A 42,420-nucleotide genomic window follows, 5' to 3' on the forward strand; every position below is an offset into this window, starting at 1 on the left:
ATCGCGTTAATCGAGTCCGTTGACCTCGTAATAATCCTGCAAACGCATATTCCGATAAGGTGTCGGGTACGGGTGTTACTGCCGCCAGGATCGTTGCGGGATCCGCGCCTAAAGTCACTGCAACGGGAAATCGCTCTCCGGGATACGCTTGCTGCCAAGCTTGATAGTCTAATGCGCCCCCTCGGTGCGATAACCAACGCATAATTAATTGATTTTTATTTAACAATTGTTGGCGATAAATTCCCATGTTTTCACGTGTTTGATAAGGCCCTTTAGTAGTCACAAGCCCCCAGGTTATTAATGGCGCTACATCTTTTGGCCAACAGGTTTGAATAGGCAAAGAAGTAAGATCAACCTCCTCTTTTTCCCAAACGTGAGTTTGACATTCCGCACCATTTATATATTTTGGTGCCATATTAAGTGCTTGCTTTAACAAGGGCAGTTTATTAAAAGCATCCTTAAATCCTTTAGGAGGTTCAGGTTCCTTTAAAGCAGCCAATAACTTACCTACTTCTCTTAATGCCTCAATATTGTCTTCACCCATACCCATTGCTACTCGCTCAACGGTACCAAACAAATTAGTTAATACAGGCATCTGATAGTTTGGCGTATTAGTAAAAAGCAATGCGGGGCCAGCGGAACGTAGCACCCTATCGCTAACAACAGTCATTTCAAGATAAGATGATACTGGATGGGTGATCCGCTTTAACAATCCTCGAGATTCAAGTTGGGCAATAAAATCTCTTAGATCAGAGTACTTCATGAATAAATCCCCTAGAGTAGTATCACTGCCAATAAAATTCTAAATAAAATCAACTTGATATAAAAAATGACGTTTATTTTTTATATCAAACTCACATTAAATGAGATCCTGGATTTTCTACCTGAATCTTCTTACACATCCCTAAAAAACCCAGTCTAACTCTACTCTTTGAAATTCCGCGGCTTGTGCGCAGAATCCAAGAGCACTGTGCTAAAGAACTGGACTCCGCGGACATTCCATAGGGGTGTAGTCAACGATGTGATTAAGAAACTCTTAGGTATCCTCGAGGTCCAGTGAATGTGTTACTCTTGGCGTTTCATTGCATCGAAGAATTCTGCGTTGGTTTTATGGTTTTTCATACGCTCAAGTAAGAATTCAATTGCATCACACTCATCCATAGATTGAAGAATTTTACGCAATATCCATGTACGTTGCAGATCTTCTGGACTCAATAATAGATCTTCACGACGAGTTCCTGAGCGATTAATGTTAATTGCTGGGAAAACGCGACGTTCAGCGATATTACGGCTCAAGTGGATTTCCATATTACCGGTTCCTTTGAACTCTTCATAAATCACTTCATCCATTTTCGAACCCGTGTCAACCAATGCCGTAGCAATAATAGTTAAGCTACCGCCTTCTTCTATATTACGTGCAGCACCATATAAACGCTTAGGTCTTTGCAGCGCATTAGCATCAACACCTCCAGTAAGAACTTTACCTGAAGAAGGAATCACCGTATTGTAAGCACGTGCTAGACGAGTAATCGAATCCAGTAAAATGACCACATCACGTTTGTGCTCAACCAGACGCTTCGCTTTTTCAATAACCATTTCCGCAACTTGCACATGGCGGTTAGCAGGTTCATCGAAAGTACTGGCAACCACTTCACCTTTCACGGAACGTTGCATTTCAGTCACTTCTTCTGGACGCTCATCAATCAGTAAAACGATGAGATAACATTCAGGATAATTTTTCTCTATAGAACGAGCAATGTTTTGTAACATCAAAGTCTTACCCGCTTTTGGTGGAGAAACAATTAAGCCACGCTGGCCTCGACCAAAAGGAGCACATAGATCAACAACTCGTGCGGTCAAATCTTCAGTGCTACCATTTCCTTGCTCCATCACCAATCGCTCTGTAGCAAATAATGGCGTAAGGTTTTCAAATAAAATTTTTCGTTTGGCACTATCAGGTGAATCATAGTTGATTTCATCAACCTTTAATAAGGCAAAATAACGTTCATTATCTTTGGGAGGACGAATTTTACCTGAAATAGTATCGCCAGAACGTAGACCAAAACGTCTGATTTGACTGGGTGATACATAAATGTCATCAGGGCCCGCCAAATAAGAACCATCGGCAGAACGCAAAAAACCAAAACCATCAGTCAATACTTCTAAAACACCATCACCATGTATGTCTTCACCCTTTAAAGCGTGGGCCTTAAGAATGGCAAATATAATTTCTTGTTTGCGCATACGGGAAGGATTTTCGACACCAATCTCTTGTGCGATGTTAAAGAGATCGGCAATAGGCAATTGCTTAAGTTCACTAAGATTCATACTTCTCACTTGATTGGTTGTTTAAACGAATTGAATATCCGGGAAAATGTTTAATAAGAATAGCAGCTAAGGATTCAATGCTGCCTATGTGATATAGTGTTAGTATATCACATATTGCAAACAGGCTATCACAGCTTTACTAAAAGATACAACATTTTTATATAGAAAAATAAAAAATTAAACGTGGCTCTCAACAAAAGCACTTAATTGGGATTTTGAAAGCAAGCCCATCTTAACTGCTTCAACTTGACCATTTTTAAATAAAATCAATGTAGGAATACTCATCACACCATATTTTGCAGGAGTTTGTGGATGTTCATCTATATTAATTTTGGCAAACGTTACTTGCTCACTATGAGTAGCAGCTACTTCTTCCAATATAGGAGTTAATGCACGACACGGACCACACCATTCAGCCCAAAAATCAACTAATACAGGTTTATTGGACTGCAGAACATCTTGTTCAAAGCTTGCATCCGTTATCGTTTTAATAAGATCGCTCATGTGTAAACCTCTGTTGGTTAAAATTCGTTAACTTACCTATTATAGATCACCACCCACTGCTTGCAACACACTTAATGCAGTAATTGCCGCAGTTTCCGTACGTAAAATTCTTGGACCCAAAGAGAGTGGCTGAAACCCATACTTACCTGCATAGTGAACCTCCTGCTCACTTAATCCACCTTCCGGTCCAATAAGCAAAGCAATAACTGATGTCCCAATGGCGTAATCACGCCAAGTTTTAGTTCCTCCTGGATGCAAAATTAATCTTAATCCAGCTTGAACTTCTTCCATATAGCGGCTTAGAGCAATAGGTAAATGGACTGTAGGGACTTGATTACGCCCCGATTGTTCACAAGCAGCAATTACAATAGCCTGCCATTGATGAAGTTTTTTGGTCATTCGCTCTTTATCTAATTTGACCACGCAGCGTTCTGTAATAATGGGAGTGATGCTGGCCACACCTAATTCGACTGCTTTTTGCATCACCCATTCCATACGCTCCCCTTTGGAAATGGCTTGCGCCAAATGAATCGCTAAAGGTGATTCACGAGTTGTGTCTTTTATCGAGCCTAAAACGACAATAACCTGTTTTTTTTTCACAGCCTCTATGGTTGCATCAAATTCGCGATTATCACCACAAAATAAAGTAAGGTGCTCACCAACTTGCATACGCAAAACTACTCCAACATGTTGACTGGCTTCTGGAGACAATTCTAATAACTGGCCAGTGTCGTAGTTGCCTGGCTGATAAATACGTACTGCTCTCATGGTTTTTTTGTTCTCTTTCGTTGCCAAAGTGAAGCAGGATCAAAGTTAACAGAAGCCCCTGTACTCAGGCACGTATAATTAGAATTCGTACTAAAACAGCACTATAACAAAAATTAGGATCTGTTTACAATTCGGGTCAAGAAAGTAGAATTGTGAACAGACCCTACTTATTTTTGCCCCATATGATAGAATTTTTTATTTCATCAAACGGGCTAAGGAAATTAACAATCATGAGTAAAACACGTATTGAATCCGACAGTATGGGCGAAATTACTGTTCCTGCTGATAAATATTGGGGGGCACAAACTGAGCGCTCGTTACATCACTTTAACATAGGCAAAGACATTATGCCTCGTGAAATTACTCACGCTTTTGGGATTCTAAAAAAAGCGGCTGCACTCACTAATCTTGATTTAGGTAAATTACCACAAGAAAAAGCGGATCTCATTGTTCAAGCTGCGGAGGAAGTCAGTAAAGGAATGTTGGATGCACATTTTCCTTTACATGTATGGCAAACAGGCAGTGGTACTCAATCAAATATGAATGCAAATGAAGTCATTTCAAATCGCGCCATAGAATTAGCAGGTGGAATCATGGGCAGTAAATCGCCCATTCATCCGAATGATCATGTAAACATGTCTCAATCTTCAAATGATACGTTCCCAACAGCCATGCATATTGCTGCCGCCATTGCGTTTCATGAACGATTAATCCCTGCAGTAAAAAATTTACGTGATGCCTTGGCAGTTAAAATGAACGCATTTAAAGATATAGTTAAAATTGGTCGTACTCATTTACAAGATGCAGTACCTCTAACTTTAGGCCAAGAATTTTCAGGTTATGTTGCTCAACTTGACGCTTGTATAAAAAGGCTTGAGGATGTGTTACCTGAATTATATGAATTGGCAGCAGGAGGAACTGCAGTAGGGACTGGCTTAAATACTCATCCTCAATTTGCCACCAAAGTAGCAGAACATATTGCTCAAATCACCAAACTTCCGTTCACCAGTGCTCCTAATAAATTTGCCGCTCTTGCATCCCATGAGGCTTTAGTTTTTGCTCACAGTGCAATGAAAACTCTTGCTTGCGCCCTAATGAAAATTGCCAATGATATTCGCTGGTTAGCCTCAGGACCTCGATGTGGTATAGGCGAGCTTACAATACCCGAAAATGAACCTGGATCGTCCATCATGCCTGGGAAAGTAAATCCCACTCAATGTGAAGCCATGACTATGGTTTGCACTCAAGTTTTAGGTAATGATGCCACTGTAGGTATCGCCGATAGCCAAGGTAATTTTGAATTGAATGTATTTAAACCTGTGATTATCTTGAATGTACTTCATTCTCTTAACTTATTGACTGATACTTGTCGTTCTTTTCAAGAGTTTTGCGCTGAAGGAATTGAAGCTAATCACCAAATAATTGATTACTATTTACATCATTCGTTAATGTTAGTCACTGCGTTGAATCAGCATATTGGTTACGATAAAGCAGCTAAAATTGCTAAAACGGCACACCAGGATAATTCTTCTTTGCAAGAAGCAGCAATCAAGCTCGGCTTTCTAACTGCAGAACAATTTGCTGAATTTGTAAAACCAGAAGAAATGACATCACCTCATTAATTCTACCGAAAATCCTAGGAAGTAAAGACTCCTCACGAATATTTGCCTTTCTGCCTATAAGCAGAAAGGCTATGAAGTACTGAATATTATTGAATTACAGGAAGTTGGGGTGCTGCTTTACGAGTAGGCCCAGGGGTCGCTTGTTGCGTGGGATCTTTTGAAGCATAAGTTTTTTGCTGCGCTTTTGCTTTCTGGACCGCTTGCTTCTCCGTTTTATTCATAGGTTCATAAGATTGAGGATATGTTTGCTCTGAGCGTTGCATATCCATACATGCACATAGCCCCAAAGATAAAGCGATTCCAAAACACCATTTTAATGATTTAAAATTTGGCATAGTGAGCTCCCTGCTTTTTTATTGTTTTAGTGAGTAGAAGATAAATATAGATTAAAAAAATTAAAATCACCACTTATACTGTAAGAAATTTTTTTTTTCGATTAAAAGCCCTATAATTAAAATCCCTATTCTTCAATCAAGGACTCAATATGATTTATTCGAACATACTTGCGACCATTGGGCATACTCCCGTTGTAAAAATTAATCGCCTCGGTCGTGATCTAGAGTGTGAGCTCTATGCCAAATGTGAATTTTTTAACCCAGGAGGCTCCGTAAAAGATCGTATTGGGTATGAGATGGTTGTTCATGCTGAACGAGATGGACTCATTAAACCAGGCGATACACTTATAGAGCCCACTTCTGGGAATACAGGAATAGGTATTGCATTGGCAGGAGCCGTACTTGGCTATAAAGTCATTATCACCATGCCAGAAAAAATGAGCCAAGAAAAGCAATCGGTGCTCGAACGCTTAGGAGCAACAATTTATCGTACCCCGACTGAAGCTGCTTATAATGATCCCGAAAGCCACATTTCCTTAGCGAAAAGACTACAGGCAGAAATCCCTAATTCATATATCCTTGATCAATATGCTAACCCTAATAACCCTAACGCTCATTATCGAGGTACAGCCCAAGAAATTATTGATGATTTCGGTAAAGACTTACACATGATTGTTGCAGGCGTAGGTACTGGCGGCACTATTACTGGTATCGCAAAACGTCTTAAAGAATATAACCCTTCTATTAAAATCATTGGTGTTGATCCGGAAGGCTCCATTCTTGGTGGTGGAACTGAAGTCAAGTCTTATCAGGTAGAAGGCATAGGTTATGATTTCTTCCCTGAAGTTTTGAATAATCATTTAATCGATAAGTATATTAAAATTAATGACGTCCATTCATTTCAAACAGCAAGAGATTTAATTCGAGAAGAAGGCCTATTAGTAGGAGGCTCTTCTGGTGCTGCGATGTGGGCTGCACTACAAGCCGCAAAATCCTTAAGTAAGGGACAAAAATGCCTGGTCATTTTACCGGACTCAATTCGTAATTATATGTCTAAATTTGCCAATGATGAGTGGATGAAAACACAAGGATTTCTCTGATCCTAATTTAACGCTCTAAAGAAACAGTTCGATATAAAAAATAATGTAACTTTGTATCTCTAAAATTGGTTTGCCGCGGGGTTCAGAACTCCGCGGTACTTGAATTCAAGTGGATTACCTTAATGCGGCTACAGATTGATTTTCTATTTGAGCAAACAGGATATCAGGTTCGATCTGCTTTGTACTAATCCAACCAGCTATCGCGTTAGCTAATAATTCTTTTGTATGTTGCTCTTGTTCAACTGGTATATTGGCAATTACTGGTGCTCTCAACCGATCTAATGTGGATGATAATGAAGTACTGGATGATTGAACCGGTAAAAAAGTAATATAGAGACTGATTAATTGCTCACAAGTTAACTCATCAGCAAAAACCATGGATAAAATAGTTTTTCGCCATTGCTCGTAGGATTGCAATAACTCTTTATTATCTTGTGCAATCAGTTTAAACACATCCTCCAGCGTTCCTTCTTGTTCGCTTATGTCTTCAACAGGCTTAGGTACATTAACTGCTAATTGGCCAACATAAGCAAAATCTTCTTTATGTTTTACAGCAGGAAAATACTTATCGTCTTGAACTTGAATCAGCAAATCAAGCTTAGCAGACCCAGACTCTTCTTCGCCAACGTATATCTCTCTTTTTCTCAGTTCCTTTCCGGGCTCTTTAAAAGATAAGGTAATCGTAATTCCAAGAGCCTGAGCTAGAGCATTGAAAGCACTCGCAGGGAGTTTAGTCTTAGGATCACGTAAATAATTTTTTACAGTCTCTGCACTAAATCCATCAAATACTTCACGATATTTTAAAGGATGAGCACATAGTTCATCGATAGTGATCTGGCGTAACACATAAGCCATACACTCAACAATCTCTGACTTGCGAGCATTATTAAGTAATATTCCCATCCGCTCTGGCAGCGTTAAAAATGGTTGGCTCGTTATATATCTAGGAAAATAATGATAAAAACGCTCTAATATCTTTTTCAAAATTGCGTCATTACCACGCTGGGGGCTATATAAAGCATCAATCAAAGCCACTGCTCCAGCATGGAACTGTTCGTTGCCTACATTAATAAAACCATTTTCTCCGCGCGGCTTATGTCCCTGTGCTTTATTACTAAAAAAACCACCCGAACGTCTCATAATGCTCTCTCCAACCCCCATATATCTCCATTCTAATGAATCAAAATTAAGGAAATATTAACTAATATACATCATGAAATATAATTTTACACTCAACTTTATTTCTAAAATAAAATTATAATAATAAAATAGCACTTAATACTATAATTTTATACTGCGTACAATAATTTTACTTATTCACAAAGAAATCCTGATATAGGCTCATCTACTAAGTTTTAGATAAGGTGCAAGTAAATGAGGCGGAAGAGTGTAGTGGTGATATAGCAAGTCAGTTACCGCTTTATTGAAAAAATGGGATTAAACGAGAAGCTTAAATTTATAAGGACATACCTTGAGCCAGTTGACACTTTATTTCTGCCTACTTTTTGTGTTCCTAGTACCTCTATTTTATTTTCATCATAAAAAGCGACACTTTCAAATCAAACATTGGCAAGAGTCGTTAAATCTACAAGAGCATGCACAAATTTTCCATCAACTTTATCAAACATCCAATGGTTTTATCTTATCGCAAAATGCGCGACGAAGACACGACGCAATGGAGTATTCTTATGGTGAAATTGAATTTTTCTCATTTATCGCACTGTTATCGCTAGTAGATCTAAATGAAAACACCGTCTTTTATGATTTAGGATCTGGAACAGGAAAAGCAGTACTTGCTTGCAGTATGGTATTCTCGGTACATAAAAGTATTGGTATCGAATTATTTCCCGAATTGTATTTACACTCCTGCAAGCAAGTAGAACAATTAGCGGCATTGACACAATATGAAGAACAAGCAAAGAGAATTAAGTTTATTTTAGGTGATTTTCTCAAAGCAAACTTAAATGATGCAACGATTATTTTCATTAACTCTACTGCCTTTTTTGGTCCAACCTGGGAAAAACTATGTTCTAAAATCGATCGTTTGCCACACCTCAACACAATAATTACAATCAGTAAACCCCTATCTTGTACTCATTTTAGACTGCTGAGACACACGAAAGTAGAAATGAGCTGGGGAGTCGTTTCTGCTTATATTCATACTCGAAAAACATATTTAACTAACTGTCTTGAAAATATTGAATAAATTTTTTACCCGTCTATACTTATAAGTATGGAACAATTGTCAGCGCCGAATCGTTACTGGTGGCAGACTTTGAAACATGCGACAACAAGGGGTGGGTATGATTAAATCGGAACTCATTGAACACATCGCTGCTCGAATGACGCATCTTACTGAAAAACAAGTAGCTGATGGCATAAATAGAATACTTGAATTAATGAGTGAAGCACTCATTAAAAATCAGAGAATAGAAATTCGAGGCTTTGGTAGTTTTTCTCTTCATTATCGTCCACCACGCAATGCTCACAATCCCAAAACCGGGGAAAAAGTAGTGACTACAGCCAAATATAGTCCTCACTTCAAACCAGGAAAAGAATTACGTGAGCGCGTTGATGCTTCACGCGATAAGTATGAGCTGCCCGAAGAGTAACAGGCCAACTTGATGATCTACTGGCCCTCCTGTGCGTCACCGCTCAAGGGGGCTCTTTATTCATACACAAACAAATCATTTAACTTTAATCAAGCTCTAGGTAAAGTCACTCCCGTTTGCCCCTGATATTTCCCATTGCGATCACGGTATGAAACAGCGCAAACCTCTGTAGCCTCTAAAAACAACATCTGTGCCACACCTTCATTTGCATAAATTTTTGCAGGTAGCGTTGTAGTATTTGAAAACTCTAAAGTTACATGCCCTTCCCATTCGGGCTCCAAAGGAGTCACATTAACAATAATTCCACAACGTGCATAAGTAGACTTACCAAGACAAATAGTGAGAACATTACGTGGGATACGAAAATACTCTACTGTTCTTGCCAAAGCAAATGAATTGGGTGGGATAATACATACATCGGAATGTACATCAACAAAGCTGTTTTCATCAAACGCTTTGGGATCGACAATAGCGGAATTGATATTAGTAAAAATCTTAAATTCATTTGCACAACGAACGTCATAGCCATAGCTCGATACACCATAAGAAATAATTCGTCCATTTTCATTTTCACGCATTTGTCTTGGCTGAAATGGAGCTATCATTCCATGTTCCAGCGCCATTTTTTCTATCCATTTATCTGATTTAATTGACACAATAGTACCTCATCACTCATCAAAAGAATGAGTTCTATCATAAATGTTACACAAACGAAAGAATGTTTGCTTATACTTATTAATATGAATTTCATAATTCCTTCAGTAATAAAAGGAAAACAACGTCAGAAATATCATTTTTATTCTCTTATTCAAAAGGTTAAGAAGTGAAAATAAAAAAAATTCAAGAAATTGACTATCAATATGGGCAAGAAGAAAGTCTCAAAAAACTTCTTTATCGCTCAAAAGAGCCCATCGTATTAAAAATTGAATCTTTTAGTGAAAAATACAATTTAGATTATTTTGAAAAACTGCTGTGTGGAGAAATTGGGTATGATACTTACGAAAATAATCTTTGGAAGTCTTATCAATCCAACAATTATGAAACCGTAATAAAGCAAATGAAAAACAATATGGCCTATAGAATTTTTGGACTCATTCTCCCTAGACAACTTTCTGCTGAGATTGAAAATCATGTACCGCTTTGGCAAAAAATTCCACTGCGCCCAAGATACTTTAATAAGAAATTAAAAGTGGCTTATTTTCTCGGAGGTAAAGGTGCTCATACAGAGATACATTTTGACAGAGAACATTGTTGTATTCTGCACTTATGTTTAAGTGGAAAAAAGCAATTCTTATTATTTACCGAAGATCAAAACAAATATATTTATAAACTACCCTATATTGGTGATAGCTTAATTGAATTTGGCTACCCATGGGATGCGCTATGTCATCAATTTCCGCGATTAAATCAAGCGGAGGGATATAATATCATTCTTGAACCTGGAGACATGCTATTCTTGCCGAAGAATTGTTGGCACTATACAACCTATCTTGAAGCTTCAGCAGCAGCTAGTTATGTGTTCTATCCTAATAAACTTCTTCAATTTTATGGATATTTTACAGGTTATTTCTTTATGGGGTATAAAGAAGCAAACGGTTTTAAAATTGCTGATTGGCCATTTTTTAAAAAATTTAGCGAGCGTTATGCAGTGGCAGAAGGAAAAAAAAAGTTTTTATTTAAACTAATTGAGGTAATTTCTTACGCATTTTTGTTACCTATAATAAGCATTATTACTAAAATTTCATTTCTCCTAAAACCACGCCGAACTTTTTATTAATTTTCAGCAAAACACTACTTGCATTTCTAACAACTCCTAATGGATATCGTTTATTTTTTTGCTGCCATATTCGCTAAAATATCTCCTAATTCCATGGGCATTGGGAAAATTATAGTTGAGTTATTATTGTTAGTCGCTATCTGAGACAAAGTTTGTAAATAACGTAATTGCATGGCCTGAGGTTGTTGTGCTAAAACTTGCGCTGCTTGTAATAATTTTGCTGAAGCTTGTAATTCACCTTCCGCATGAATCACTTTGGCCCTTCTTTCACGTTCTGCCTCAGCTTGTCGAGCAATCGCTCTTATCATACTTTCATCCAAATCTACTCGTTTAATTTCAACATTTGAAACTTTGATTCCCCAATTGTCTGCTTGAGCATCTATTATTTTTTGAACATTACTATTTAATCGTTCCCGTTCAGAGAGCATTTCGTCCAATTCATGCTGTCCCAGAACTGAACGCAAGGTAGTTTGTGCTAACTGACTGGTTGCCTCATAATAATTCGCCACCTGGATAATCGCATTTTCTGGTGTTACTACTCGAAAATATAAAACAGCATTTACCCTTACTGAAACATTATCTTTGGATATTACATCTTGGCTTGGCACATCCATCACTATGGTCCGTAAATCAACACGTACTACTTGTTGGATTATAGGAATAACAATAATCAATCCTGGACCTTTGACTCGCCAAAAACGTCCTAGCATAAATACAACACCACGCTCATATTCTCTAAAAACCTTAATTGCAGAGGCTAAGAACATAATAGCTAATACTAAAATAATTATGAAAAAGGGACCCATTTTACTCTCCTTGACTCTTCAAATCCTCTTCAACCTCCAGCACAAGACCCGATGCTTTGATTACTTTTATTGGCTTATTCGCTGCGATAAATTCTTGGGAACGAACACTCCAGATTTCTCCGCGAATAATCGCCTGCCCTTCTTGATCAATATCACCAAGTGCTCTGCCTTTGGCTCCCACCAAAACATCTAATCCATGTTTAACACTTTGGCGTCTTGCTTTTAAAGCGACACCTAATAGGACTATAAAAAGCAATATATTCACTAAAGCCATTGCCCATATCACAGACCAAGCTATTTGATACATTTCATTATGAGTATCAAATAGCATAATAGAACCGAGAACAAAAGCTATAGTACCACCACTGCCTAATGCCCCATACGCAGGCATAAATGCCTCTGCAATAATAAAGAATAGACCTAATATAATAAGGAAAAAGCCTGCATAATTAATTGGCAATAATTGCAGCGCATAGAGGGCAATGCATAAAGATATAGCGCCAATTACCCCTGGCAATACATGTCCTGGATTTACTAATTCAAAGAAAATACCATATATTCCAAGCAAAAGAAGAAGATATGCTAACGTTGGCACAGTAATCAATGATAAAAAGCGTGTACGCCAATCCGGATTAATAACTTCAATTTGGGGATTACTTGTATTTAATATTATTTTTTGACCATTCTGCATCACAGCTATGCCATTCAACTGCGATAACAAATCTTTTTCATCAGCTGCAATATAATTTATTACTCCTTCTTTTAAAGCTTCTGTTGAAGTTAATGTCGCTGCATTTAAAACTGCTTTTTGTGCAAAAACAGGATCTCGTCCTCTTAACTGTGCTAAAGTACGGATTGTTGCCAGTGCATCATTGGTCATTTTTTCTTTTCTTGTTGATTGTTTTTTTGCATCACTCTCATCTACAAATCCTAGTTCATTTAAACTCACAGGACTTGCTGCACCCAATTGTGTTCCAGGAGCCATAGCAGCTAATGTGCTGGCATAAAGTATATAAGTGCCTGCGCTTGCAGCTCGCGCACCTTTTGGACTTACATAAGTAACGATAGGCACTTTGGATGATAAAAATTTTTGTATTATAGTTCGCGTTGCTTCATCAAGCCCACCAGGGGTATCAAGAGTAATTAAAATCAGATCCGCATGCTGTGCATTATCAATAGTACGAACAATATAGTCTGCTGTAGCTGGTCCAATTGCTCCCTTAATATTTAATGCAACAATTCTTGCCGCATAAACAGCTGAACTATTAATAAATAAAATCAAGATGAGGATACTAAATCCTGATATCCTTATAACGGTTGGCATAGATATAGATCTTGGCATTGTGATTTTGCACACACGCTTATCCCTTTCAAAGACTCTATAAGTTAAAAGATAGCACAGATTGCTTGATTGTTAATCTTCTTATTTGAAATGGATTTTGGCTTAGCCAATTCTAGCGTGCAACGATCACCACTATAATTTGACCTAAAAAAGCAGTTGGGTCGGTAAAGAGCGAGTTCAGATGCTGAGCCTGAGTACTTTCTAGCACTCAGGCTGCTTATAAGATGTATGATATTTTATTAGAAGTAAACTCCAATTTGTGCTGATACGGTATCAGCAGTGCCACCTGTGCCTAAAGTAGGTGCATTTACAAGACCAGGAGGAGCTGCTCCATTTGCAAAGTCATTTGCGCTATAATCTATTTCGTGTCGGTATTCAATACTTTCTACAGTATCTTTCCAAATTGAAATGTTAAATACACCGATAAAACGATGTTGAGGCAAATTGAGCGCCAATGCATCTTTAGTCCATTGATAACCCACGCCAATAGATGAAGGTCTATTGAATGCTCTAAAGGTCATATCAATCTCTGTTTGCAATGCCTGTGGTTTTGCACCACGTCCGTTAAAACTTAAATCCTGTACCCTAAATGCCTGCGTTGTACCCACCCATTCTGCAGCGACATTGAAGCGGTCATATCCCATATTTCCATAAACATCTACGGCTTGAGTTTTTCGCACTGCTTCATTCCCGTTAAGTAAGGAACCAAAACCGCCAAAAGTACCTGGATTCGCTGCCGTGCTCTGCATTCCTGCTGCATCATCTATGGAGCTAATATAACTTGCTCCTACTTCACCTCTAATATCATTATGTGCAAAACTGTAACCTGCATTTGCACCGCCTACCCCAGCCCGTCCTAGTGTCGTATCGCTTCTATAAATATAGGTTGCCACAAATGGTCCTGAATCTCCTTGAGACTTGTACCCTAAAATGAAAGGTCTGGTTTTAGTTCGTGCTAGGTTTAACGTTAACGGAGCACTAATCATCGAACTGGAGTAACGTCCAAAAGGAACATACAATTGTCCCGCTGTAAAATAAAAAGGTGTTTTATCTAAGTTGCCAATGTTCACAAAACCCATATTCAGATTAAATGCTGAATTGTTGATCCTAGGACCAACATCTGGTGGATTTGAATCATAAGCAATTGCTATGTAAGCCTCAACGTTTTGGTTAAGCGCTGCCGCAACATCCACCTCGCTTGAACCAAGAGTCAAATCAACATTTGTTCCGCCCACATAATCACTGTTCATCATTCCCACAGGTTCTGCTTTACCACTGATTGCTATTATTGGTCGGTTCGGAATAGGGTATCCCATACTATGATAAGCTCTATATAATTTTCGACGTTGTTGCATTAAACGAATGTCGCGGTTGATACTTGAAATATTGACAATATAATCAGAACCATCAAATGCGGGACGATCCCCTAAGTATGGCGAGGCTACCACAGGAGTTCCAGCAATATAGGTAACTACCCGATTATCAGCTACTAAGGCTGTGGGATAAAAACCTATAGATTCTGGGTGTTCTTCAGGCGTATGAACCGAAATATTGGATGAATGATATTTGATCATCTCTTCTTTCTTACTACGGACATCTCTCTGTTTTTTGACAGGTTTTGACACTGCTTTGGTGGCTACTGGTTTTGCTACTTTGTTGCTTTGCTTCACTTTATGAGCAACTAGCTCCTTTTGTAAAGCATCTAATTGTGTTTGCAACAGTTGTGCTTGTTTTTGCAGCTGTGTTATCTGGCGTTGTAGTTGTTGATCATTTTCTGCATAGAGTGGTGATGATAAACAGATCAAAGCCAATAAAACTATTTTGAACTTCATTCGGTACTCCTGTTTATTATTTTTACTTCCACATCGGGAGGGGGAGAAATTATATCTTGGGAAATGGAAACTTCCTAGTCATTTTATTATAAATTTGCATAATTTTTGTTACTATAAATCAAAAAAAACCCATAATTTATGGGTTTTTATTTTGAATTCTGCCGCTACACAGAGTAGCGTAGTTGGGTTATGCATCACCAATGAGTTTTAGTCCGAAATAGGGACCAAAAACTCCATAGTCTACTGAACGAACAGGACCTATTAGGTTTGCGAATGGTTGCTCCTCGAGTACATGGAAATAATTAACTACTTGGTACCCTGCTTGGATATTTGCAATACCTATAGGAGTAGCATGAGCATAGTTCACTCCAAGTTTAGCTTCTAAACTAGGAACAATCCCTTTTTTACGGAAGAAAACTTGCTCAACAATAGCATCGAACGGCGCCATTACAAAACCAGCTTGATAACGATTTGTTCCGTATAGTATTGATCCTGCTCCGTTAGCAGTGATACTTAGTGAGTCCGTAATGTTGTATGCGTAGTCTAATCCAACAACAGGCCCAAATCCTTTATAATTAGTATTATTGAATTTGCTTAAAGGATTGCTGGCAAAAATAGGGGGTAAGGGGGGGATTTGTTGCGTTATATAATAGCTTGTAGCTGTTGATTGTATATTAGCATATTGCAAGCCTCCGTAGAAACGTAGCTTGTCTCTCATACTAAGATCCGTACGTTGTCCCATGACTATATTAACTTGATCGATTCTATTAAAACTTGTTAATTCAAATGGAGTAGGAATCGGTGGTAAGCCTATTGCTGGGACTGTAAGAATCCCTAAAAAACTGGTGGGGTCTATAGAACTACTGAAATGCATCCAATTAACAGTAATATCATTTCCAGTATTAAAATGATAAGAACCTTCTAAACGATACCCCCAATTCCATTCATTTTTTACTTCTTTATTTATGGGAAAGGTACCCGGCTCAAATGCTTTTTCACTACCATAAACCGATCTCAAATAGAGGGCTTGCGCACTAAAGTCCCAAAGTTTTGTTTCGCAAGGAACGGTAACATTGCCTGGGGTACAAACTGGGCCCATACTTCCGGCAGTAGCTACATTTGCTGCCAATCCAAACACAGCGATAGTTACTTTTTTAAACATGAATACTCCATTAGAAAAAAAAAGCCCATCATTAAGACGGGCTTTATAAGATCTTAATCAATTAAGAAATTAAACATTTCCAACATACTTCAGACCGAAGTAAGGACCTGCAGCAGCAAAATCAGTAGCTGTTACTGGTAATACAGTTGTATTTAATGCATGGATGTAGTCAAACCACATGTATCCAGCATCTAGACTTAAATCACCTTGTGCCATTGCATAAGTATAGCTAGCACCTAATTTAGCTTCTAGTTCAGGAACAACGGTTGTTCTGCTTCCGCTAATATTAAAGTCAAATACTTCGCCAGCACCGCTAGTGAAAACGTCAAAGTTGTAGCCGTGCTTCGCAGTACCTACTAATACTGCAGCAGCTGCTTTAGCATAAATTCCGAAACCGTTACCGAATACGTAATTCATATCGATACCAGTACGTGGACCAAAGCCGTTGTATTGAGTATTTCCATTAAAGCGAGCAAGGAAATCATCTGGATCAGCATCTACATCAGTAGCAAACGCATGAACACTTCTCTTAATGCTTGCAAATTGGAAGCCGCCATGGAAACGGATTTTCTTGTTGGCACTCACATCAACAAACTGGCCAAATTCACCGTTAACTGCATCCCATCTGTTTTTGTTACCAAAACCAATTAGTATGTCGTCTAAGCCCGGTATACCTGGAGTAAATGTGCTGTTATTCCAGTTTGTATCTAAATGATACCAAGTTAGAGTAATATCATTTCCAGTATTGAAATGATAAGAACCTTCGATTTGGAAACCCCAGTTCCATTGAGCATCTACATCAGTATGAAGAAAACCGCCAACGACAGGAGGAGTAGTATCTATACCCAAGTCCAAAGTAACGTCATTATCAGTCATTGTTTGTAATACTAAAGCTTGTCCACCAACGTTCCATCCATCATTTGGACAAGGAACAGTCACATTACCTGGAGTACAAACTGGTCCCATGGTACCTGCAAACAGTGTACTGCTGCCTAAAGCCAAAATTGCCAAAGTTGTTTTCTTTAAACTTAACATGCTTATGTCTCCGCATAAATTATTATTGTCTTTCTATATTCATTGATAACTCTCTACTAGGAGTTGTCATTAGCATGCCTTCGTCGCTTCAGGTCGATGCATGCAACAGTGTTGAGTATTAGCAGTGGAATGGAATAAGTCAAGAAAAATTATTAAAAAAAAATAATATTTTTCAAGTAGATATGCATTTTTTGCCCATCGCATATTTTTTTTGAGCACAATGAAAAATTTTAATATTTTAGCGCGCGATTAATTATTAATCAGCGCAAATGAGGATGATACTATCATTCTGTCAACATAATTAAAAAGAAGTTTTTACATTATGCTAAAAATTTTATAAGTTGACTTTTATAAATACTCTTTATGCGAGCCATTTTGAGAATATATTTCACTCAAGATGTGCTAAATATGGCTTTTTGATGCGTAGTATAGAAGATTCAGATATTAATTCGTGTTATCCTTACTTATCGGCAAAATGATGAGATCTTTATGATACAAACGTTACGCATTAATCGCCCTGACGATTGGCACGTCCATCTTAGGGATAATGAACTATTACAACATACAGTAATAGGCAGTGCTCAGCATTTTGCTCGTGCATTAATTATGCCAAATCTTAAACCAGCACTTACCTCTCTATCCTTAATTAACGATTACAGAACCAGGATTCTTGCGGCCTTACCTAAAGAAAGCGCTTTTGAGCCTTATATGACTTTTTATTTGAATGATTCTGTAAGTGCCGAAGACTTAAATCAAGCGGCAAATATACCCTATATTTTAGGAGCAAAGCTATACCCAGCTGGCGCTACAACGAATTCTGAAGCTGGAGCAAAATCTCTTCCCGCTCTTTATCCTCTTTTTGAAGTATTACAAAGCAATAATCTAGTACTGCAAATTCATGGCGAAGTGACTCATAGTGATATATTTGAGCGAGAATCTTTATTTATCGATGAATATTTAAAGCCTATAGTCAGTAACTTCCCTAAGCTGAGAATTGTATTTGAACATATCTCTACACGCATCGCTGTAGAATATGTGATGCAAGCCCCGAAAACGGTTTCGGCAACCATTACCCCACATCATTTATTGTACAATCGTAATAAATTACTTGTGGGAGGACTTAGGCCACATTACTATTGCTTGCCTATTTTAAAACATGAAAAGGATCAAAAGGCATTACAAAATGCTGTATGCAGTGGCAACCCTAAATTTTTTGCTGGAACAGATAGTGCGCCACACACTGTAAGCACGAAAGAGAACGCTTGTGGATGTGCCGGAATTTATTCTGCTCCATTTGCTTTGGCTTTATATGCGCAAGTGTTTGATGAATTAAACCAATTAAGACAATTAAACCATTTTTTAAGTCACTTTGGCGCCGAATTTTATCAATTGCCTATTAATCAGCAACAAATCGAACTAATTAAGTCACCCCAAATAATCCCCGATTATTTACCCTTAGGTTTGAGTCAAGTTGTTCCCATAGCAGCTGGAGAAACGATTCAATGGACTATCTATGAATCATAGTCCTTTATTTGGCACACACATAAAGCAACGATTTCGTGGTTTTTTGCCTGTAGTTGTTGATGTTGAAACTGCCGGTGTTGAGCCCCAGAAAAATGCACTGCTAGAGATGTGCATCGTGCTTATTCTTATGGATAAAGAAGGTACTTTTTATCGAGGAGAAAGCTATTTTGAGCATATTTTGCCTTTCCCTGGTTCCGAACTAGACCCCAAGTCACTTGAATTTAATCAAATTGATCCCTTTCAACCATTACGCTTTGCAATAGATGAAAAAAAGGCCTTAGAAAATTTATTTCAACCGATTTTTACTGCACTCAAAACGTTTCAATGCCAACGGGCTGTTTTAGTCGGCCACAATGCATGGTTTGATTTATTATTTATAAAAGAAGCCATAAAAAGAACGGGGGTTAAATCTCCATTTCATGCATTCACTTGCTTTGATACAGCAACATTAGGCGGTTTTATTTTCGGACAAACCGTATTAGCCAAAGCAGCGCAGGCAGCCGGAATTCCTTTTGATGCTCAAGAGGCTCATTCAGCAATTTATGATGCAGAAAAGACTGCAGATCTATTTTGCCACATGGCAAACATGTGGCGGTTGAGATAGGAGAATATGTATCCAGATTGGATAAAGCATAATCCGAGCTATGCGCCTTATAATGAGTCAGAATGCTCTGATAAGTATGCGGCAACTCCTTCTGTAGAAGCGGTCATGCCTGCCTTCCCTTTTTGCCAACCCGCAGGACAAACTTCACCGTTTTCCTCAAAGTGCTGTACGGCATCAATGATTCTTAGAATTTCATCTATGTTACGGCCAATGGGTAAATCATTGACGATTTGCGAGCGAACGATACCATTAGTATCAATAATAAATGCGCCACGGAAAGCAACACCTGCTGCAGGATGCTCTACACCATAAGACTGACAAATACTATGAGTTATGTCTGCAGCCATGGTATATCGAACAGAACCAATACCACCTTTGTTCACTGGGGTATTTCTGTATGCATTATGAGTAAAGTGTGAATCAATAGAAACAGAAACCACTTCAACATTACGGCTTTTAAAATCATCGATGCGATGATCTAAAGCAATCAACTCAGAAGGACATACAAAGGTAAAATCCAAAGGATAAAAAAACACGAGACCATACTTACCTTTTAAATGCTCGTGTAAATTAAATTTATCCATAATTTCACCATTTGGCAAAATAGCAGCGACAGTAAAATCAGGAGCTTTTCTTCCCACTAATACACTCATTCTATGATCTCCATTAATTGTAATTATGTATGTTTCTTCATGGATTGTAGACAATTCTATTCTCTTGACAAGTGGAACGATTGGTTACGCTCCAACACTTATTTATACATGTAAGCCGTTACACTCTAAAATCACATCATGGCCAATCTAACGAATTGTCAACAGACTCTTTTTATGCAGCGATTGCATCACGCAGCATGGTTTCTAATTCACCTTGTTGAAACAACTCAGCAATAATGTCTGAGCCACCAATTAACTCTCCTTTGATGTAAAGCTGTGGAAAGGTAGGCCAATCAGAAAACTGAGGTAACGTTTGGCGAATATCTGGATTAGTAAGCACATCTACATAAGCGAAATCAACACCACATGCCTCAATACATTGAACTGCGCGCGCAGAAAACCCGCATTGTGGTATCTTCGGTGTACCTTTCATATAAAGCAAAATAGCGTTTTCTGTTATTTGCTTTTTAATTTTTTCTAAAGTATCCACTCACACACCCTATAAGTAATAAGTTTAATAACAGTCATTATTGCGAAAACCTGTCAAGCTCGCAATCAATAATTTTTTGGCACAATAGCTTAACAGATCTTTGGTTAAAAGCCAACCAATGCTCCATTTGATCTAATAATAACCAAAAATAAAAGTATAGCCTACTTACAGTAAACCTTGGAGTGATACAAAAGCTTTTTTCTTAATTAGGGGCAATCTTCATTGAATATCACCGTCTACCTGCTAAACTTAGCGCAAAACAATAATTAGGAGATTAGGATGACCATTACACTGCCTGAATTACCCTACGCAAAAAATGCGTTAGAGCCTCATATTTCTAGTGAAACTCTGGAATACCATTATGGCAAACATCACCAAGCCTATGTGACTAACTTAAATAAACTAATTCCTGGTACTGAATTTGAATCCATGAAATTAGAAGAAATTATCAAAAAATCAAAAGGAGGAATATTTAATAACGCAGCACAAATTTGGAATCATACATTTTATTGGCATTGCCTAAGTCCAAACGGTGGTGGTAAACCCCAAGGCAAGCTCGCTGAAACTATTAATAAATATTTTGGATCTTTTGATTCATTTAAAGAACAATTTACACAAACAGCAATCACAACTTTTGGCTCAGGTTGGGCATGGCTTGTTCAAGACAGTACAGGTGAGTTAAAAATAATCAGCACCAGCAATGCAGGCACACCGATGACCGAGGGATTAACCGCTCTATTGACTTGCGATGTATGGGAACACGCTTATTATATTGATTACCGTAATGCTCGACCCGACTACGTTACTGCATTTTGGAATTTAGTGAACTGGGATTTTGTTACTGATAATATGAAGTAGGTATCCCTTTTTCACACTATAAAGCTTGTCCCTAGTAAAAAGAGGGATAAGCTGCACTTATATGGGATCCCGTTTTAAAATTGGAATCCCTCTTTTCATACAAACATACTCGCCCATAGAATTTTTCGTCTTCATATAGCGCAGAAAAGAAAGTTGTGGCTATAATGTGAGCCATCACTAGCTCTTCCATAAAAATAAGAGATAATCCTAGAAAAAGCAGTTGGGTCGGTAGCGAGTGAGCTAAAGGTGCTGAAGATGCTGTGTTTTTTAAATTTTTTTGGGAAATCAGCAGCCACCACTACAATGAATAAAAATTCAGCAGATTCAGTACTTTTAGCTCGCATAGATAGGACACAACCTCTTTTTCTCGGATATATTTGAAATGGAAATCCTTAAGTTTTTAAAGGAAAACATTATGGCTTTAATTACAAGTTACAATCCTATGCCAATAACGTTCACACATGGAGAAGGAGTTTGGTTGTATGATGAACAAGGAAAGGCCTATCTTGATGGTTTAAGCGGGATAGCAGTTTGTGGGTTAGGACATGCTCATCCTGATGTAACCAAAACGATACAACAACAAGCGGCTAAACTCATTCATACATCGAATACCTTTCATATTAAGCAACAAGAGTTACTCGCAGAAAAACTTACCACCATGACGGGCATGGAGCAGGTTTTTTTCGCCAATTCAGGTGCTGAAGTGAATGAAGCAGCCATCAAATTAACCCGTCTTTTTGGCCACAAAAAAGGGATTGAAACTCCATCCATCATTGTTATGGAAAAAGCTTTTCATGGTCGAACCATGGCGACATTGACTGCATCGGGAAGTCGTAAAGTACAAGCAGGATTTGAACCTTTAGTACCTGGATTCATCCGTGCCCCCTTTAATGACTTGGATGCTATTCATACGATTGCAGCAAACAGAGAAGATGTCGTCGCTGTAATGCTTGAACCGATTCAAGGTGAAGGTGGCATCCATGCAGCAGAAGAAAGTTATCTTCGCTCCTTGGCAAAACTTTGTGAGCAACATGACTGGATGCTTATATTTGATGAAATCCAAACTGGAAATGGCCGCACTGGAAAATTATTTACCTGTATGCATTATGATATTCAGCCCGACGTTATTACAACAGCCAAAGGTTTAGCTAATGGGGTTCCCATTGGCGCTTGTCTGATGAGTAAAAGAGCAAAGGATTTATTTAAGCCTGGAAATCATGGTTCAACATTTGGTGGCAACCCTTTAGCTTGTGCAACTGCTTTAACGGTATTAGAAGTCATTGAGCGCGATAAAATTTGTGAAAAAGTTACAAAAAATAGCGCGATATTAATGGAAACATTAATTAAAAATCTTGGCGAACATCCAAATGTTAAAGCAATTCGTGGTAAAGGCTATATAATAGGTATTGAAATGGATCGACCAGCCAGTGACATGCGTTTGCAAGGACTTGCTAATGGAATACTCTTTAACGTCACTGCGGATACTGTCGTTCGGCTCTTGCCACCATTGATTATTAATGAAGATGAGATTAATGAATTAGTTAATCGATTAACTTTGACAATTAATCAATTTACCCAATTATAAAAGAGCACAAAAAAATCACCATGCGCAAAATGAACACTATGGATACATTAATAAACGAAGTAGATAATGCTTTGCGCACCTTATTTCCACCCGCGCAACGTATAGGGATTCGTCATTCACCAGCAAAAAATCTCCCTGAAGCGGTACTGTCTCTTCAAGAGAAAAAACACATTGCAGGATTAATGCGAGTAAATCACGCCGGAGAAGTTTGTGCGCAAGCCCTTTATCAAGGTCAGGCCTTAACAGCGCAATTAACTCATATAAAAAAACAAATGAGCGACGCAGCTGCTGAGGAAATTGATCATTTAGCCTGGTGCGAAGAGCGATTAACTGAATTGGGATCGAAACCGAGTGTACTCAATCCGTTATGGTATAGTGGCTCCCTTGTATTAGGCGCTCTTGCTGGATTAGCTGGAGATAAAGTTAGTTTGGGGTTTGTGATGGAGACAGAACGGCAAGTCTCTGCCCATTTGCATCGACATTTACAAAAACTGCCAGCGCAAGATAAAAAATCACATTCCTTATTAACCAAAATGAAAGAAGATGAAGAGCAACATGCGACTTTGGCTATGGAGGCCGGAGCAATAGAACTACCCTACATTGTCAAATTGTTAATGCATATTGTATCTAAGTTAATGACTAAAAGTAGTTATTACATATAAAAAGGTCTGTTTGCAATTCGCTATCTTGAGTCAATGTACTTTGATTTTCGAGCACGAAGCCCAGCATACACGAAGTATGTAAGTAACGCAGAAAACCTTGGCTTTTTGGCCAAGAGAGTAAAATTGTCAACAGCCCCTAGTATTTTAAGGAATTGCTTTAGTATGGACTCAACCATTTTATTTACACTCTTTGTGATCATGGTTGCCTATATTTTCGATTTCATTAATGGCTTCCATGATGCAGCAAATTCTATTGCTACAATTGTCACTACTCGAGTTTTGACTCCCAAGCAAGCCGTAATATGGGCCGCATTTTTCAATTTCATTGCTTTTTTAGTGTTTAATCTCACTGTAGCAAAAACTATTGGTAACGACTTAATCGATTCTGGCATTGTTGATGCACATTTTATTTTAGCCACATTAATCGGCGCTATATTCTGGAACCTCATCACCTGGTATTATGGAATTCCATCAAGTTCTTCTCATGCGCTTATTGGTGGGTTAGCGGGTGCTGCAATAGCGAAGGGAGGTTTTTCATCGCTTAAAATGACTGGTTTTGCGAAAGTCATAGGTGGGATTTTTGTTTCACCCGCTCTTGGTTTATTTATTGCATTACTTATTACCTATTTTTTTTATAAGTGCTCGAAAAACTCAAAACAAACTCATTTCAAGCTCTTTAAAGGGTTTCAATTGTGCTCTTCTGCTTTACTTAGCCTAACACATGGAAGTAATGATGGACAAAAAACTATGGGAATCATCTCTATACTACTCTTTTCAGCAGATTGGATAGACGGGCCTTTTTATGTTCCATATTGGGTGGTTATTTCATGTCAAGCAGCAATAAGTCTCGGAACCCTTGCAGGAGGATGGCGCATTGTACATACAATGGGAACCAAAATAACAAAACTCGATACCGTAAAGGGTTGTGCCGCCGAAACTGGAGCTGCAATTTCACTTTTTATTGCAACACAATCCGGTATCCCTGTTTCTACTACTTATACTGTAACGGGGGCGATTGCTGGAGTTGGATTAACTAATGGGATTGCAGGATCACATTGGCATGTCATCAGAAGAATTTTCTTTTCATGGCTCATTACAATTCCTGCCGCAGCAATCATTTCTGCAGCATTGGTATTAAGCAATATTTAAGCAAGCTTCAAAAAATAAATTCTTTTTTGCAAATAAGGCTTCTCTTTGTTTAACTAGAAGGGTTAGCTATTACGGCAAATTGGTGTGGGTTTTGCTAATCACGTGATTTTCTTCGTTCATTTTTATATCATTTAATGATGCTTTAATACCTCGACATCGGTCTTTATTTTCTTTTGATGCTCGTGCTTCACTAAAAAAACAAGATCCCGTTGCTACTTTCTTGACAAGAGGGCCGATTAACGATAGACATAACAAAACATTCTTTACAAGATGTGCGTTACTGCTATTTTCCTCAAGTTTTTTCAAGCTACCCGAAATACTTTGTATCATACTACTAATGATTTTTCCTCCATCACCGCCTTTAAGATAATCCTGAATCCCGTTTTTAAGTGTTATTTCGATTTCTCTCATTTCTTTTGCACCTGCTTTTTTTCCATTGTCAGCAGCATCGTGTAATGAAGAAAGTTGCTTGATAAGCGGTTCAATGGCATCTACACGTGCCGAGAAAGAATATTTATCTGGAAAGACCTCTGAGATACGCTTTAATTTTTTTATGTCGATAGGAGGCTTCTCAAATACATATTTTATCTCATAATTACGTATCTTAAGAAGCACTTCTGCTTCTGTGTTACCCTTGATTATATTCTCCATCTGGGATAGTTGCTCATCATTTAAACAAAAATTCCCTTTACAATCAGACAATAATGACTCATAAAGTGTCGCGAATATTTTCGGTTTACAGTTCACAATAGCCAAATTTAATAATTCTTTTTTGAATTCGATGTCGAGATAAGGGTGTGATTCTGAGTGTTCTATTATGCGCTCATCCACGAGATACTCACCGTTATCTAGCTGTTCTCGGCTAATTGATTTTTCTTGTCTTGTTTCTATATAAGATTCTTTTATCAAATTGGATAAATTATCATCATCATCTTTATCTTCATCTTCAAGCATCACACGGGCTCGACGCTTCAACGTCATTTCCGTTCTAAGGTCATACATGGTAATTACCTCACCAAAACTAAAAAATATATTAATCAACTAATTTCATAATACCAAATAGCGATTTAGAGAATATTAAGGGTATACGACATAAATTCATGGCTTATTCCTTTGGGAATGGGTGTAGAAAAAATTAAAGAATAGCCGTTAAATTACAGCCTGGTGCATTGGTGATAAGATCCCGTAGGTCAGCATGCCCCAATCGTTTCCGACAACCACCTTGGTGAAGCATTGGACCTTCCCTCAACGCTAAGAATATAGCGTAAGTCTGTTGGCTGTTCCATTACTCCCCTAGGCCAAAATCTAGACTCTGGTTTTCTTTTTTGCTAATGCACTGTTTTTATACGCAAACGAAAAATAAACGACTAAACCAATAGCCATCCAAATGACAAAACGCATTATTGTGAGCAAAGGCAAATTTATCATAAGATAAAAACAACTGATCATTCCTAAAATGGGTACATAGGGCATACCTGGAGTTTTAAAGGGTCTGTGCAGCTCTGGTTTTTTATAATGCAAATACAAAACACCGGCACATACCATTAAAAAAGCAAATAAAGTACCTACATTCACCAGTTCAGTGAGATCATGCATCGAAATAAATGCAGCAAATAAACTCATAAAAATACCACTTAATATAATAATGCGAACAGGAGTATGCGTATATGAATTGGTTTGTGAGAAAATCTTAGGTAATAATCCATCCCGGGACATGGCTAACATAATACGAGTTAATCCATAAAACAAAACCAGCATTACGGTAGTCAACCCGGCTATCGCTCCCACACTAATAAGACTTGCAATTGATTTATACCCCAAAACTAATAAGGCATGACTAATTGGTGATGCAACATTAAGCGTGCTGTAATGTGCGATCCCCGTCAACAAAGTGGCAACAATCATATATATAATGGTACAAATAAATAACGATCCTATTATTCCAATCGGCAAATCACGTTGAGGGTTGATCGCTTCTTCGGCAGCTGTAGATACTGCATCAAATCCAATATAAGCAAAAAATATTAAGGATGCCCCCTTCACGACTCCTTCCCAACCAAAAGGGAAAAAAGGCGACCAATTTGAAGGCTCGACCTCTCCAATAGCAATCACAATAAAAATCAAAATAACTAAAAGCTTAGTCATTACCATAATGTTATTAACTCGGGCACTGGATTTAACCCCCCAAGTTAATAATACCATCAAGACAATAATTATAATGCATGCTAGCAGATTGAAAAAACCTCCATCTTCGGGTCCATGTAAAAGTACTTTGGGGATATGTAGTTTTAAAATCAAGAAAAAATCATTAGCATAACTACTCCATCCCACGGACACGGCTGAAACGGAAATAGTATATTCAAACAATAAGTCCCAGCCAACAATCCAGGCAACAATCTCTCCAAAGCCAGCATAAGCATACCCATACGCACTACCACATCCACCAAGCGAAGCAGCCAATTCAGCATAAGATAATGCGGAGAAAACACAAGCAAATCCAGCTAATATATATGAAAAAATTACTGCAGGACCAGCATCTACTGCAGCAACTATTCCGGTTAAAACAAAAATACCGGCACCAATTATAGCGCCAATGCCTAAAAAAATGAGATCAAATGCAGTAAGACACTTAATAAGAGAGGATCCTTCTTCAAATGATTCACCAATCTCTTTTTTACGAAACAAGTCCATGTTAGTATGCTCTTATTTTTAATAGTTAAACTTAATAAGCAAGAACGCTGCAAATCAATATGAGGTAAATTCGCTCAAATTAAATTTGACATTATTTCCTCTAGGTTATAAATAAATGAATCCATTGGCTGTACGTAATTTCATTATAGGATTATTAATTGTATTTTCTTTAAATACATTTTGTAACCCTTCTACGATTTCTAATTCTTCGTCTCATAGTATAGGCAAGAACTCAAACATTAATACAATCAAAATAACTACGAATAGTAAAGCCCCAAAAAAAACTGAGTTGGCCGCTGAAGAACCAAAGGGATGTAAATATTGGCTTCCTTTATTCAAACCTCTTTGTCATCGACTACATCAGGTATGGACAGAAGGGCATACCGACCTTTATTTTTCAGGCTATGCTTGGCATAACCGCTTTACTTACTCTGCAGAGCGACTGCAAGAAAAAAAATACAACGAGCTCGCCTGGGGCGGCGGATTAGGCAAGGGCTTTTTCGATGAAAAAGGAAATTGGCATGGTCTTTATGCCATCGCATTCCTTGACTCTCATCGTAATGTTGAACCTACTGCGGGATATGCATATTTGAAAGTAGCAAATGTCACTAAAGAGTTTAAGGCAGGTTTAGGCTTTTCTGTACTGGTTACTGCTCGTCCTGACATCTTTCATAATATCCCTTTTCCAGGGATAGTGCCCTGGGCTGGAATGTTTTATAAAAAACTTTCACTCAAAGCCGCTTATATTCCTGGCTCTTCAACAAATGGAAATGTACTGTATCTGGTAGGAACATATTCTTTTGATAAATAGTTGTAGCGAACTTCAAAAACGAACCTTTATCACTGCCCTGTCTAAAGGATTTGTCATTTTCGCAAAAACGGAAATCCATTCCTATTTGAGCGTCTTTAATATCTCCCTGATTTTTTTAAAAAAATGTGCTATGTTTTAAATACATCAATCAGTTCTATCATTAAAATGAAATCATTTATCGAACAAGCTCAATTTTATGCTGCCTATCACCAAAATATCAAAACACGTTACACTCATTTGGCAGGTGTCCCAATTCTCATTTTGGCTGCAATGATTTTCTTAGGTTTTATAAAAATAATTATGCCCGGTATTTTTGCGACGAATCTTGCATTTTTCGCCACTGTGGGAGCCTTAGTTTATTATTTTCGTTTGCATTGGCAATTGGCTTTAGCGCTTACACCAATTCTGTTTATTCTGTTATTGATTGCAAATTGGTTTAGCCAAGATGGACCAACACCTTTTGGCGTTTGGTTTTTTATTATCTTTTTTATCATAGGGTTAGGATTGCAATTTTATGGCCATTATTTGGGAGGTAAAAGACCTGCCTTTATGGATAATTGTAACCAAGCACTGATCGCACCTTTATGTCTGGTTGCGGAACTCTTTTTTATGGCAGGATATATGCAGTCTTTAAAAGATCAAATATATGGCCCTGAAGAAAAAGAAGTTTAGCTTCATATTTAGTTAAGCGATCACAGAAGCTTGGCTGAACTCTAACATGGCCATTTCCCTGATAGGAGCTTTTACATAGAGCACAACCCCGTAGGTTTTCGACAAGGCGCAAATGGAGTTTACATAAAGTAAATGACCGCCGAGTGAGTTTGCAACGCAGTATAAAACTCTTAGTGGGTGGTGCTATATATTACATCTTGATGAACTTTATGGATGGATCAACAACTAATAGTGTTGAAAATAGACGTTCAAAGATAAACGGAAAATAAGGAGCGTTTATCCTTTCGTCAGCACGTTTTTTTAATATTATATTTCTTAAATAAAGAGGGCTTTCATATAAAATGTAATAGTAAATTGGCAAAGTGAATGCCATATATTTCGCCCAAAATGATTCATTTCCTACCCAATAATTACAGTAAGCCGTGTTATTTACATCATTTTGAATGGAGAACAGATCAATATTGTATTTGAGTTGAATTAAGATATTTTGCGTTAATTCAGTGATTTTAGCATGATGAAGATCTCCTTGCTTCCACACACTATGATGAATAGCTTCTTGTGGAAAAGGATTAACAAAATAAACATCATACCCAGGATTACTTTTGATAAAATCAAAAAACCGCTCGCCGCTTAATCCCGTTTTTCTTTTAAACTTCCAGGATACAGCCCCTACAAGGCCATATTGTTTATGAAGAGATGCATCGAAAATCTTTTTAAATACGCCATATTCACAAAGTATCGGTGCAAGTGAATCTGAATTATCATAAGGAATAAATTGTTCTTCCAAGAAATATTGTTGTTTCTTTTTATAAAAAATTTGATGTATAGCAATAGAAGATTCACCGTTAAAACGATCATCATGCAATCGAGAATTTTTGAACCTATGAAAATTAGGCACAAGAGAAAGATCATAGCCATATTTCATTACTTGAAGTTGCCACCCTCGATTATCTACTGTTAATGGAAATCGATCATGGATAACCGAAACCTTTAAAAAGGGGAACCCATCATCTAATAATGTTCGCCAATGGAATAAAGTTGGATCATACATGGTTCTTGAAGGAAACAATACTTCACAACGCAAGCCCTCTTTTTCTAAGCAACAGGTAAGCTGAGTTTCATAATTTGCAATTGCTTTGTCCTTGTTTTTGTAAGGTACTATGTTACGAACAAATTTTTGAAAAATTTGCGAGGATAGTGCTTGTGTTTTCAGCACTAAAAAGTAGCTTTGAAAATGTCGTGGGGAACGATACTCGTTAAAATTGTCAGTCAATCCAATAAAATCAGCTGATGACTGACGAATTTGCTCGATCAGTTTTTTAAACAAGTCATTATTTGTTGGACCAATGATGCTGTCATTCAACAAATAAAGTGTTTTTGCATTATAAAGTTGTGGGTATTCATAAAAAATATGAGCCCAAGCTGCAAAATCAAAACCAGAGTTTTGTCGAACAAATACCCCATTAGTTTCTTGGATAATATCAGCGTTAATGTCGATATTCGATTGATTCGCAGCAACAATTAAAATGATGGCTATTTTTTGTTTTTTTAAAGAACGGAGATAATGTTGAACATGGGGTTTGATTACACCCTGAGGAGCAAAGGTAACAAAAAGCGCTATTTCATCACTATAAGTAAACGACTTCAGGCAAATAAGGCGCGCCTTTTTTACCTTAGATTTTAACAAGAAGTTCATGATCCATTTTACAGCGCATTTATGGCCTGTCCTAGAATGATAAATGATTTCATTGTATTTTAGTAGTTTTGAACTCTCTGTTCACGCAAATTGAGGCTTCATAATTTTAAAACAGTGATGAATTTTTTGATTTCGTTTAAAATCTTGATCAATAGTTTGGGCACTAATATCCTGTATTGAGTATTTTTCCTTAAGCGTGGGATCTAATTTAAATTGACGTAAATTGGTTGAAAAATACAAAACACCATCAGGATTTAACAACCGCATTGCTGCATTCACCAATGAAACATGATCTCTTTGAATATCTAAAGTATCTATCATTCGCTTTGAATTTGAAAAACTGGGTGGATCTAAAAAGATTACATCAAAACGCTCTCGAGTAACCCTCATCCACTCACGACAATCAAATTGCACAAACTGATGCTTCGATAAGTCCAGATGATTTAACTTAAAATTTTCCTCAGCCCAACGTAAATAAGTATGAGACAGATCCACATTAGTTGTTAAAGCTCCTGCCAAAGCCGCATGGACACTAGCACTTGCTGTATAACAAAAGCAATTCAGAAAACGGGTTCCGGGTTTCAATTTAGCGAAATTTAAGCGGAGTAACCTATGGTCTAAAAATAAACCCGTATCTAAGTAATCATATAAATTAACCAATAACTTAGCTTGTCCCTCAGTAACAACCATGGTTTTTCGACTATGATTTAGTTTTTGATATTGTGCACTCCCCTTTTGCTGTTTACGCTGTTTGACTACCAATTTTTCAGGAGTCAATCCTAACGCTTTGGGAACAACCTGCATGACGTCCAAGCTGCGTTTTTCTGCTTTAGATAGAGACACACTGGCAGGAGCTGCATATTCTTGTAATACCACATAATCATTATAAACATCGATGGCATAGGCATACTCTGGCAGATCAGCATCATAGACTCGATAACAAGAAATATTATTTTTTTTAGCCCACTTTTGTAAATGGCGATAATTCTTTTCAAGACGATTTAAAAGCATTTGTGCATGTTCAGAAACAACATTGCTCATAGCTCCTTTAAGCTCATTAGCAACATTTATATTCAGATAATAAAGTTTACATTCTAAGGCACCATTATAGAGAGTATATTGCTTATGAGCACGTAATCCTAAAGCCTTTGCCAACATAGGAGTAGACGTCAATACTGCAGCCTGCCATCCTTGATAGCGTTCATGTAATATTTTACCAAACTGCTGGTATAAAGGGACAAGATGGGACACATCGCCTAATCGCTCCCCGTAAGGTGGATTGCATACGACGATACCCATTTTCGCCGTAGGACCAATCTCCTTCAACGTTTGTGCTTTAAAATGTACCAATGGAGCGACTCCAGCACGTTCCGCATTCGTACGTGCCGCAGCAATCATTTTATGATCGACATCCGTACCCATTAACGTTGTGGGCAAAATTTTAACTTGTTGCAGCGCATCTACACGTAATTTTTCCCATAATGAAGATTGATGTTGTACCCAATATTGTAAGGATTGATCCTGACGCAATAAACCCGGAGCAATATGTGCTGCCATCATTGCCGCCTCAATCACTAAAGTTCCAGAACCACAAAAAGGATCATGCAATGTGTACCCTTTAGCCGCTAACTCTGGCCATTTGACTCGCATAAGTAGCGCCGCGGCAATATTCTCTTTCAAAGGAGCAGTACCAGCCTTACTACGATACCCCCTTTGATGCAAACTATATCCAGTTAAATCAAAACTTACAGTAATTACATCATTTTTTAAGTGAGCATGAATAAGAATTTGTGGTTTTTCTTTATCTACAGATGGGCGTGAGCGATTAAGTCGTCGAAAATGATCCACTATCCCATCTTTGACTACTTGCGCCCCAAACATTGTATTACGTATATGTTCTGATGTACCATGAAATTCAATGGCTATGGTCTTATCTTGCGAAAATACCGTCTGCCAATGAAATTGAGTACACAGCTGGTGCAAAGACTGCTCATTTCCTGCATATCCACTAAAAAGAATCAGTTGCACTCTGTTTGCTATTCTGGACCAAAGACATAATTTATATACAGTCAGTAAAGTGGCTTCACCATAAACTCCTTGTGGACTTACACGAGTAACCGATAAGCCTAAAGTTTTTAATTCTTCCTCTAATAAATATTCAAGTCCTTTTGGACAGCTTATGAATAAAGAGTATTTCATGCTATAGATGTCCTCAAATAGCGAAAAAGCGCCTTCCCAGCACCTAAATTCTTTTCTTTTTGTTGTTCATCCACTGCTTTTTTAATAAGCTGTCTTAAGTGCTGAACATCCTCAGGATGATAAGCTTCAATAAATTCAGTTAATGCCTCTTTGCCTTCATTGATTAAACGATCACGCCAATGCTCAACCTCATGAAATGATGCCGTTACAGCACTATCCTCTTCAAGCATACGCTCATAAGTAGACAGGATTTCTTCATAATCAGCGGCACGCATCAATTTACCAATTAACTGCGCTTGCCTTCTTTTAGCTCCATGGCTTTTTATGGACTTTGCATCAATAATTGCTTTATAGAGATTTTCAGGAAGAGGAAGTAAATCCAGTTTAGGGACACTCAAATCAATAAACTTTACACCCATTTTTTGTAAAAAATCGGCTTCTCGTTTTCTCTGTGATTTACTAACAGGTTCATCCATAGTATTTGTTTTTTATCTAAAATTTACATAATCATACTATATACTTCGCATGACACCAAATGACGCTCAAAATATAGGCACTATTCAGCCGCTACGAACGAAATAGGGGCTGGCATTTGTGCGAGCTCTTTGCGTGAACGAGAGCGTAAATACGTATGCCCCACTGCTAAAAAGTTATAGATCAAGATGAATAATAAAAGGTCTTGCAACCAAGCAATAGTTAATTGCATAAAAATAGAAATAGTAATAAAGACGCCAATACAGCCTGAAAAGCTTAAAATCATGGTTTTTTTTAAGGGAATCTTATCATGTTTCAAAAATACTAAAGTAGTTAACGGTTGTTGCATAGCTCCAGCAGTAGTCATAATTGGAAAAGCTACTACTGGTGAAATATTCATTAAAAATAAAACACATTGCACCAAAACAAATAATCCTATTCCCACCGATGTAAGAGCCCCACAGACAACCATTGCCCCAAAGCCGACAATTAATTTCCATGAATGGAGTTCCGTTAACTCACCGCACACAGGTAATAAACGAAACTTATGGGAGATTAAGAGCATGATAATTACTGCAAAACAACAAACCATTGTCAAACGGATTGCCTGTTTACTTAGATGACTCACTACAATACCGCCCACTAAACCACCAACACAAGTTCCAGCGATTAATGTTAAAAGAGTTGTTAAATCTACATCGATTAGGCTCATAAAAAATAAGGACTCGATAGCTCCTGGAATGACTTGAGCTCCATTATTTACTGCGGGCATTTCATCATCACGGAAAGTGCCCATGATTTTCGCCAATGCAACATTGACAGCAAAACTACCAATACCTAAGGTATCTGCCACAAACGCAACAATACCACTTACACCTAATTTTAAATATTGATATATTGATAAAGGCTCGGAAGGTTGTCGAATAAGCTTTAAAAGCATCACGGCTCCGCAAAGCAAACTTAATAAAAGTATGCTAAACGTGATAAAAAAAATAACCATCCGGCTCCCAACTTAGATAAGATAAGATCAAATACAAATTAAAATCTGGTAATTATATACCAATTATAGTGTTCGGCAAACAACATATAGACCAAAAAACAAACTCTATGAATTGGTCAAAGGCAAAAAAACCGAAGCAAGCACCTAATTCGCTCATAAATAAAATGATACTGAAGATAAACTCAGCCTCACTGCCCTTGACTTAAGGAAAACACGGCTTGTCCGCGGTACAATGGCATGATGAAACAAGCTCATATACTGGGGCCGCTAACTAGTCGAGGGACGTAGACCGAGAAAAATACCGTAAAATGCATCGCATTTATACGGAATATTCTTTAGTTTACTTAGATCTTACAACTGATGATATTCACACCTACCTGACCAAAAACAGTTTTGACCCTTTCTCGATCCACATCCAAATCTTTTGCAGCATAAAGTACGCCACAAGCGCCATTAACAAAATTTGTAGTAGGTGTCCAATATTTACTATTCGCCGTTATCATAACCTCATAAGCTCTTTTAATACCAATATCCTTAGATAATAGATAAAATGCCTTATTAAATACGCCACTTGCCGTATGAACAATAAAGTTTTGTCTTTCTTGAGGATTTGCAATACGTGATTTCGCAAAAGCAAGCAATTCCGGATAACTAATCGCGCAATAAGCACCATGACTTTGTGCTAATTTTTTATCCAAACAATCAGCGGAGCTACCATCTGAAGATGGGAAGTCCATAAACCGCAAGGCTTTACCAAATGAATCTCTAACGATGGTCTCACCGATACCCCAGGTTACAGCATCTGCTTGCAAATAAAGTTTATTATAAAGCTGAGGAAATTTTTCTAATAGATAAGCGCGCGCTGCTTGGCCAGCCATGTCAGATAAAGATTCATTAAGAGCTCCAGATTGATCATGATATTCTAAACCTGAATGCTGCTCGGTAAAACCATGCGTTACTTCATGGCCGGCTACGTCAAGAGAAACTAAAGGATAGAAATCTCGCCCATCACCGAAAGACATAAATTGTCCATCCCAAAAAGCATTATCATAATTCTGGCCAAAATGAACACGCATGACGAGTTGCATTGGCGTTCCATCAGCATTCTGTAATGCATTAACACCATACCAATCTCGATACATATCCACAATGATATGTCCAAAATAATAAGCATCATTGGATGGCGAATAGGCACCATTGATGTTTTCTTCTGTATTATTATTGCATAAATATTGAAAAGGAGTCGCTATAAGATCACTCCAATCCCAAGCCGAAGCAAGATTCACCAGCTTTACCTTTGCTGTATCCATAATACATTGACTGCCATCTTGCTTCACTTCCAAAAAAGGGAGTCCATCTTTGCCGTACCAATATTCATGTACTTTTTCGTTACCGCCTGGCCCAGAATCCATATAATTTTTTATATTATTCCATTGCTTTGTGATTTCACCACTTTGTGCGTCTACGATAAAAAATGGCCAAGCAGGTTTGTTATCATTTTGTATCGTCTTAAATGAAACCTGATATACTAACTTGAGTTCATTATTTGGCGCTGTCCTAATTTGTAATTCACTGAGCTCTTCGCCCGTAGGCATTTGTATATTAAAACTAAACCAAGATTTTTTTGCGATATCAATTGCTTGCTGAGGATTAAGTGCGGGCTGGGTATTCAAATGGATGTCATCAAGCAAATGCCCATTTACCTGTGCATTTTCGATCATGATTTGTGCACCAATCACTGGGATTCCTTGATACATTTGTTGATAACGCGTAATGATTTGTGCATGTTCTTGGGTTCGGCTTATTTGCTGTAATGTATTTTGCTTCTCTATTGATGATCCAGCCTTATATGCCACTTTTGTTATTGGATGTTTGAGAAAAAATTGATTTAAACTGCTTAATGGTGTCTTGTACAAATCTAACTCTTTAACGGCACATGCATCATATGACATCAAAACAAATGTAATCCCTATAATTTTTTTCAACATAAAACAGTCTAATAAATTTACAATGATGACATAATGGCATATTAATAAACAACTAACAAGTCGAAATTAGTTAAGTAGAGTTCTTTTTAAGAGCAGTTGTCATTGCTGAAAACTGCTCTTAAAGAATGGGGTTAACCTTTTATGCCGGATGAAATTTTGCATCCTCATTCACGATGGCTCTTCAATCTACCGACCCTCGGTTGCACCAGCTGGTAACGCAGATTGGCCACCAGGGCAAAAAGTAACTTGATAACTGGTGTAGGTATTTGTTGCATTACAGGTAGTCGCTCCAGCAGATTTATCGTCAAACGTATAAGCATAAGCAGTCGGGCAACCTTCGTGCAACCATTTTACTGCATTGAGGGCAGTAACCGGAGTGTTCTGTGTATTCGTCCAATCCGAATTTGGACTGGTACATGCTTGAGTGTTAGCCGTGTCGTTCCAGGTTACACAACCGCAACAGGTACTCTGTGGATTGTTATAACAGGTCAGAAGTGAATTGTTGCTGGTTGGCTTACAAATCAACATGTCACCAAAGTTTGTGGCTGAGCCACTAACAGTTCCGTAATTTTGTGAGGAAATCAGACTCATTGATTTCCCCATCTCATAGTTGTTGTATAGATTGTAATTTGTGCTGCCCCATTGGCCAGCAGATGGAAATCCTTGATACACATTTAATGACCAATAACCTAAAAAGGAACCATTGGTTCTGTTAATAGGGGCATTGTTAGGATAGGTGCCAAAAGCCATCCCACAAAGCTCTCCTCCAACAGGAGAGTTACAGTCATTATTAGAACCGGTGGTCACAAAGTAAAAATCATTGTTATTCAACCCAACAGAACTTGGATTAAAATCCCAAGAACAATTACCAAGTCCATAACCATCTGGTTGAATTACCGCACCAACACTGGTGCAAGAAAAAGGAGATGATGGTGTACTTGCTAGCAACCCTTTCACTTCCACAGGGACATTCAAACCACCAATGATAGACACATCATACACTCCATCGGCATTGGTAGAATTTTCTATAGTAAATTCCAACTTGGTATAAGGGGCTTGTGGTTGATTAAAAGAGCCTACGGAAACGCAGGTTCCAGAGTTGGACGAGAGAGTATTGCAGGATCCAGTGCCACAAGTAAAGTTAGTACCATCAGACGCACAATTAGTTCTAGGCCATAATGCTCCATTAACATATTGAGTTACTGCTAAATCAATTGTACTTGGGGGCTGTTCATTAATTTGTGCAGGAAGATAATAGGACGACGATGGAGCACCACCAGGAGTTTGGCTTCCCGGGGTGGGATCGACACTTCCGACTCCTCCCGCCGCATTGGAGATCCCATACCAGACATTAAAGGAACATTGATTAATAAAATGTACCGTATGGGCGTTAGTATTAGCGTTTACAGGTGCAGAAGTTTTGGCACTCGAGGTAACGCCTCCTGCCATTACTGATGCAGTAACCATCATATTTGATGTCGTAGTAGTGGGGATGACAGAAACTAATACGGAGCAGGAACCCTGTGCTGGTATCGTTGCTCCTGAGCAGGTATCGTATTGTTTTGGTTGGGTCACCGTTGCAGTAGCGCCTGTGACAGCAATATCAACGGAACCAAGCGTTGCGCTGCCTTCGGCTGGCGTGCAATTATTGGTAAATACAAACTTAATCATGTTGTTTTCAAACTGATAAGACGTCACTGGCAAAGGAAGTTGCGCGACTCCCCTCACTGTACACGAACCGGGAGTACCTTGAGTCACAGTTGTCGATGCTGTGGGTTGGGCAGTTGAGGTAGAATTATAAGTAAATAATCCTGTCACCGTTAAAGGGCCAACCTTTGTAGGTGTAATTTGTGCTTGTACGGTACAGCTGTGAGTCGGCTGTAAGGTAATGGGACTAGCAGGTGTACCACACAAATTTGTTAGTGTGCCAACTGTGCCTTCACCTCCAGTAGAAGAAAGGCTAAAAATATTTGCTCCCGTGTTATCACCAGCATTCCCTGTAATAGGCACACTTCCAGTATTTGTGTAAGTAGCGGTGATTGTTGCGCTTTCCAACGGAGTTAGCGTAAGACTAGAGGGCAATCCGGTGATAACTCCAGTGACATTAGCTTCCCCACCTTGGGTGATTTGTACCGTAGTTGAGGGGGTACTCTTCCCTGGTTGACCGTTTGCGACAAATGTAAATAAACCGGAAACAGTCGCCGTGTTAATCTGTTGCGGAGTTAAAGTACCTTGTACCTGGCAACTCTGTGTCGGCTGCAAGGTACGGGGAGCTGCTGAGGTGCCGCAACCATTGGAGGTAAGGGTTATATTGGCCGCGCTAGAGGGCGATATACTAAATAGAGCCGTTCCACCACTATTCCCTGCATAACCAGTAATAGGTCGTGAACTGTTGTTAGTGTATGTAGCAACGATCGTCGAATTTAGTGTTGGTGTGATTGTGACAGTGGAAGGATTCGCAGTGACAGATCCGCTGAGACTTCCTGTGCTAGCAACAAGCTTGGGTAAACGAATACGGTTATGATTGTAACCATAGGTGAGTCGTACTGTTGCTGTTTGGGGGCTATTGGCTGGAGTATATGTATAAATAATCGTACATGTGCCCGAGGGACTTAGTCTCACCTTGTTGCAATTATCTTGAACAGTGATACCTCTACCAGTATAGCGACTCTTGGTTACGATGGTAGCAACATCAGATAAATGACTTGTCAAGGTATAGGTAACAGAGGACGATTGTCCAACAGGGGTTTCAGCAAAACCACTGGGTGACAGACTCCAGGAAACAGGATCAGACGCAAGAGCTGTAAAAGTGGCACTAAATAAAATTAGTCCTAACACAACACAATTTCTTTTCATTTTTTGTCCCTGTAATGCATTAATATATTGGTTAAAGATTTTTACATTGGGTGGAGTTACCCTTCCTCCCAATAAATACGTAACATTAGCAAACACCTCTGCTTATTTTTTAAACTCCTGATTTGAACACTCCTCTCATTAGGTCTCCCGACTATCAATCCGTGTAGGTTCATTAACACATATATGTAGAAGAATATTAATTAATAAGATAAGTTACACCAAATAAAAGAGTATTTGCTTGATAAGAACCCAATCGTAAGGATTCTCCAGACCATGTAGACTGGCCTTTTCCTGATGAGAAATCACCGAATGATTCAAACTCATATCCTGCTGATAATAACCAATTCGGTATGAATGAGAAATCTATACCAGCTCCAACATGGTAGGTAAATTGGGTTAACGTATGATCGGAATATGCAGGGCTGATTCGGGCAGTGACTCCTGGAAGGGCTGTTTCGTTAAACGATCGAGCCTCATTAAAAGAAACGCCCAATCCACCATTTACATAGGGTGAAAATGTTGAAAAATGAAATAAATTCAATTTAGTATCTGCGGTCAATGCAAGCGTAGATAGTTTCCAATCATAATTGTAATTAAGAAATTCGGGTAGACTATACTGCATAATGGTATTACCTACGTCCGTTGGAAATACATACTGCAAACGCCCACTTAAAGTATAATGATTGATGAATGATGAATGAGTAGTGATTCGATCACCAACGGTTAATGCAATAGTGCCTTGATTAGACTGTTTCACAGAATAAGCATCTACATTTGCTGGGGATGGAAAATTAGATCCATTATCGACTAAGATGTTATTCTCATTTAAAGGAAAAACAATCCCCCCTTGTAATTGAACAAACCAATGATCGCGTTCAAGCTGACAATCTTTACACTTAATCTTCTTTTTAGTTCTGTCTTTAAAGTCATATTGATTTGACTGAGAGATTTGCTCAATCTGCTTCTTATTTGGGTACGCGGTCTTAGGAGAAGATGTATCTATGGAGTTAAATTTTGTATTTTTAATACGTGTAGCTTGTGGGTGATTAGGTGTACTCGCAGCTAATTGATGCACTTCTTGAAGTGTGTTGAATGGACCAACGTACACCACATATAAATTTTTTTTTCTTTTGATCTGAGCATTATATCCTTTTGCTTGAAGCTTGGATTGTGCTTTCAGTGCATTCGTCTTATTCACATAAGATCCAACATAAACTGTATAGGGCGCAGAGGACTTACTATTTACCTGAGGAACATTTCCCAGACCCCATATATTTGTTCCAGCGTAGGTTTGCCCACTTCCAAAATGAAGTATCGCTAAAATAGAAGTGGTTAAAAAAATATTTTTAGTCATAATCCATCCATAGACAGTTTAAAGCATGAAGTTACTAATATATTGGTGATATTATTAAAACACAACAAATCATTAACAAAAAGCCTTAAAAAACAAGATAGTAATACAATGCCTTATAAAAATAATTTATGTTGCAGCGAGATCTTGTTTGATCGGCATTTTTCCAGTACTTTTTGCAAGTCTGTAGCCTCAGCTGATGATAAATAACACCCCAGTAATTGAAGCAGTTTATAACTATTAAGGATGATGCATTATGATGTTTACTAAAAAAAACACCCTACTCTTCTTAGGCCTTTGCTCTACTTTTTCCCTGACGCATGCAGGAATAGTGGAGCGTTACTTGCAAAAGATGCAAGAAGAGAAAGCACCACTAGTCGCTGAAAGAAGCATTCAACTTGCTTATTTTAAACAGTTGGTCGATCATAACAATCCTGATATGGGTACTTTTTCTCAACGTTACTATATTGATGAAACCTACGGACCAAAAGATGATTCACCCGTATTTTTTTATATTTGTGGTGAATCCGCATGCAGTAAACGTGCACTAAATGGCGCGATTAGAAATTATGCCCAAAAATTTCATGCCAAATTGGTTGCCCTAGAACATCGTTATTATGGTGAAAGTCTGCCCTTTAAATCACTCTCAACCAAAGAATTACACTATTTAACTACAGAAGCAGCACTGGATGATTTGGCTTATTTCCAACGCCATTTAAAAAATGAAAAAAATTGGAATGGAAAATGGGTTGCTTTCGGGGGTTCTTATCCCGGTTCTTTATCCGCATATTATCGTTTGAAGTTCCCTTATTTAGTTGTAGGCGCATTAGCATCTTCAGCCCCTGTCATGGCTAAGGAAAATTTCATTGAATACGATGCTCATGTTACTCAAGTTGCTGGCTTGCAATGCGCAAATCAAATGCGCGAAGTGGTCCGTCAAATAGAGGCAAGCTTAGAAGATACAGTAAAATTTGCCCAAATAAAATCGCTTTTTGATGCCGTAGCAGTCGAGGATCCCGTTGACTTTTTATATTTAATTGCAGATACCGGCGCCGCAGCAGTACAATATGGGATGCGCGATGCTTTCTGCTCGAGTCTTTCTGAACATCCAACACCACTTGAAGGTTACGCATACTTTGCGAAAAAACTTTATAAAGATTTTGGCACTACGGCTGTAGAAATGACCGCTCAAGGTGCTATGAGTGAAAATCCACAGGATTATCAAAATGGTTTAGGGATGCGTCAATGGTACTATCAATCCTGTAAAGAATATGGATATTGGCAAAATGCTCATCCAAACCCTACTCTTTCTACTCGTTCTTCATTGATTAATTTGGATTATCACTATAACGTATGTCAACGACTGTTCGGATTAACTGAACCTGCCCATACGATGGAGCTTAATCATACTTTTTATTTTCCTTTAATGGATATATTAGCTTCCAATGTTTATTTCACTAATGGGGAAAACGATCCTTGGTCTACTTTATCGCTAGCAGAAAAAAATGGTAACGCGACTAATCCAAGACTGACTTATCAATTAATTCAAGGAGCGGCTCATTGCAATGATTTACACAGCCCCTCTTCAATGGATTCTGATTCTCTGAAGGATGCACGAAAAAAAATGGAGTCTTTATTAACCGAGTGGCTTAAGTAACGTGAGCTCGAAATAAAAGGCATGTCTATGCCTTTTATTTCGCTAAACGAACGTTATCCCGTAAAACTTGTCCCCAGTAAAAGCCTGTCTCTTGATCCTATCTCATCAAGAGACAGCTGCTTTGCTTGCGCAGAGGGAGGCGGACTTCTCAATACCGTCGCCTTCCGCAAAAGCGGAAGGTCTAAAGTAACAAATCTTTGCTCTAAACTTCACCTTGCAGTCATATGCTTACGAGACCCCCTGCTTACGCAGAGGGTGACGATGCTCTCAATACCGT

General features: G+C 38.2%; 37 protein-coding genes (1 of these 37 running past the window's edge). 14 read left to right on the plus strand and 23 right to left on the minus strand.

From position 1 onward, the window contains the following. From ubiD to Lgra_RS05805, 4 genes are all read right to left on the minus strand, one after another. A protein-coding gene (ubiD, locus tag Lgra_RS05790; protein WP_058498323.1) for a 4-hydroxy-3-polyprenylbenzoate decarboxylase crosses the window boundary here: on the minus strand, positions 1-763 show its 5' portion. Its footprint begins 707 nt before the window's first position; only the first 763 of its 1,470 coding nucleotides appear in the window; its start codon is at positions 761-763; its stop codon lies beyond the left edge, outside the window. Between the two features lie 302 nt (positions 764-1,065). Further along, positions 1,066-2,328, minus strand: coding sequence for a transcription termination factor Rho (gene rho, locus Lgra_RS05795; RefSeq protein WP_027272008.1), 1,263 nt, complete (start codon positions 2,326-2,328; stop codon positions 1,066-1,068). Between the two features lie 177 nt (positions 2,329-2,505). Beyond that, entirely contained in the window at positions 2,506-2,832 is a 327-nt protein-coding gene (trxA, locus tag Lgra_RS05800) for a thioredoxin (protein WP_058498324.1), read from the minus strand. Between the two features lie 39 nt (positions 2,833-2,871). Continuing rightward, on the minus strand, positions 2,872-3,600 hold the full coding sequence (locus Lgra_RS05805) for a 16S rRNA (uracil(1498)-N(3))-methyltransferase (protein WP_058498325.1): 729 nt from the start codon (positions 3,598-3,600) through the stop codon (positions 2,872-2,874). Positions 3,601-3,830: 230 nt separating this feature from the next. Between Lgra_RS05805 and fumC the strand changes: the two genes are divergently transcribed. Next, positions 3,831-5,222, plus strand: a complete 1,392-nt coding sequence (gene fumC, locus Lgra_RS05810) for a class II fumarate hydratase (RefSeq protein ID WP_058498326.1) — start codon at positions 3,831-3,833, stop codon at positions 5,220-5,222. 86 nt (positions 5,223-5,308) lie between these two features. Here the strand turns inward: fumC and Lgra_RS05815 are convergent, their stop codons facing one another. After that, positions 5,309-5,557 (minus strand): hypothetical protein, encoded by a 249-nt coding sequence (locus tag Lgra_RS05815; protein WP_058498327.1) that lies wholly within the window; start codon positions 5,555-5,557, stop codon positions 5,309-5,311. Positions 5,558-5,706: 149 nt separating this feature from the next. Between Lgra_RS05815 and Lgra_RS05820 the strand changes: the two genes are divergently transcribed. Further along, complete coding sequence (locus tag Lgra_RS05820) at positions 5,707-6,657, plus strand: pyridoxal-phosphate dependent enzyme (RefSeq protein WP_058498328.1); 951 nt, start codon at positions 5,707-5,709, stop codon at positions 6,655-6,657. Positions 6,658-6,771: 114 nt separating this feature from the next. On the opposite strand, the gene Lgra_RS05825 is transcribed toward Lgra_RS05820, so the two are convergent. Continuing rightward, on the minus strand, positions 6,772-7,797 hold the full coding sequence (locus tag Lgra_RS05825) for a hypothetical protein (RefSeq protein WP_058498709.1): 1,026 nt from the start codon (positions 7,795-7,797) through the stop codon (positions 6,772-6,774). Positions 7,798-8,128: 331 nt separating this feature from the next. On the opposite strand from Lgra_RS05825, the gene Lgra_RS05830 reads away from it, so the two are divergent. Beyond that, entirely contained in the window at positions 8,129-8,863 is a 735-nt protein-coding gene (locus tag Lgra_RS05830; RefSeq protein ID WP_058498329.1) for a class I SAM-dependent methyltransferase, read from the plus strand. 97 nt (positions 8,864-8,960) lie between these two features. Then, positions 8,961-9,269 (plus strand): integration host factor subunit beta, encoded by a 309-nt coding sequence (locus Lgra_RS05835; RefSeq protein WP_058498330.1) that lies wholly within the window; start codon positions 8,961-8,963, stop codon positions 9,267-9,269. An 89-nt stretch (positions 9,270-9,358) separates the two neighbouring features. On the opposite strand, the gene dcd is transcribed toward Lgra_RS05835, so the two are convergent. Next, positions 9,359-9,925, minus strand: a complete 567-nt coding sequence (gene dcd / locus Lgra_RS05840) for a dCTP deaminase (protein ID WP_058498331.1) — start codon at positions 9,923-9,925, stop codon at positions 9,359-9,361. Positions 9,926-10,092: 167 nt separating this feature from the next. On the opposite strand from dcd, the gene Lgra_RS05845 reads away from it, so the two are divergent. Continuing rightward, positions 10,093-11,046 carry a cupin-like domain-containing protein gene (locus tag Lgra_RS05845; protein ID WP_058498332.1) on the plus strand — a complete coding sequence of 318 codons (954 nt, stop codon included), beginning with the start codon at positions 10,093-10,095 and terminating at the stop codon, positions 11,044-11,046. Positions 11,047-11,096: 50 nt separating this feature from the next. Here the strand turns inward: Lgra_RS05845 and Lgra_RS05850 are convergent, their stop codons facing one another. The 5 genes from Lgra_RS05850 to Lgra_RS05870 all read right to left on the minus strand — a co-directional run bounded on the left by Lgra_RS05850 (position 11,097) and on the right by Lgra_RS05870 (position 17,223). After that, positions 11,097-11,852 carry a slipin family protein gene (locus tag Lgra_RS05850; protein ID WP_058498333.1) on the minus strand — a complete coding sequence of 252 codons (756 nt, stop codon included), beginning with the start codon at positions 11,850-11,852 and terminating at the stop codon, positions 11,097-11,099. Position 11,853: 1 nt separating this feature from the next. Next, positions 11,854-13,176, minus strand: a complete 1,323-nt coding sequence (locus tag Lgra_RS05855) for an NfeD family protein (RefSeq protein WP_058498334.1) — start codon at positions 13,174-13,176, stop codon at positions 11,854-11,856. A gap of 257 nt (positions 13,177-13,433) precedes the next feature. Then, positions 13,434-15,026 (minus strand): LbtU family siderophore porin, encoded by a 1,593-nt coding sequence (locus Lgra_RS05860; protein WP_058498335.1) that lies wholly within the window; start codon positions 15,024-15,026, stop codon positions 13,434-13,436. 187 nt (positions 15,027-15,213) lie between these two features. Next, positions 15,214-16,188, minus strand: coding sequence for an Lpg1974 family pore-forming outer membrane protein (locus Lgra_RS05865; protein WP_058498336.1), 975 nt, complete (start codon positions 16,186-16,188; stop codon positions 15,214-15,216). A gap of 69 nt (positions 16,189-16,257) precedes the next feature. Beyond that, complete coding sequence (locus Lgra_RS05870) at positions 16,258-17,223, minus strand: Lpg1974 family pore-forming outer membrane protein (protein WP_058498337.1); 966 nt, start codon at positions 17,221-17,223, stop codon at positions 16,258-16,260. A gap of 492 nt (positions 17,224-17,715) precedes the next feature. Between Lgra_RS05870 and pyrC the strand changes: the two genes are divergently transcribed. Both pyrC and rnt read left to right on the plus strand, forming a co-directional pair. Beyond that, positions 17,716-18,747, plus strand: a complete 1,032-nt coding sequence (gene pyrC / locus Lgra_RS05875; RefSeq protein WP_172468406.1) for a dihydroorotase — start codon at positions 17,716-17,718, stop codon at positions 18,745-18,747. Further along, positions 18,737-19,351: a ribonuclease T gene (rnt, locus tag Lgra_RS05880; RefSeq protein WP_058498339.1), complete on the plus strand. Its 615-nt coding sequence runs from the start codon at positions 18,737-18,739 to the stop codon at positions 19,349-19,351. The genes pyrC and rnt overlap by 11 nt, the downstream gene beginning before the upstream one ends. Positions 19,352-19,398: 47 nt before the next feature. Here the strand turns inward: rnt and Lgra_RS05885 are convergent, their stop codons facing one another. Together Lgra_RS05885 and grxD are read right to left on the minus strand one after the other, a co-directional pair. Then, positions 19,399-20,004 carry a peroxiredoxin gene (locus Lgra_RS05885; protein WP_058498340.1) on the minus strand — a complete coding sequence of 202 codons (606 nt, stop codon included), beginning with the start codon at positions 20,002-20,004 and terminating at the stop codon, positions 19,399-19,401. A 172-nt stretch (positions 20,005-20,176) separates the two neighbouring features. Next, positions 20,177-20,494: a Grx4 family monothiol glutaredoxin gene (grxD, locus tag Lgra_RS05890; protein WP_058498341.1), complete on the minus strand. Its 318-nt coding sequence runs from the start codon at positions 20,492-20,494 to the stop codon at positions 20,177-20,179. Positions 20,495-20,773: 279 nt separating this feature from the next. Here grxD and sodB point away from each other — a divergent pair, with 279 nt between their 5' ends. From sodB to Lgra_RS05910, 4 genes are all read left to right on the plus strand, one after another. After that, on the plus strand, positions 20,774-21,352 hold the full coding sequence (gene sodB, locus Lgra_RS05895) for a superoxide dismutase [Fe] (protein ID WP_058498342.1): 579 nt from the start codon (positions 20,774-20,776) through the stop codon (positions 21,350-21,352). Between the two features lie 415 nt (positions 21,353-21,767). Then, positions 21,768-22,937 (plus strand): aspartate aminotransferase family protein, encoded by a 1,170-nt coding sequence (locus Lgra_RS05900; protein ID WP_058498343.1) that lies wholly within the window; start codon positions 21,768-21,770, stop codon positions 22,935-22,937. 29 nt (positions 22,938-22,966) lie between these two features. Further along, complete coding sequence (coq7, locus tag Lgra_RS05905; protein WP_425324448.1) at positions 22,967-23,599, plus strand: 2-polyprenyl-3-methyl-6-methoxy-1,4-benzoquinone monooxygenase; 633 nt, start codon at positions 22,967-22,969, stop codon at positions 23,597-23,599. A 162-nt stretch (positions 23,600-23,761) separates the two neighbouring features. Further along, the gene (locus tag Lgra_RS05910) at positions 23,762-24,748 is read left to right on the plus strand and encodes an inorganic phosphate transporter (RefSeq protein ID WP_058498345.1); all 987 of its coding nucleotides are present in this window, start codon (positions 23,762-23,764) and stop codon (positions 24,746-24,748) included. A 69-nt stretch (positions 24,749-24,817) separates the two neighbouring features. Here the strand turns inward: Lgra_RS05910 and Lgra_RS05915 are convergent, their stop codons facing one another. After that, positions 24,818-25,750 carry a hypothetical protein gene (locus tag Lgra_RS05915; RefSeq protein ID WP_058498346.1) on the minus strand — a complete coding sequence of 311 codons (933 nt, stop codon included), beginning with the start codon at positions 25,748-25,750 and terminating at the stop codon, positions 24,818-24,820. A 303-nt stretch (positions 25,751-26,053) separates the two neighbouring features. Beyond that, positions 26,054-27,439: an amino acid permease gene (locus Lgra_RS05920; protein ID WP_058498347.1), complete on the minus strand. Its 1,386-nt coding sequence runs from the start codon at positions 27,437-27,439 to the stop codon at positions 26,054-26,056. Positions 27,440-27,554: 115 nt separating this feature from the next. On the opposite strand from Lgra_RS05920, the gene pagP reads away from it, so the two are divergent. Next, entirely contained in the window at positions 27,555-28,250 is a 696-nt protein-coding gene (pagP, locus tag Lgra_RS05925; protein WP_058498348.1) for a lipid IV(A) palmitoyltransferase PagP, read from the plus strand. A 165-nt stretch (positions 28,251-28,415) separates the two neighbouring features. Then, positions 28,416-28,922: an Mpo1 family 2-hydroxy fatty acid dioxygenase gene (locus Lgra_RS05930; RefSeq protein ID WP_058498710.1), complete on the plus strand. Its 507-nt coding sequence runs from the start codon at positions 28,416-28,418 to the stop codon at positions 28,920-28,922. Between the two features lie 190 nt (positions 28,923-29,112). Here Lgra_RS05930 and Lgra_RS05935 read toward each other — a convergent pair whose 3' ends face one another. From Lgra_RS05935 to Lgra_RS05965, 7 genes are all read right to left on the minus strand, one after another. Further along, on the minus strand, positions 29,113-30,618 hold the full coding sequence (locus Lgra_RS05935) for a rhamnan synthesis F family protein (protein ID WP_083502862.1): 1,506 nt from the start codon (positions 30,616-30,618) through the stop codon (positions 29,113-29,115). Between the two features lie 81 nt (positions 30,619-30,699). Then, the gene (rlmKL, locus tag Lgra_RS05940) at positions 30,700-32,817 is read right to left on the minus strand and encodes a bifunctional 23S rRNA (guanine(2069)-N(7))-methyltransferase RlmK/23S rRNA (guanine(2445)-N(2))-methyltransferase RlmL (RefSeq protein WP_058498350.1); all 2,118 of its coding nucleotides are present in this window, start codon (positions 32,815-32,817) and stop codon (positions 30,700-30,702) included. After that, positions 32,814-33,293, minus strand: a complete 480-nt coding sequence (gene yjgA / locus Lgra_RS05945) for a ribosome biogenesis factor YjgA (RefSeq protein WP_058498351.1) — start codon at positions 33,291-33,293, stop codon at positions 32,814-32,816. The genes rlmKL and yjgA overlap by 4 nt, the downstream gene beginning before the upstream one ends. An 80-nt stretch (positions 33,294-33,373) precedes the next feature. Continuing rightward, a complete protein-coding gene (locus Lgra_RS05950) occupies positions 33,374-34,291 on the minus strand; it encodes a TSUP family transporter (protein ID WP_058498352.1) in 918 nt (305 codons plus the stop codon). Between the two features lie 344 nt (positions 34,292-34,635). Beyond that, entirely contained in the window at positions 34,636-36,279 is a 1,644-nt protein-coding gene (locus Lgra_RS05955) for a M4 family metallopeptidase (RefSeq protein ID WP_058498353.1), read from the minus strand. Positions 36,280-36,465: 186 nt separating this feature from the next. After that, positions 36,466-39,135, minus strand: a complete 2,670-nt coding sequence (locus tag Lgra_RS05960) for a thaumatin family protein (protein WP_131743533.1) — start codon at positions 39,133-39,135, stop codon at positions 36,466-36,468. 196 nt (positions 39,136-39,331) lie between these two features. Beyond that, positions 39,332-40,489, minus strand: coding sequence for an SPOR domain-containing protein (locus Lgra_RS05965; RefSeq protein WP_083502863.1), 1,158 nt, complete (start codon positions 40,487-40,489; stop codon positions 39,332-39,334). 253 nt (positions 40,490-40,742) lie between these two features. Here Lgra_RS05965 and Lgra_RS05970 point away from each other — a divergent pair, with 253 nt between their 5' ends. Next, a complete protein-coding gene (locus Lgra_RS05970; protein WP_172468382.1) occupies positions 40,743-42,143 on the plus strand; it encodes a S28 family serine protease in 1,401 nt (466 codons plus the stop codon). Positions 42,144-42,420 lie beyond the last annotated feature (277 nt).

The sequence above is a fragment of the Legionella gratiana genome, from assembly GCF_001467695.1.
Lineage (GTDB): Bacteria > Pseudomonadota > Gammaproteobacteria > Legionellales > Legionellaceae > Legionella > Legionella gratiana.

Coding starts and splice junctions, on each gene's coding strand:
- rho (WP_027272008.1), bottom strand. CDS start 2,328: ATGAATCTTAGTGAACTTAAGCAATTGCCTATTGCCGATCTCTTTAAC.
- Lgra_RS05955 (WP_058498353.1), bottom strand. CDS start 36,279: ATGTTGAAAAAAATTATAGGGATTACATTTGTTTTGATGTCATATGAT.
- Lgra_RS05920 (WP_058498347.1), bottom strand. CDS start 27,439: ATGGACTTGTTTCGTAAAAAAGAGATTGGTGAATCATTTGAAGAAGGA.
- pagP (WP_058498348.1), top strand. CDS start 27,555: ATGAATCCATTGGCTGTACGTAATTTCATTATAGGATTATTAATTGTA.
- Lgra_RS05835 (WP_058498330.1), top strand. CDS start 8,961: ATGATTAAATCGGAACTCATTGAACACATCGCTGCTCGAATGACGCAT.
- Lgra_RS05825 (WP_058498709.1), bottom strand. CDS start 7,797: ATGAGACGTTCGGGTGGTTTTTTTAGTAATAAAGCACAGGGACATAAG.
- Lgra_RS05815 (WP_058498327.1), bottom strand. CDS start 5,557: ATGCCAAATTTTAAATCATTAAAATGGTGTTTTGGAATCGCTTTATCT.
- rlmKL (WP_058498350.1), bottom strand. CDS start 32,817: ATGAAATACTCTTTATTCATAAGCTGTCCAAAAGGACTTGAATATTTA.
- Lgra_RS05915 (WP_058498346.1), bottom strand. CDS start 25,750: ATGTATGACCTTAGAACGGAAATGACGTTGAAGCGTCGAGCCCGTGTG.
- Lgra_RS05850 (WP_058498333.1), bottom strand. CDS start 11,852: ATGGGTCCCTTTTTCATAATTATTTTAGTATTAGCTATTATGTTCTTA.
- fumC (WP_058498326.1), top strand. CDS start 3,831: ATGAGTAAAACACGTATTGAATCCGACAGTATGGGCGAAATTACTGTT.
- rnt (WP_058498339.1), top strand. CDS start 18,737: ATGAATCATAGTCCTTTATTTGGCACACACATAAAGCAACGATTTCGT.
- Lgra_RS05820 (WP_058498328.1), top strand. CDS start 5,707: ATGATTTATTCGAACATACTTGCGACCATTGGGCATACTCCCGTTGTA.
- Lgra_RS05960 (WP_131743533.1), bottom strand. CDS start 39,135: ATGAAAAGAAATTGTGTTGTGTTAGGACTAATTTTATTTAGTGCCACT.
- trxA (WP_058498324.1), bottom strand. CDS start 2,832: ATGAGCGATCTTATTAAAACGATAACGGATGCAAGCTTTGAACAAGAT.
- Lgra_RS05935 (WP_083502862.1), bottom strand. CDS start 30,618: ATGAACTTCTTGTTAAAATCTAAGGTAAAAAAGGCGCGCCTTATTTGC.
- sodB (WP_058498342.1), top strand. CDS start 20,774: ATGACCATTACACTGCCTGAATTACCCTACGCAAAAAATGCGTTAGAG.
- Lgra_RS05855 (WP_058498334.1), bottom strand. CDS start 13,176: ATGCCAACCGTTATAAGGATATCAGGATTTAGTATCCTCATCTTGATT.
- Lgra_RS05910 (WP_058498345.1), top strand. CDS start 23,762: ATGGACTCAACCATTTTATTTACACTCTTTGTGATCATGGTTGCCTAT.
- Lgra_RS05970 (WP_172468382.1), top strand. CDS start 40,743: ATGATGTTTACTAAAAAAAACACCCTACTCTTCTTAGGCCTTTGCTCT.
- Lgra_RS05860 (WP_058498335.1), bottom strand. CDS start 15,026: ATGAAGTTCAAAATAGTTTTATTGGCTTTGATCTGTTTATCATCACCA.
- Lgra_RS05930 (WP_058498710.1), top strand. CDS start 28,416: ATGAAATCATTTATCGAACAAGCTCAATTTTATGCTGCCTATCACCAA.
- Lgra_RS05900 (WP_058498343.1), top strand. CDS start 21,768: ATGGCTTTAATTACAAGTTACAATCCTATGCCAATAACGTTCACACAT.
- yjgA (WP_058498351.1), bottom strand. CDS start 33,293: ATGGATGAACCTGTTAGTAAATCACAGAGAAAACGAGAAGCCGATTTT.
- Lgra_RS05885 (WP_058498340.1), bottom strand. CDS start 20,004: ATGAGTGTATTAGTGGGAAGAAAAGCTCCTGATTTTACTGTCGCTGCT.
- Lgra_RS05950 (WP_058498352.1), bottom strand. CDS start 34,291: ATGGTTATTTTTTTTATCACGTTTAGCATACTTTTATTAAGTTTGCTT.
- Lgra_RS05865 (WP_058498336.1), bottom strand. CDS start 16,188: ATGTTTAAAAAAGTAACTATCGCTGTGTTTGGATTGGCAGCAAATGTA.
- Lgra_RS05805 (WP_058498325.1), bottom strand. CDS start 3,600: ATGAGAGCAGTACGTATTTATCAGCCAGGCAACTACGACACTGGCCAG.
- Lgra_RS05870 (WP_058498337.1), bottom strand. CDS start 17,223: ATGTTAAGTTTAAAGAAAACAACTTTGGCAATTTTGGCTTTAGGCAGC.
- Lgra_RS05965 (WP_083502863.1), bottom strand. CDS start 40,489: ATGACTAAAAATATTTTTTTAACCACTTCTATTTTAGCGATACTTCAT.
- coq7 (WP_425324448.1), top strand. CDS start 22,967: ATGAACACTATGGATACATTAATAAACGAAGTAGATAATGCTTTGCGC.